Origin of the sequence: Psychromonas sp. MME2 (genome assembly GCF_040566515.1) — a bacterium.
Taxonomy (GTDB): Bacteria; Pseudomonadota; Gammaproteobacteria; order Enterobacterales; family Psychromonadaceae; genus Psychromonas.
The window spans coordinates 634,386-692,056 of record NZ_JBEWXI010000012.1 but is presented as its reverse complement, the minus strand read 5'-3'; the positions used below and the strand labels follow the sequence as shown (position 1 = coordinate 692,056).

Annotated in this window: 49 protein-coding genes, 1 other RNA gene and 5 pseudogenes (2 of these 55 cut by a window edge); 25 read left to right on the top strand and 30 right to left on the bottom strand. The window is 38.6% G+C overall.

What is annotated here, in order from left to right; all coding sequences use genetic code 11:
• A pseudogene (locus tag AB1A03_RS13810) lies at positions 1 to 54 on the top strand (pseudouridine synthase); it begins 518 nt to the left of the window's first position.
• Between the two features lie 108 nt (positions 55 to 162).
• Positions 163 to 489: an Imm51 family immunity protein gene (locus tag AB1A03_RS13805; RefSeq protein WP_354625201.1), complete on the top strand. Its 327-nt coding sequence runs from the start codon at positions 163 to 165 to the stop codon at positions 487 to 489.
• 48 nt (positions 490 to 537) lie between these two features.
• Here AB1A03_RS13805 and AB1A03_RS13800 read toward each other — a convergent pair whose 3' ends face one another.
• The gene (locus AB1A03_RS13800; protein ID WP_354625200.1) at positions 538 to 1,737 is read right to left on the bottom strand and encodes an acetate kinase; all 1,200 of its coding nucleotides are present in this window, start codon (positions 1,735 to 1,737) and stop codon (positions 538 to 540) included.
• A 495-nt stretch (positions 1,738 to 2,232) separates the two neighbouring features.
• Here AB1A03_RS13800 and mnmA point away from each other — a divergent pair, with 495 nt between their 5' ends.
• The 5 genes and pseudogenes from mnmA to AB1A03_RS13770 all read left to right on the top strand — a co-directional run bounded on the left by mnmA (position 2,233) and on the right by AB1A03_RS13770 (position 6,959).
• Complete coding sequence (mnmA, locus tag AB1A03_RS13795; protein ID WP_354625199.1) at positions 2,233 to 3,348, top strand: tRNA 2-thiouridine(34) synthase MnmA; 1,116 nt, start codon at positions 2,233 to 2,235, stop codon at positions 3,346 to 3,348.
• A complete protein-coding gene (hflD, locus tag AB1A03_RS13790; RefSeq protein WP_354625198.1) occupies positions 3,348 to 3,977 on the top strand; it encodes a high frequency lysogenization protein HflD in 630 nt (209 codons plus the stop codon). Before mnmA ends, hflD begins: the two co-directional genes overlap by 1 nt.
• A 67-nt stretch (positions 3,978 to 4,044) precedes the next feature.
• A complete protein-coding gene (gene purB / locus AB1A03_RS13785) occupies positions 4,045 to 5,418 on the top strand; it encodes an adenylosuccinate lyase (RefSeq protein ID WP_354625197.1) in 1,374 nt (457 codons plus the stop codon).
• Between the two features lie 161 nt (positions 5,419 to 5,579).
• A pseudogene (locus tag AB1A03_RS13775) lies at positions 5,580 to 6,708 on the top strand (ribosomal protein uL16 3-hydroxylase).
• A gap of 59 nt (positions 6,709 to 6,767) precedes the next feature.
• On the top strand, positions 6,768 to 6,959 hold the full coding sequence (locus AB1A03_RS13770) for a hypothetical protein (protein WP_354625194.1): 192 nt from the start codon (positions 6,768 to 6,770) through the stop codon (positions 6,957 to 6,959).
• 7 nt (positions 6,960 to 6,966) lie between these two features.
• Here AB1A03_RS13770 and AB1A03_RS13765 read toward each other — a convergent pair whose 3' ends face one another.
• The 5 genes from AB1A03_RS13765 to glgA all read right to left on the bottom strand — a co-directional run bounded on the left by AB1A03_RS13765 (position 6,967) and on the right by glgA (position 13,391).
• Positions 6,967 to 8,019 (bottom strand): alpha/beta fold hydrolase, encoded by a 1,053-nt coding sequence (locus tag AB1A03_RS13765; RefSeq protein WP_354625193.1) that lies wholly within the window; start codon positions 8,017 to 8,019, stop codon positions 6,967 to 6,969.
• A 20-nt stretch (positions 8,020 to 8,039) separates the two neighbouring features.
• Complete coding sequence (locus AB1A03_RS13760) at positions 8,040 to 8,594, bottom strand: GNAT family acetyltransferase (protein ID WP_354625192.1); 555 nt, start codon at positions 8,592 to 8,594, stop codon at positions 8,040 to 8,042.
• A 240-nt stretch (positions 8,595 to 8,834) separates the two neighbouring features.
• Positions 8,835 to 9,755, bottom strand: coding sequence for an agmatinase (gene speB / locus AB1A03_RS13755; protein ID WP_354625191.1), 921 nt, complete (start codon positions 9,753 to 9,755; stop codon positions 8,835 to 8,837).
• 10 nt (positions 9,756 to 9,765) lie between these two features.
• A complete protein-coding gene (gene speA / locus AB1A03_RS13750; RefSeq protein ID WP_354625190.1) occupies positions 9,766 to 11,679 on the bottom strand; it encodes a biosynthetic arginine decarboxylase in 1,914 nt (637 codons plus the stop codon).
• Positions 11,680 to 11,912: 233 nt separating this feature from the next.
• Positions 11,913 to 13,391, bottom strand: a complete 1,479-nt coding sequence (glgA, locus tag AB1A03_RS13745) for a glycogen synthase GlgA (protein WP_354625189.1) — start codon at positions 13,389 to 13,391, stop codon at positions 11,913 to 11,915.
• Between the two features lie 259 nt (positions 13,392 to 13,650).
• Here glgA and AB1A03_RS13740 point away from each other — a divergent pair, with 259 nt between their 5' ends.
• The gene (locus tag AB1A03_RS13740; protein WP_354625188.1) at positions 13,651 to 13,926 is read left to right on the top strand and encodes a hypothetical protein; all 276 of its coding nucleotides are present in this window, start codon (positions 13,651 to 13,653) and stop codon (positions 13,924 to 13,926) included.
• Between the two features lie 148 nt (positions 13,927 to 14,074).
• Here the strand turns inward: AB1A03_RS13740 and rnpB are convergent.
• Together rnpB and rsmI are read right to left on the bottom strand one after the other, a co-directional pair.
• Positions 14,075 to 14,432, bottom strand: an RNA gene (gene rnpB / locus AB1A03_RS13735) — RNase P RNA component class A.
• A gap of 57 nt (positions 14,433 to 14,489) precedes the next feature.
• A complete protein-coding gene (gene rsmI / locus AB1A03_RS13730) occupies positions 14,490 to 15,350 on the bottom strand; it encodes a 16S rRNA (cytidine(1402)-2'-O)-methyltransferase (RefSeq protein WP_354625187.1) in 861 nt (286 codons plus the stop codon).
• Positions 15,351 to 15,496: 146 nt separating this feature from the next.
• Between rsmI and AB1A03_RS13725 the strand changes: the two genes are divergently transcribed.
• From AB1A03_RS13725 to AB1A03_RS13710, 4 genes and pseudogenes are all read left to right on the top strand, one after another.
• Positions 15,497 to 17,425, top strand: a complete 1,929-nt coding sequence (locus AB1A03_RS13725; protein ID WP_354625186.1) for a penicillin-binding protein activator — start codon at positions 15,497 to 15,499, stop codon at positions 17,423 to 17,425.
• Positions 17,394 to 17,761 (top strand): annotated as a pseudogene (locus AB1A03_RS13720) (YraN family protein). The gene AB1A03_RS13725 and the pseudogene AB1A03_RS13720 overlap by 32 nt, the downstream one beginning before the upstream one ends.
• Positions 17,762 to 17,779: 18 nt before the next feature.
• Positions 17,780 to 18,364: a D-sedoheptulose-7-phosphate isomerase gene (locus AB1A03_RS13715; protein WP_354625315.1), complete on the top strand. Its 585-nt coding sequence runs from the start codon at positions 17,780 to 17,782 to the stop codon at positions 18,362 to 18,364.
• Between the two features lie 7 nt (positions 18,365 to 18,371).
• Positions 18,372 to 18,950, top strand: coding sequence for a BON domain-containing protein (locus tag AB1A03_RS13710; protein ID WP_354625185.1), 579 nt, complete (start codon positions 18,372 to 18,374; stop codon positions 18,948 to 18,950).
• Positions 18,951 to 19,021: 71 nt separating this feature from the next.
• On the opposite strand, the gene AB1A03_RS13705 is transcribed toward AB1A03_RS13710, so the two are convergent.
• From AB1A03_RS13705 to hisS, 5 genes are all read right to left on the bottom strand, one after another.
• Positions 19,022 to 19,249 (bottom strand): zinc ribbon domain-containing protein, encoded by a 228-nt coding sequence (locus AB1A03_RS13705; protein WP_354625184.1) that lies wholly within the window; start codon positions 19,247 to 19,249, stop codon positions 19,022 to 19,024.
• Positions 19,249 to 20,715, bottom strand: coding sequence for a ribosome biogenesis GTPase Der (gene der / locus AB1A03_RS13700; RefSeq protein ID WP_354625183.1), 1,467 nt, complete (start codon positions 20,713 to 20,715; stop codon positions 19,249 to 19,251). Before der ends, AB1A03_RS13705 begins: the two co-directional genes overlap by 1 nt.
• A gap of 180 nt (positions 20,716 to 20,895) precedes the next feature.
• Positions 20,896 to 22,092 (bottom strand): outer membrane protein assembly factor BamB, encoded by a 1,197-nt coding sequence (gene bamB / locus AB1A03_RS13695; protein ID WP_354625182.1) that lies wholly within the window; start codon positions 22,090 to 22,092, stop codon positions 20,896 to 20,898.
• Positions 22,093 to 22,114: 22 nt separating this feature from the next.
• On the bottom strand, positions 22,115 to 22,783 hold the full coding sequence (locus tag AB1A03_RS13690) for a YfgM family protein (RefSeq protein WP_354625181.1): 669 nt from the start codon (positions 22,781 to 22,783) through the stop codon (positions 22,115 to 22,117).
• A gap of 10 nt (positions 22,784 to 22,793) precedes the next feature.
• On the bottom strand, positions 22,794 to 24,083 hold the full coding sequence (gene hisS / locus AB1A03_RS13685) for a histidine--tRNA ligase (RefSeq protein WP_354625180.1): 1,290 nt from the start codon (positions 24,081 to 24,083) through the stop codon (positions 22,794 to 22,796).
• Between the two features lie 314 nt (positions 24,084 to 24,397).
• On the opposite strand from hisS, the gene AB1A03_RS13680 reads away from it, so the two are divergent.
• On the top strand, positions 24,398 to 25,207 hold the full coding sequence (locus tag AB1A03_RS13680) for a DUF2914 domain-containing protein (RefSeq protein WP_354625179.1): 810 nt from the start codon (positions 24,398 to 24,400) through the stop codon (positions 25,205 to 25,207).
• Here the strand turns inward: AB1A03_RS13680 and AB1A03_RS13675 are convergent.
• A complete protein-coding gene (locus AB1A03_RS13675) occupies positions 25,197 to 25,835 on the bottom strand; it encodes a DNA-3-methyladenine glycosylase I (RefSeq protein WP_354625178.1) in 639 nt (212 codons plus the stop codon). The two genes, AB1A03_RS13680 and AB1A03_RS13675, sit on opposite strands and share 11 nt — an antisense overlap.
• A 236-nt stretch (positions 25,836 to 26,071) precedes the next feature.
• Here AB1A03_RS13675 and AB1A03_RS13670 point away from each other — a divergent pair, with 236 nt between their 5' ends.
• Positions 26,072 to 27,553 (top strand): carboxypeptidase M32, encoded by a 1,482-nt coding sequence (locus tag AB1A03_RS13670; protein ID WP_354625177.1) that lies wholly within the window; start codon positions 26,072 to 26,074, stop codon positions 27,551 to 27,553.
• A 74-nt stretch (positions 27,554 to 27,627) separates the two neighbouring features.
• On the opposite strand, the gene AB1A03_RS13665 is transcribed toward AB1A03_RS13670, so the two are convergent.
• The gene (locus tag AB1A03_RS13665) at positions 27,628 to 27,984 is read right to left on the bottom strand and encodes a 3-phosphoshikimate 1-carboxyvinyltransferase (RefSeq protein ID WP_354625176.1); all 357 of its coding nucleotides are present in this window, start codon (positions 27,982 to 27,984) and stop codon (positions 27,628 to 27,630) included.
• 601 nt (positions 27,985 to 28,585) lie between these two features.
• The gene (locus AB1A03_RS13660; RefSeq protein WP_354625175.1) at positions 28,586 to 29,572 is read right to left on the bottom strand and encodes a hypothetical protein; all 987 of its coding nucleotides are present in this window, start codon (positions 29,570 to 29,572) and stop codon (positions 28,586 to 28,588) included.
• 349 nt (positions 29,573 to 29,921) lie between these two features.
• On the opposite strand from AB1A03_RS13660, the gene AB1A03_RS13655 reads away from it, so the two are divergent.
• Positions 29,922 to 31,304: an anti-phage deoxyguanosine triphosphatase gene (locus AB1A03_RS13655; RefSeq protein ID WP_354625174.1), complete on the top strand. Its 1,383-nt coding sequence runs from the start codon at positions 29,922 to 29,924 to the stop codon at positions 31,302 to 31,304.
• On the opposite strand, the gene AB1A03_RS13650 is transcribed toward AB1A03_RS13655, so the two are convergent.
• The 8 genes from AB1A03_RS13650 to AB1A03_RS13615 form a co-directional block, all read right to left on the bottom strand.
• Positions 31,301 to 31,996, bottom strand: coding sequence for a hypothetical protein (locus tag AB1A03_RS13650; protein ID WP_354625173.1), 696 nt, complete (start codon positions 31,994 to 31,996; stop codon positions 31,301 to 31,303). The genes AB1A03_RS13655 and AB1A03_RS13650 overlap by 4 nt on opposite strands.
• Positions 31,969 to 32,769: an FAD-dependent oxidoreductase gene (locus AB1A03_RS13645; RefSeq protein WP_354625172.1), complete on the bottom strand. Its 801-nt coding sequence runs from the start codon at positions 32,767 to 32,769 to the stop codon at positions 31,969 to 31,971. Before AB1A03_RS13645 ends, AB1A03_RS13650 begins: the two co-directional genes overlap by 28 nt.
• Before the next feature lie 11 nt (positions 32,770 to 32,780).
• Positions 32,781 to 33,464 (bottom strand): phosphoglycolate phosphatase, encoded by a 684-nt coding sequence (locus tag AB1A03_RS13640; RefSeq protein WP_354625171.1) that lies wholly within the window; start codon positions 33,462 to 33,464, stop codon positions 32,781 to 32,783.
• Positions 33,465 to 33,620: 156 nt separating this feature from the next.
• Positions 33,621 to 34,415, bottom strand: coding sequence for a phosphotransferase (locus AB1A03_RS13635; RefSeq protein WP_354625170.1), 795 nt, complete (start codon positions 34,413 to 34,415; stop codon positions 33,621 to 33,623).
• Positions 34,416 to 34,430: 15 nt separating this feature from the next.
• Complete coding sequence (locus AB1A03_RS13630; protein ID WP_354625169.1) at positions 34,431 to 35,102, bottom strand: DUF2987 domain-containing protein; 672 nt, start codon at positions 35,100 to 35,102, stop codon at positions 34,431 to 34,433.
• Positions 35,103 to 35,126: 24 nt separating this feature from the next.
• A complete protein-coding gene (locus tag AB1A03_RS13625) occupies positions 35,127 to 35,894 on the bottom strand; it encodes a hypothetical protein (protein ID WP_354625168.1) in 768 nt (255 codons plus the stop codon).
• A 133-nt stretch (positions 35,895 to 36,027) separates the two neighbouring features.
• Positions 36,028 to 38,271: a peptidase U32 family protein gene (locus AB1A03_RS13620; protein ID WP_354625167.1), complete on the bottom strand. Its 2,244-nt coding sequence runs from the start codon at positions 38,269 to 38,271 to the stop codon at positions 36,028 to 36,030.
• Positions 38,272 to 38,364: 93 nt separating this feature from the next.
• A complete protein-coding gene (locus AB1A03_RS13615; RefSeq protein WP_354625166.1) occupies positions 38,365 to 38,556 on the bottom strand; it encodes a hypothetical protein in 192 nt (63 codons plus the stop codon).
• 261 nt (positions 38,557 to 38,817) lie between these two features.
• Between AB1A03_RS13615 and AB1A03_RS13610 the strand changes: the two genes are divergently transcribed.
• The 5 genes from AB1A03_RS13610 (at position 38,818) to AB1A03_RS13590 (ending at position 43,630) form a co-directional block, all read left to right on the top strand.
• Positions 38,818 to 39,459, top strand: coding sequence for a glutathione S-transferase (locus AB1A03_RS13610; protein ID WP_354625165.1), 642 nt, complete (start codon positions 38,818 to 38,820; stop codon positions 39,457 to 39,459).
• A gap of 214 nt (positions 39,460 to 39,673) precedes the next feature.
• Entirely contained in the window at positions 39,674 to 40,201 is a 528-nt protein-coding gene (locus tag AB1A03_RS13605) for a cytochrome b (protein ID WP_354625164.1), read from the top strand.
• Between the two features lie 24 nt (positions 40,202 to 40,225).
• Positions 40,226 to 40,795: a YceI family protein gene (locus AB1A03_RS13600; protein ID WP_354625163.1), complete on the top strand. Its 570-nt coding sequence runs from the start codon at positions 40,226 to 40,228 to the stop codon at positions 40,793 to 40,795.
• Positions 40,796 to 41,220: 425 nt separating this feature from the next.
• Positions 41,221 to 42,495 (top strand): GGDEF domain-containing protein, encoded by a 1,275-nt coding sequence (locus tag AB1A03_RS13595; protein WP_354625162.1) that lies wholly within the window; start codon positions 41,221 to 41,223, stop codon positions 42,493 to 42,495.
• Positions 42,496 to 42,787: 292 nt separating this feature from the next.
• On the top strand, positions 42,788 to 43,630 hold the full coding sequence (locus tag AB1A03_RS13590) for a GGDEF domain-containing protein (RefSeq protein WP_354625161.1): 843 nt from the start codon (positions 42,788 to 42,790) through the stop codon (positions 43,628 to 43,630).
• 142 nt (positions 43,631 to 43,772) lie between these two features.
• Here AB1A03_RS13590 and AB1A03_RS13585 read toward each other — a convergent pair.
• The 3 genes and pseudogenes from AB1A03_RS13585 to AB1A03_RS13575 form a co-directional block, all read right to left on the bottom strand.
• Positions 43,773 to 45,375: pseudogene (locus AB1A03_RS13585) on the bottom strand (ABC-F family ATPase).
• A gap of 193 nt (positions 45,376 to 45,568) precedes the next feature.
• Positions 45,569 to 45,898: pseudogene (locus AB1A03_RS13580) on the bottom strand (tellurite resistance TerB family protein); the annotation flags it as partial.
• 275 nt (positions 45,899 to 46,173) lie between these two features.
• The gene (locus tag AB1A03_RS13575; RefSeq protein ID WP_354625160.1) at positions 46,174 to 47,244 is read right to left on the bottom strand and encodes an endonuclease/exonuclease/phosphatase family protein; all 1,071 of its coding nucleotides are present in this window, start codon (positions 47,242 to 47,244) and stop codon (positions 46,174 to 46,176) included.
• Between the two features lie 177 nt (positions 47,245 to 47,421).
• Between AB1A03_RS13575 and AB1A03_RS13570 the strand changes: the two genes are divergently transcribed.
• The 5 genes from AB1A03_RS13570 to AB1A03_RS13550 all read left to right on the top strand — a co-directional run bounded on the left by AB1A03_RS13570 (position 47,422) and on the right by AB1A03_RS13550 (position 54,692).
• A complete protein-coding gene (locus tag AB1A03_RS13570) occupies positions 47,422 to 48,327 on the top strand; it encodes a type 2 periplasmic-binding domain-containing protein (protein WP_354625159.1) in 906 nt (301 codons plus the stop codon).
• A gap of 280 nt (positions 48,328 to 48,607) precedes the next feature.
• Positions 48,608 to 49,582, top strand: coding sequence for a DUF3369 domain-containing protein (locus AB1A03_RS13565; RefSeq protein WP_354625158.1), 975 nt, complete (start codon positions 48,608 to 48,610; stop codon positions 49,580 to 49,582).
• A 48-nt stretch (positions 49,583 to 49,630) separates the two neighbouring features.
• Positions 49,631 to 50,002, top strand: coding sequence for a PDC sensor domain-containing protein (locus tag AB1A03_RS13560; protein WP_354625157.1), 372 nt, complete (start codon positions 49,631 to 49,633; stop codon positions 50,000 to 50,002).
• Positions 50,003 to 50,122: 120 nt separating this feature from the next.
• Positions 50,123 to 52,723: a bifunctional diguanylate cyclase/phosphodiesterase gene (locus AB1A03_RS13555; RefSeq protein ID WP_354625156.1), complete on the top strand. Its 2,601-nt coding sequence runs from the start codon at positions 50,123 to 50,125 to the stop codon at positions 52,721 to 52,723.
• A 232-nt stretch (positions 52,724 to 52,955) separates the two neighbouring features.
• Entirely contained in the window at positions 52,956 to 54,692 is a 1,737-nt protein-coding gene (locus AB1A03_RS13550) for a methyl-accepting chemotaxis protein (protein WP_354625155.1), read from the top strand.
• Between the two features lie 503 nt (positions 54,693 to 55,195).
• Here AB1A03_RS13550 and AB1A03_RS13545 read toward each other — a convergent pair.
• The 3 genes from AB1A03_RS13545 to AB1A03_RS13535 all read right to left on the bottom strand — a co-directional run.
• Positions 55,196 to 55,912 (bottom strand): hypothetical protein, encoded by a 717-nt coding sequence (locus tag AB1A03_RS13545; protein WP_354625154.1) that lies wholly within the window; start codon positions 55,910 to 55,912, stop codon positions 55,196 to 55,198.
• A 275-nt stretch (positions 55,913 to 56,187) separates the two neighbouring features.
• Positions 56,188 to 57,216 carry an acyltransferase family protein gene (locus tag AB1A03_RS13540; protein ID WP_354625153.1) on the bottom strand — a complete coding sequence of 343 codons (1,029 nt, stop codon included), beginning with the start codon at positions 57,214 to 57,216 and terminating at the stop codon, positions 56,188 to 56,190.
• Between the two features lie 208 nt (positions 57,217 to 57,424).
• Positions 57,425 to 57,671, bottom strand: the 3' portion of a protein-coding gene (locus AB1A03_RS13535; protein WP_354625152.1) for a right-handed parallel beta-helix repeat-containing protein. Its footprint extends 1,535 nt past the window's final position; only the last 247 of its 1,782 coding nucleotides appear in the window; its start codon lies beyond the right edge, outside the window; it ends in the stop codon at positions 57,425 to 57,427.

Genomic DNA, 57,671 nt, shown 5'->3' with positions numbered 1-57,671 from the left:
ATCGGTCATTGGACGATTGATGGTATTGCTAATGGACAATATAAAGTCGTGTAAAATATAACGTGTAGCACTGATTTCTATATACAAAGTATGAACTAAGCAGCAATTTAATTGTACGGTTTCTGTAGGATGACTATACGTCAATCACCTTAGAGAAACAGAATGAAACAGCCAAATGCTTATCAACCTTTTTTAATTTCAAGCATGAAAAAAGACCATACCATTACATTAAGTGACTTAAAATGGACAACATTTGAAGAAAATGATTTTTTAGGGGATGGTGAAGATTGGGGCTTAGTATTAACTAATATGCTCACGGAAAAGAGCCCTGAGTTACTCAGTAAAATTACCTTTGGTAAAGAAACCTTGAGCTTTTGTATTCACAGTGAAGATAAAGAAGTATTAAGAAAAATAGCAGAAATGGTCGCGTCATTTTACGAAAATAAAGCCGAGTTAACGGCGAATATTAAACGTTATGCTATCTATTAAATGATTAACAAATAAGGAGGCAAAAGCCTCCTTATCTTATCGAACAAATTAAGCGCTAGCTAATTCTAGCGTATCGCGAGCAATTACCCACTCTTCGTTTGTTGCAATAACCATAGCCACCGTACTACCTTCTTCGGTGATAATACCCTCATTACCGAAACGATTTTTAAGGTTAGCCTCTTGATCCACTTTAAAGCCTAATAGACCTAAGCGAGATAATGTAATATCACGAATTGGCGCTGAATTTTCACCAATGCCGCCCGTAAACACAACCGCATCTAGGCGACCATCTAAAGCAGCTGCGTAGCTACCGATATATTTTGCTAAACGGTAACAGTAAAAATCCATTGCGCGTTTCGCTGCTTCATCTGTTTGGTAGTTATCTTCAACATAACGGCAATCACTCGTCACTTCTGTAATGCCTAATAAACCTGATTTATTGGTTAGCATGGTGTTAATCTCAGCCATACTATAACCTAATTGATCATATAAATGGAAAATAATCGCAGGATCAAGGTCTCCACAACGCGTCCCCATTACTAAACCTTCTAATGGCGTCATACCCATTGAGGTATCAACTGAAATACCATTTTTTATCGCACAAACAGAACCGCCATTACCTAGATGACAGTTAATAATGTTTAACTCTTCAACTGGTTTATTTAATATTTCCGCTGCTTGCAAGCTGATATAGTAATGACTTGTACCGTGCATACCATAACGACGAATACCATTCTCTTTATATAGAGAGTACGGTAAGGCATAAAGGAAAGCCTCTTGCGGCATAGTTTGATGGAAAGCCGTATCGAATACAGCCACATTCGGCAAACTAGGGAAAGCATGTTGCGCTGCACGAATACCAACAAGGTGAGCAGGATTATGTAATGGTGCTAACGTAATACACTCTTCAATACCTTTCATCACTTGATCACAAATGAGAGCTGATTTAGTGAATTTTTCACCACCGTGTACTACGCGATGACCGATTGCAAAAAGATTTTCTTTTAACTCAGGTTTTTGCGTTAAAATGTGCTCTACAATGTAAATTAATGCTTCTTCATGAGCAGCACCCGCACCAAGTTCAGCGGTGCCTTTGTTGCCATCAAGTTTCCACTTAATGCTAGCATTATCTAAATGCAGGCATTCAGCCAGACCCGATAATTTTTCATCGCCACTTGCGGCATCGATAATCGCAAATTTTAACGAAGAACTACCACAATTAAGTACAAAGATCAGCTTACTGTGCATTTTGTGTATCCTATATATAACTAAAACAGAAGGTAAAGTTAAGAAAGTGCGGTCACTTTCCAACAAAATATTAATTTTAAAATTGAGTTAAAAACAAATAGCAACCTTAATCGATTACTATGAACAGAGTTAACAACTACGCTTAAAAAGCGCGCAAGAATACATGGATTAGAAGAAGATAACAAAATATAGTTTTAACTATTTAGTAAATTTATTAACAAATTGACTTTTTTTATATTTACATTCCACCACCAAACACATTTTTTCTTTTAATAACAATGGGATATATCACACCACAGGAGGGGCGCTCAAGGCGTAAATTATTGATAACGAATGAAAATAACTCATCAACCGTTATCAATAGTAGATAGCAATGACACAACCAAGGTGTCTGCTTTACTTAAACCTATAACGAAGAATATTAGCTGCAATATCCCCCTGCATTTTTACTCAATATCTGTTAAAATCCAGCGCAAATCAGTAGGAGAATAATTTATGACAGACAATAGCCAAATAAAAGTGATCGTCGGAATGTCCGGCGGTGTTGATTCATCCGTATCTGCGTATTTATTACAGCAACAGGGATACCAAGTTGAAGGGCTATTTATGAAAAACTGGGAAGAGGATGATACCAACGAGTATTGTGCGGCTGCCCAAGACCTTCAAGATGCACAAGCGGTCTGTGATAAATTAGGCATCACTTTACACACCATCAACTTTGCTGCTGAATATTGGGATAACGTCTTTGAACATTTTCTTGCTGAATATAAAGCGGGGCGTACTCCCAACCCTGATATCATGTGTAATAAAGAGATTAAATTTAAAGCATTTTTAGAATTTGCCGCAGAAGACTTAGGGGCCGATTATATTGCAACTGGGCATTATGTACGTCGCCGTGAGGAAAATGGTCATGTACAGCTACTACGTGGTCTAGACAATAATAAAGATCAAAGCTATTTCCTTTACGCCGTGGGCGAAAAACAGATAGCAAAAACGCTTTTTCCCGTTGGTGAATTAGAGAAACCAGAAGTACGCCGAATTGCTGAAGAGCAAGATTTAATCACCGCCAATAAGAAAGATAGCACCGGTATCTGTTTTATTGGTGAGCGTAAATTTACTGAATTTTTACAAGAATATTTACCCGCACAGCCGGGAGATATCGTCACCCCAAGTGGCGAGGTTATCGGCCAACATCAGGGTTTAATGTATCATACCCTTGGGCAACGAAAAGGCCTTGGTATCGGCGGTTTACAAAATTCCAGCGAAGATCCTTGGTATGTAGTCGGTAAAGATATGCAAAAAAATCAACTATTAGTGGCTCAAGGTGCTCACCATCCTGCGCTATTTTCCTATGGGCTAATTGCTAAACAGTGTGACTGGGTAGATCGCACCGTTAAAAAAGAACCATTTACCTGTACGGTGAAAACCCGTTATCGCCAACAGGATATAGCTTGTACCGTTACGCCTATTGATGACGATACACTCGAAGTTATTTTTGATGAACAACAAGCAGCTGTCACCCCGGGTCAATCGGCCGTATTTTATCAAGGTGATGTGTGCCTAGGTGGCGCAATTATTGAACAACATTTACAAAATAGAGAAGTCAAATAATGCCATTTCATAATTTAGAATCTCGCAGTCTCGCCTTTGCAGCGATGTGCCAAGCGGCTTATTTAGTGGATAAAATTGCCACAAAAGGTGTATGCCCTGACGCCGTTGCATTTAATGCATCATTACACTCCATCATGCGTACCGAGGGGGAATCACCATTAGATATTTTTGGTGGTTATTCATCATTAGAAGTCGGCTTTAAATGCATGCTGGAACAGCTAGATAATGCCAGTAACAGCCGCAATATGCAGGTTACTAAATACCTTGTGGGCATGATTGCACTGGAAAAAAAATTAATAACGAACAGCAATACTCTTAATTTACTCAGTGAACGTATTAACCAAGTTAAGCGTCAACTTAACCACTTTGAAATTGATGACAGTAGCGTATTAAGCAATTTGGACTCTATTTATCGTGACTTAATCAGTAACCTTGGCCCGAAAATTCAAGTTAATGGCAACCCAAGTTGCTTGCAACAACAAGTAACACAGCATAAAATTCGGGCTCTTTTGCTCGCAGGGGTGCGCGCGACGGTATTATGGCGACAAATTGGTGGGAAACGCAGACACCTGATACTCTCTCGTAAAGCCATGATTCATCAAACCAAACAAAATTTACACCGTGTTTAATGCATATTCAATAAGATTAAACACCCATAGTTTTAAAACAACCTACTCTAAAATTTAGGAGCAACAAATGGAACTTTCAGGACTAACTGCCGTATCACCAGTGGATGGCCGTTACGGTAGCAAAACTGCAATTTTACGCGATATTTTCAGTGAATTTGGTTTAATTAAATTCCGCGTACAAGTTGAAGTGCGTTGGTTACAAAAACTAGCACAAACAGATGGTATCGCAGAAGTTCCGGCTTTCTCAGATGCTGCAAACGCACACCTTGATGCAATTGTTGAAAGTTTCTGTGAAGCCGATGCTCAACGCGTTAAAGATATTGAAGCAACAACTAATCACGATGTTAAGGCTGTTGAGTATTTTTTAAAAGAAAAAGTAAGCGGTGTTGCTGAATTAGAAGCCGTTTCTGAATTCATCCATTTTGCATGTACTTCTGAAGACATTAATAACCTATCTCATGCATTAATGCTAGGTACGGCTAAAAAAGAGGTTATTCTTCCTTACTGTCAACGCATCGTTAATGCGATTAAAGAGAAGGCTATTGAATATAAAGCGATGCCAATGATGTCTCGTACACATGGTCAACCCGCTTCACCGACCACTCTAGGTAAAGAGATGGCTAACGTGGTCGCTCGTCTACAACGTCAAGTTAAGCAAATCGAAGCAACGGAAGTGCTCGGTAAAGCCAATGGCGCTGTGGGTAATTATAATGCACATCTTAGCGCTTATCCTGAACTTGACTGGCAAGCTTTCTCTGAGCAATTTGTGACAAGCTTAGGCGTAACATTCAACCCTTACACAACACAAATTGAACCGCATGATTACATTGCTGAGTTGTTTGATGCGATTGCCCGTTTTAATACTATTTTATTAGACTTTGACCGTGATATCTGGGGATACATCTGTCTTGGCCACTTTAAGCAAAAAACCATTGCAGGTGAAATTGGCTCATCAACGATGCCACATAAAGTAAACCCCATTGATTTTGAAAACTCTGAAGGTAACTTAGGTTTAGCGAATGCCATTTTTGATCACCTCGCAGCAAAATTGCCTGTTTCTCGTTGGCAACGTGATTTAACTGACTCAACGGTTTTACGTAATTTAGGGGTTGCTATCGGTTATTCTGTTATCGCTTATGAAGCAAGCCTAAAAGGGATCAGCAAACTTGAAGCCAATGAAGCCAATATGCTTAAAGATTTGGATGCCAATTGGGAAGTACTCGCTGAGCCTATTCAGACGGTAATGCGTCGTTACGGTATTGAAAAACCCTACGAAAAACTAAAAGAGCTAACACGCGGAAAACGTGTTGATGGCCCTGGTATGGCAGCATTCATTGATACACTTGAATTAAGTGATGCGGTGAAAGCGGAGCTTAAGGCGATGACACCAGCTAATTACATTGGTCAAGCGACTGAACTCGTAGAAAAATTAGTCGGTTAAACCGAGCAAACCAGTGCAACTGAAGGCAGCCTATTGGCTGCCTTTTTATTTTCCCTTATCCCTTCTATTATATTTTGATTAATGTCGGTAATCCCTTTTCACGGCTAACGGGTATATAATCAAAACAAGCACCCCCAATTTAATCACTGTAAGAGGCCTTCATGTTTGAACTTAATTTAGATATTAACCATTTTCTCGACACCTACTGGCAAAAAAAACCAACAGTTATTAAACAAGGATTTAGCGATTTTATTGATCCCATCATGCCCGATGAAATTGCCGGCTTAGCGATGGAAGAAGAGATTGAAAGTCGCCTTGTTTTTAAAGAAGGTGAGCAGTGGCAAGCCGAATGTGGCCCCTTTACTACCTTCGAGAAATTAGAACATGAGGGCGCGAGTTTATTAATTCAAGCCGTTGACCACTGGCATGGCGAGTCTCAAGGGTTAGATTCGCTGCTTTCGCTTTCTGCCAAATTGGCGTATTGATGACCTGATGATCAGTTATTCTACACCACAGGGTGGTGTCGGCCCACATATCGACAATTATGATGTATTTATTATTCAAGGGTTAGGTAAACGCCATTGGCGCGTTGGCGAAAAGAGTGAATTGCATGAATTTGCGGCACATGGCGCACTCAAACATTGTGAGAGCTTTGCAGCGATCATAGATGTTGAGCTTGAGCCAGGCGACATCCTCTATATTCCCTGTGGCTACCCCCACGAAGGTTACGCGATTGAACCATCATTAAACTACAGCGTTGGGTTTCGCGCGCCAGATCAAAATGATCTATTAAGTAGCTTTACCGATTACAATATAGATAATAATGCAACACCAGAACGTTACACGGATCGGGTCATGCAGCTACGCGAAAGACCAGGGCAAATTGAAACCCAAGAACTGCGAGAGTTACATCGCGTTATGCTCGCCAACTGCCAAACTCCCGAAGCGCTAATACCTTGGTTTGGCAAAATGATTAGTGAAGCCAAACATGAACTTGACATTGCCCCCGTTGAACCAGCACTGGAAAATGAAGAGATATTACAACTCCTTGAAGATGGCGCACAATTTATCCGTTTAGGCGGATTACGTGCGGTTTATTTTCAACAAGCAGCAACCTCTTTATTTATTAATGGATTGCACTTTGACTGTACGGGCTTTAAAGAGCTAGGCCATCATCTTTGTGATCAAGATGAGATTGGTAGTGAAGTTATCGATCTGTTACATGAAAATCATGGTGCCCTAACGCTATTTACTGAGCTTGTAAATAACGGCTACTGGTACGCAGAGTAATCACAATAGCTATCCCTATTGCATCTTTTTGCAAGCAAAGAGAAAACGGAGAGGTAAAAATGAAAAAATTAAGCTTATTAATATTGATATTGTTTTGCTCTACACCTGTTTTCAGTGAGCAATTCACCTTGCTTCGTATCGATATGGAAACCTATAAAGAACAGGGTAAAGTTATCTGTATTTATGAAGGCCAATATACGACGATACGTGACAAGTCGACGGGCTGTTTAAAATATATACAAAAAATATAGTAGCGGTTTATGGCTCACAATAGCTGATAGGTTTATCGGATTCGATTGTTATAATATCCGATGATCTATTCTGTTTGTCTTGCCGTTGCTCATTCAACAACGGTAAGGCAAACATCCATTGATAGCTATCTGCAAATAGATTCTCAGCTTGTAAATCACGGGATAGCATATGATACCCCTCTAAATAGAGCTTAAAAGCAACTCTTGCTGGCGCTGATTTACTATTATTTAACATGCTGCACATTGCCTTTTTCGGTATCACTTGATCCTGATTACCATAGACAATAAAACTATTAATCGAGATCTTTTTAGCCGCTAACAATGCGTTATCCATTAAATTAGTTAATCCATATAACGCATCTATACGGGTCTTTTTTATCACCCATTGATCACTCGACATCGCCCGTAACGCAGCAATATTATCGGTGGCTTGAATACCTAAACCTTTGCCCGTCGGTTGCCAATCAGGAAAGGTATGCACAGCAAGCCACAATGACCATCTCTGATACCATGGCTGTGTGCTTCTTGCCCAAACAGCTGGCGCCAATAAAACCACCCCTTGCAGATAATGTGATAACATTAATCTGTTATCCGCCATCGCAGTGAGAATAACCGCCCCGCCCATACTTTCACCAACGACATAAATAGGTAAATCAGGGTATTGCTTTGCTAACAACTTGCTAATAACAGCTAAATCTTGCTGTAATCGCCCAGCTTTTGGCCATAAACCCGCCATTACGGTTTGTCCAAAACCACGTTGATCATAGGCAAAGCAAGCTACATTGCGAGCGACATAATATTCACACATCTTAGTAAAGCCATTGCTGTAATCATTAAAACCATGCAAAGCAATGACGATTCCCTGAGCAGGGCCATCAGGCCAATAGGTATGCAACGGTAGATAGTATCCATCATCAGCAATGAAATAGTTCTTTTGTAATTGAGGGGGTAGGAGAATATCAGAGAGAGGCTGAGTTTGTGGTGAACTACAGCCGTACGACAAAACAACAATAAGAAGCAGTAATAATGGTTTGTATCTACGGGAAAAACAAACTTTCAAGTAGCACTCCTTGCTTGTTGCTAAGCTGTTTTACACGCTAATTTATAATAGTGATTATTGTTAAATTGAAACTCTTCAATTACCTGTAATGCGGTTTTACCTGTATGAGCGTGATAAGATCTTGGATTTATTTTATTAATAAAGGTAACCATCACTGGATAGCGACTAGCCATATGTTGCAGACTAAAAGTGAATATTTTTTCAAAAACGCCCAGACCACGAACACGTTTATCAACACAAATGGGTCCATATTGATAGGAGTTATCAACTGTTAAATTCTGCCCTTCGAAAGGTACATCATGTAAATTTTCGACCATATATTGAAACATCGGCCATTGTTGCCAAAATCCCCAAGAAGCGGACATAGCATAGGCAACGATTTGCTCATTCTCAATAGCTATACAAAGCCCCTGCTCTTTTTCAATTAACGCAACTAAATGTGCTTTAGTAAAAGCGGTTGTAATAAAACCATCTGCTTTGTCATGTTCAGAGATTGAATCTATTTGATATTTGTAATGAAGTGCAAGCACCTCGTCAACATGGTCAATAGTGGCCACTTTTAGCGTTATGTTCACGTCTGCATCTCCTTCCTTGTTTATACCAATTCCGATAAATAGCTGATCTATTTTACTGGTTAAAACAACTTACTGCTGCGTTGTAATTTTCGCAAAGGGAATAACCATTTACGTCAAATTACGCCTTGAATTAAGCTGTTTTTCCTGCGCAAAATCTAGATCACATACTTACCGGAATTGGTATTAATATCCTCACCATAGCAAAATGGTTGTCACATCTGCTATGGCAAGGGAATACACTTATTTATTATTAACAGCCCAAAGATGCATCAGTTCAACGGCAATCGTTGCACCAGCTAATGCGGTTATTTCACTGCTATCATAGGCAGGCGAGACTTCAACGACATCCATCCCCACTATATTAATCCCCTGCAAAGCACGTAACACTTTTAATATTTTATCTGTGCTTAATCCTCCACACACGGGAGTCCCAGTACCTGGTGCATAGGCGGGATCTAAACAGTCGATATCAAAAGTTAAATAAACAGGGAGCGATCCAATTTTAGTACGAATAATATCGCAAATTTGCTCAACACTAAGGTCATTAGCCTGCATCGCATCAATCACGGTAAAAGCGTGATTATTCGGATTATATGACGTACGAATACCGATTTGCACGCTATGGTCGGGATCGATCAATCCTTCATTTGGCGCATGGTAGAACATGGTGCCATGGTCATAGCGGCTGCCACTGTCATAGGTATCTGTATGTGCATCGAAATGAATCAGCGCCATTTTTCCGAATTTCTTATGGTGCGCACGTAATAAAGGCAGAGTAACAAAATGGTCCCCTCCGAGCGCTAACAGCGCTTTATCGGAAGAGAGGATCTCATTGGCGGCCTTCTCTACTTTATCTGTAAATTGTGCGGCATCACCACAATCGTATACTAAATCTCCCGCATCAATGGCACTGATTTGCTCAAGCAAATTAAATTTCCAAGGATAACGATAACCTTCCCATGCCAAATTAATCGAGGCATGACGAATCGCTGTTGGCCCCATACGCGCACCAGAACGCCCAGTGGTTGCTAAATCAAAGGGTAAACCTAATACCGCTAGCTGTGCATTCGCAGCGACGGGATCCATCGCCAATGGCAAGCGTAAAAAAGTCATGGCATTGGAGTAAATTGAATTATCCACTTGCTGAAATAATTGACTCATCTATTGTTCCTTAATAATCTTCTAAATAGGTATAACCTTTCAGGCCTAAAATGAGTTCATCAAAGACCTCTTCACGCTCTTCAGGTGGTAATTTACTATTCACTAATTGAGAATAGGTTTCTTTAAATTCTTCAGAATCTAAGCTGACATAATTGAGCATATCTTCGACAATATTGCCGTGGGCGATTTCGGTCACGTCTATTTCACCATCATCATTGACCATCACCACCGCACTGTGAGTATCACCAAATAGGTTATGCATATTGCCAAGAATTTCTTGATACGCGCCCACTAGGAAAAATCCCATTAGATAAGGTTTCTCCTCTGTCCAACGAGGCATTAATAACGTGCTTTCAATACCCTGCCCATCTACATAATGGTCAATAGCCCCATCAGAATCGCAGGTAATATCAAGTAAAACGGCACGGTTTTGTACCGCATCATCTAATCCATTTAAAGGCAATACTGGGAATATTTGCTCAATCCCCCATGCGTCAGGCAATGACTGAAATAAGGAGAAATTAACAAACAGTTTATCAGCCAATTTTTCGTTTAAATCATCAATAATAGGGCGATGGAAACGATTTTTTTCATCCATTAATTTATTAAGTTCATGACAAACTCGCAGATGTACCTGCTCTGCCCATGCACGTTGCCTCAAGTTAAGTAGACCCGTTGCAAATTGACTGTGCACTTCGGCGACGTCATTTTGTGTATCGTGGTAAATTTCTATTAATGCACGGTCATCATTACGTTTATCTAATTGCTCCCATGATCCCCACATATTTTGCAATAACACTGATTCATCGTCGCTCGGAGGAAGCAATGTTTCTGGTTGATAAGACTCAGCACCAATTACATTGGAAATTAATACCGCATGATGCGCTGTTAATGAGCGACCTGATTCAGAGATAATGGCTGGGACGGGTTGCTGATAGGTATAACAGATATCAGCAATCGTACCAACAATGTTATTAGCATATTCAGCTAAACTGTAATTCATGGAATTAGATGATTGGCTGCGAGTACCGTCATAATCAACAGCCAAACCACCACCGACATCCATATAAGCAACTTGCGCACCGAGTTTACGTAATTCACAATAGAATCGTGCGGCTTCACTCACCCCAAAGCGAACATCTCGAATGTTTGCTATCTGAGAACCGAGGTGAAAATGCACTAATTGTAGAGTATCAAGTTTATTTTCTGCGCTTAACGTATCAACAACAGACAATACCTGTGAAGCAGATAAACCAAATTTAGATTTTTCACCGCCACTTGCTTGCCATTTTCCCTTACCTTGAGAAGCTAAACGAACGCGAATACCTAAGCGAGGCTCAACATTAAGCGCCTTAGCTTCACTTAAAATTAATTTAAGCTCCGACATTTTTTCTAAGACAATATGTACCTTATGGCCAAGTTTCTCACCAATTAATGCAAGGCGAATATACTCTCGGTCTTTATAGCCATTACAAACAATCACCGATGAAGCTTTTTCCGCTAACGCCAATACAGCCAATAACTCAGCCTTACTGCCCGCCTCTAAACCGAGCTGCTTCTCTTCTTGGTCGAACTGACTGGCAATAATTTCATTAACAACTTCGCGTTGCTGATTAACCTTGATTGGATAGACCAGTAAATACTTTTCAGCATAATCATATTTTTGAATGGCATTATTAAAAGCTTCACAGATGCCATTAACACGCTGATGAATAATTTGAGGGAAACGCACCAATACAGGTAAAGATAAACCTTTATCCTGAATTTTTTCGACGACGGTACTAAGGTCAACACACATCTCTGGTTGATTATTTCGTGGGGCAACATAAACATTACCAGCATCGTTAATACCAAAGTAACCTTGGCTCCAATGACGCACATTGTAGCAAGCACGAACATCGTCAAGGGAAGTTTTATTATTCATTAATAGTCCTTAAATTGTAATCTTTACCCATATCACCAGCATAGTGACGTCTAGGAATTAGAATCAAATATAGGTATAAAGTCCAGTAAAGAAAATTATATTTGCTAAATAATATTATTGTTCGATAAATATAAAGAGAATGATTTTGTTACGGGGTAGTAAAAAATTGCAAGGAGCATATCCCGTTACCAATCACAGCGAATTAAAGAAGCAATGGATAACGGGGCGATTAATCAGAAACGACTGTTGGCGTGTCGATATAACTCTTCATATTCAACGGCGGTATGATGCCATGAAAAATCGATGGTCATGCCATTTTGGATCATTTTCGCAAATGCAGTTTTCTCATTGTGATAGATTGAAGCCGCCCATCTCATAGTTGTTCTGAGTGAATCCGTGTGAAGGTCATAAAACTTAAAGCCAGTGGACTTATTGATTCTTTTCGGTGAGTAATTGCGCACCGTATCTTCCAATCCCCCTGTTGATCTCACAATTGGTAGCGTACCGTATTTCATGCTGTACATCTGATTAAGTCCACAGGGCTCATATCTTGAAGGCATTACAAAGAAATCAGAGCCAGCTTCAACCATATGAGCTCGTTTGTTGTTATAACCAATGTAACAGCCGAATTTATTCGGGTAAGCTTTTGCATAGTTAAGCAATGCTGCTTCTTGGGCTATATCTCCTGAGCCAATAATGACAAATTGCACATCATCATTTATGAGCATCTCCTCAACACAATCGATAAAGACATCTAACCCTTTTTGTGTAGCCAGTCTTGATACAATCCCATATAAAGGCACATTAGGGCGTATTGGCAAGCCAAATTCCTTTTGCAATTCCGCTTTACAAATTGCTTTACCACGCAGATCTTTATGTGAAAAATTAGCTGGAATTAATTTATCCGTTTCAGGATTCCACTCTAACTCATCAATACCATTAATAATTCCACGCAACTTTCCTTGTACGGCGCGATGTTGTAAAGAGCGTTGTAATCCAAAGCCATAATCAACCGATAAAATTTCTTTAGCATAGGTTGGACTAACGGTTGTTACAATATCGGCTGTTAGTACACCTGCTTTTAATAGGTTAAGCTGGTCGTAAAACTCAAAGCAATTAACATTAAAGTAATCCCAACCCAATCCAGTCCAATAAAGATTCGCTTTATTAAATACCCCTTGATAACCAATATTATGAATAGTCATAACAGACTTTGTTTCACTAAAATTATCATAGGATTCATATAACCCGCTTTTTAGATAAACACTACACAAGGCCGTATGCCAATCATTACAATGTAGAACGTCGACTTTAAGATCTAATGCGAGTACCGCCTGCATAATAGCTCGGCTTAAAAAGATAAAACGTTCTGCATTATCAGAGTATTCATGTCCATCCCAATCATATAATTTAGGGCGGTCAAAATAGCGATCGAATTCAATAAAAAAGAAGGATAAATTGTCACTAAGCTTATGCTGACGGATACTCCCCCACAACTCATTTTCATCACCAAAAGGAACGCCTAAAAGCTCATGCACACACACGGTATCGGCACATTGTTCTGCCATAACTTGTGGGTAATAGGGCATAAAAACGGATACATGATGGCCATCTTCAGCCAATGCATGTGGCAAGGAAAAAGAGACATCGGCTAATCCACCCGTTTTAGCATACGGTGCTGCCTCACTTGTTGCCCAAACTATATTCATCATTTACCCCTCAAATTTAACCAATAAGCCACTCTGCCACAAAAAACAATTATCTAGTAGATGTTCAACTTTCATGGTAAACATTATTGTTGATTATTATATTTTTTGATTGCTGACGAGAATAAACCTCAAGATTACTATAAAAGCAGGAAGAGCCAAAATTTTATCTCGCTTAGTGAGCAAACTCTTTCCTTTTTTGAGGCGCATTATGGTATAAAATAACGGCAATATTTAATAGCAATCCCATCTAAAGCGATTTTTTGTGAATAAAAAACCAGACAGAATAACTGCCATGCAACAGATAATTGATGCAGTGAAACATGAGTTTCCCTTATATCAAGAGGATACTTTTGTCTGTGGGCCTGACAACAGTTGCGTTGGTTGTAGCAAAAAACTGATGGAGTTAGTGGATTCTGAACTCACCTACTGGCAGCATCAAATTAATCGTAATATTCCCCCTACATTTAATGAACTGGCAAAATTCGGCAAAATGTGTAAAAACGTCCGCCGTGCGTTAGTTCGTAATAATAGAATTTAACCTTTACGCGATGCTCTATTTTAAAAACAGGCTGATCGATAGAAGGTGATAAATAATTATCAACTTTAATTTGAATAAACAATGTAGATGATTAGTTAACTGCAGTAAGAATCTCTACACCCCTTTGTAAAACAAAGGGAGTAGAAGATAATAGAATTGACCGATAAGCCGGGTTCTGTCGTGAATCGTCATTCGTCTAGGCCTGCAATCACTCACAGGCTCAAGCAACCTACCCGCTTCCAGTATGGGCCATACCTCAGGAAGCCTATTTGGTCTTGCTTCGGGTGGAGTTTACCTTGCACCAAACTATTACTAGTTGGCCGGTGCGCTCTTACCGCACCCTTTCACCCTTACCTACAAATAAATTTATAGGCGGTCTTCTCTCTGCTGCACTTGTCGTTAGCTCGCGCTACCCAGGCGTTACCTGGCACCCCGCCCTGTTGAAGCCCGGACTTTCCTCCCCCGTTATCGGTAAAGATAACGGCAGCGACGATTTAGTCAATTCCGCGGCGGATTATACGGGAAGCATGATGATTAATACAAGTATTAACGATCATCCTTACCTATAAATTTTCTAAACCCCATTTATATAACTCATTCTTTTTTTCATCGTGAATTTGAGCGGTTATCGCTGCTGCTTTTTTAAGCGGAAGATGCTCTTTTAATAACGCCAAAGTATTTAATGCGACTTGAGAGATACTCTCTTCGTTTTTTTGCGCGCCGGCTACCATCAAAACAAATTCACCACGACAATGATTACTATCTTGATTTAACCAGTCAACCATTTCACCCGCAGGCATTGCATAAAAAGATTCAAAGGTTTTCGTTAATTCACGGGCAATGACCACCTTTCTATCCGCACCAAAGATTGCAACAATCTGTGCTAATGTATCTTGAATTCGACGAGGAGACTCATAGAACACCATGGTACGGCTCTCTTCAATGAGCATCTTTAATTTATCTTGTTTGCCCTTCTCCTTCGCGGGTAAAAAACCTTCAAAAGAGAAACGATCCGTTGCTAAACCAGCGGCACTTAAAGCGGTGATCACCGCAGATGGTCCAGGAATAGGGACTACATCCACCCCCGCATCGCGACATTCATTAACTAGGTGATAACCCGGATCACTAATTAACGGCGTACCCGCATCGGAAATAAGTGCCACTGATTGCCCCGCTTTTATTTTTTCAATCAATACGTTACCACGCTGACGTTCATTGTGGTCATGAAGTGGAAAAAGCGGTTTTTTTATTTGATAATGACTTAATAGCTTGCCACTGTGACGCGTATCTTCCGCGGCAATCACATCAACTTGCTGTAGGGTTTCGATAGCACGTAGCGTAATATCGCTAATATTTCCGATCGGAGTGGCAACAATATAGAGTTTTGCGGGAAGTAGAGAGGAAATCGGGTGATTTTCGGACATATTGTCGCCTAATAAATGAATAGATAAGTGAATAGGATTGTTTAACTGTGCTGGCAATATTACACTATAGGCAAAGTAGTTGGAAATATTTGCAGTTTTTTTGGCTATCGACATTTATTAAAGTTTGTTAATACATAAGGGATAACATGTTGCACGTTTTAACCTCACCGAAACGATTTTTTTATAGTTTAATAATGATATTAACGGTCACAATTTTGTCTGCCTGTACAAGTACTCCACCTGCACCAGAAGATATTCCGCCAGCACTGTTCTCAAAATTGGACTACGATTCAGCTTATTATCTTAAAAAAGATGAACAGTTAGGAAGTGATAAAAATACATCATGGCAATTTATTACACTGCAAGCATTAATATCAGAGGGTAAATTTACCTTAGCAAACTCTATTATTGAATACTTACAAAGCCAACCGCTGAGTGACACACAACAGTCTGAGCTGTCGCTGTTACTGGCCGATAAATTATACCGACAAAATCGTCTTGGTGAGGCTCAAACTGCACTGAACAAGCTAACGAGCGACAAACTATCTGCCCTTGGCTATCTCTATTATCTAAAGCTACAGACAAAAATATACAAAGAAAGTGGTGATGCTTCAGGCGCATCGGATACATTACTACTGTTAATTCCCGTATCAAGCAATGAACAAGAAAAGCAACAATACACTGATATGCTTCTCGAGCAGTTACTATTATTACCGGAATCTGTATTAAATCAATATGATGAAAATCAGCTTCCAGCAGGTAACATATTAAGTTTTCAAGAAATTAAACAAGGTTGGTATGAACTAGCGATACTTTATCAGCGTTATCAATCTCGCGCTAACCAGCTATTACATGCTTTAGAAAATTGGCAACAACGTTATCCAACACACCCTGCATTATCCTTAATGCCACAAAAGCTAACTGACATCCAAGAATTGAGTGCCTATGAACCGAAAAATATTGCTATTTTAATCCCCCTTTCCGGGCGCTTTGAACAGCAAGGAAAAGCCATTCAATATGGGTTATTACATGCGTTTTATAAACAACAGCACAATAAAGAGAGTGAAAACATAACCACTCAATCTCCAACATTGCACTTTTTTGATACGAATATACAATCACCAGAACAGATCATTACGGCGATGACCGAGCAAAATATCGATTTTGTCATTGGCCCGCTACTCAAAAGAGAAGTTGATTCGTTATTACCTTTAATGGCTGAACTTCCCGTTTTATCATTTAACAGTATTGATAATGAACAAATGGAAGAAAACCGGGTGGCTTGGCATTACGCATTCCCCATTTCACCGGAACAGGAAGCCAAACAAGCGGCGCAACTTATTGCTCAACAACAGCATAAAAAACCGTTAATCATCGCTCCAAATTCAGCCTATGGAAAACGGATTGCTGATGCATTTACAACACAGTGGTTAACTCTAAGTGAACAACAGACTGAACAAGCAGAGCAGGCAGAAGTCCACCTTTTTAACAATAAAGCACAATTAGCTGAATTTATAAGTGGTGTATTACAGATAGACCAAAGTAAAACACGTATCACGCAGATTAAAAACCTAACTGGCCTGCCTTTAGAGACAGAGGTGCGTAGTCGCCGCGATATTGATGCCATTTATATTGTCAGTAATCGTGATGAATTAAATTTGATCAAGCCCTTTATTGATGTTTCTATTAGTCCTTTTGCTAAAGCCATTCCACTTTATGCAAACTCACGTAGCCATGTGGTTGACCATGATGGCAAACAAAACAAAGAGTTAGAAAAAATCACTTTTTCAGATATTAACTATCTCATTGATGTTAATAATACGGTGTTTAACGAGGTTGAACAGGTATGGCCAAAACAGCCCTATTCTACCTTACGTTTATTTGCTTTAGGTTTTGATAGCTACCAGCTAATTAACCAATTAATACCGTTACAAAATATTGCCAATTACAACTATCAAGGATTGGTCGGTGAACTAACTCTTGATAACAGCAATATTGTTCAAGCTAAATTGAGTTGGGCTAAATACCAACAAGGTAACAGTATTGAAATTGACACGGCTATTACAGAAGAGTAATTCTCAGGGCGTAAAGTCTGAGAAACAAGCCCTTAACTATTTACTTAGTCAAGGGCTGACCTTAGTGTGTCAAAATTATTATTGCCGTATGGGTGAGGTCGATTTAATTATGCAGGATCAAGATACCTTAGTATTTATTGAAGTTAGGTATCGCAAAAATAGTGATTTTGGGGAGCACTCGCATCGATTACAACAGCTAAACAGAAAAAATTAATAAAAACAGCCAAACACTATCTAGCACAACTCGAATACGAGCCTTACTGCCGTTTTGATGCGATTGCCATCGAACAACATTCGAATACGCTAGAGTGGATCCAAAACGCTTTTATAGAATAAGATGAAATATATATTATGATAAATGAAAGAATTCAAGCTCATTTTGCTGAGAGTATTCAAACCAAAATAGTTGCAGCAGAAGCTTTGCCTGAATCCATTGAAAAAGCAGCAAAGGTACTTGCTGCTACTTTGATTAAGGGAAATAAAATTCTGGTGTGTGGCAATGGTGGTGCTGCAGCATTAGCACAAATTTTTGCTTCTCATCTGATCAATAAATATGAAACGGAACGCCCCTCTTTACCCGCGATTGCAATTACAGCAGATGCTGCGTTAGTTTCCGCCATTGCCAGCGATAGCCACTTCGATCAGATTTTTGCAAAACAAATATCGGCACTTGCTCAAGCCGGTGATATATTGTTAACTATTAGTCATGGTGGTAACAGCCGTAACATGATCAAGGCAGTTGAAACCGCACTGAGTAAATCTATTCAGATAATATCTTTAAATGGTGTTGATGGTGGAGAATTAGCCGGTCTTCTCGGATCCGATGATATTGAAATTCGCGCACCAAGTGACAAAGGTTCACGCATTGAAGAGATTCATCTATTAGTTATCAATTGCTTAAGTGATTTAATCGACCATCAACTTTTCCTTCAAAATTAGAGTATTTATGAAAAAATTATTTTACACATTACCTTTATTATTTATATTTTCTCAATTGCAAGGTTGCGTGGCGGGCTTATTCGTCGCCACGGGAACAGCAATAGCGGTCGAAAGTGATTCGCGCAGCGTTAATCAGCAAATAGATGATAAAGAATTAGCCATGAATGCAGCTGAAAAAGTGCAACAATTAAAAATACACCCCGATCTAATCCGTATTAATTACATTGCAAACGATGGACATCTATTACTGATAGGGCAAGTAAATACGCAAGAAAACAAAGATGCCATTGACAAACAAATCAATACCTTAACTAACATAAAAGGGCTCTATAACCAATTACAAATAGGCTCCCCTCTGGGTTTTTCTCAGCAAAGTAAAGATACTTGGATTACAACCAAAGTAAAAACGATGTTGGCAGCAGATGAAGAGATTGACCCATTAAAAATAAAAGTCATCACTGAAAATGGAGAAGTTTATTTAATCGGTCAAATAAGCGCAGAAATGGCAGATAATGCCACCAATATTACGCGAAAAGTGGAAGGCGTAAAAAAAGTGAATCGTATATTTCAATTTACCGATAAATAATAACGAATAATATTGCACGACTACAGCTGAACAATAGAACGTTCAGCTGTAGTCGTAGTCCAGTAGCTCCGTTAACCTTCCTGTAGTGTATAAACGGCCGAAGATTTGCTCTTTAACTCATTACACTTATCACACCAAAAATTAACCGCCCCACAGGCTTTTAAACGCTCCAGCTGCTCACCACACTCATTACAGGTAACTCGTAATGAATAATCACTATTACAAGCCTCACAATGGCGTTTTAATTCGCCACTACGTACAAGTTCATGGCCACATTTAGAACAGTTTAATTGCATCATTATTTTCCTTTTTTATGAAACTTCATCATACGTTTGCGTTTATGCATTTGATTAGGTGTTAATTTATTACGGCGACCTTCAAATGGATTTGTACCTTCTCTGAATTCAATTCGGATCGGTGTCCCCATAATTGCCAAAGAACGACGGAAGTAGTTCATCAGATAACGCTTATAGGAGTCAGGTAGTTTATTTACTTGATTACCATGAATAACAATCAGTGGAGGATTATAACCACCCGCATGTGCATAGCGTAACTTAACACGACGCCCCTGCACCATTGGTGGATTATGGTCATCCGTTGCCATGGTCATAATTCGCGTTAACATTGAAGTTGAAATTCGTTTAGTTGAAGAATCATAGGCTTCATCAACAGATTCATATAAATGACCAACACCCGTACCGTGTAATGCTGAAATGAAGTGAATTTTAGCAAAATCGATGAAACCAAGACGACGATCTAATTCACTTTTAACCCGCTCTTTATCATATTCACTCATGCCATCCCACTTGTTAACGGCAATAACCAGAGAACGTCCTGAATTTAGAGTGAAGCCTAATAATGATAAATCCTGATCTGAAATGCCATCTCGGGCATCAATGATGAGCAGTACAACATTACAATCTTCAATCGCCTTTAGGGTTTTAATAACCGAAAATTTTTCAACGGTTTCATTTACTTTTTTACGTTTACGCACACCAGCCGTATCTATCAGTACGTATTCTCGGCCTTCTCGGCTCATCGGAATATAAATACTGTCTCGTGTTGTCCCCGGCATATCATAAACAAGCACACGTTCTTCACCCAGAATACGGTTAGTCAGTGTCGATTTTCCTACGTTAGGGCGGCCAATTATAGCCAGTTTGATCGGCAGATTTTTTAGACGTTCTTGCTCTTTTAATAGCGATTCTTCATCTTCTTCAACATATTCTGCTTCATCAAAAAAATCGTCTTCTTCATCTACATCAGAAACGACATCAAAAAATCCGTCTAAAGCAATCTCTATCATCTGTAGCACACCTTTACCATGTGCTGCTGCAATTTGATAAACTTCACCTAACGCCAACGCATAAAATTCACCACAAACAGAGTCAGCATCAACGCCATCGGTTTTATTGGCCACTACAAAGACATTCTTATCTTGTTTACGTAAATATTCAGCGATCGCTTCATCTGCTACCGTTAACCCTGCGCGCGCATCAACAAGAAATAATACGGCATCCGCTTCCTCAACCGCCTGTAACGATTGCTCCGCCATTAAGGCATCGATACCTTCTTCATCGCCAGTAATACCGCCTGTATCAATAACAATAAACTCTTTTTCATCGATTTTTGCCTGGCCGTATTTACGATCACGCGTTAAACCGGGAAAATCCGCAACTAACGCATCACGCGTCCGAGTTAAGCGGTTAAATAACGTTGATTTACCCACGTTTGGGCGACCAACTAAGGCGATCACTGGTAACATATTTTCAATCCTATAAAACAAAAAAAGCCCCTAGGCAAAAGCGAGGGGCTAATAGTATACAATAAATAAATAATTAATTATTCGTAATTAATTGTATCGCTGCAATTTAAACCATTTTAGTTTGTGGAAATTAACTAACTAAATGACTAACCGCTATTTTTATAAATAATAATTTACAAATTATTCATTTAATATCGGCTTTTCAATGGCGATCAGGTCCCCACTACGCGTCTGTATATAAAGGTATTTATCCGTTGCAATTGGTTGCATATACAAGCCATCTGAATCAAGTTTCTGCATCGCAACAAAGGAACCATCATCACGATCAATCCAATAGAGGTACCCCTCACCATCACCAACAACAATATACTCATTGGCAACCGTCACACCGGTCACATCACGATAAGATAATTGTCCATTCATCCACTGCTCTGCTCCAGAATTATAGTCAACAGCAAAAATATGGCCACGAGAATCGGTTAAATAAATCGTCGTACCGGATAACGCAATATCGGTATACCCCGCATATTTACGCGCCCAAATTTGCTCACCTTTGAGCAGATCAATAGCAACTAAGTTACCATTATAGGCAAGCGCATAAACTATCCCATTACGAATAATCGGTTGCATATCAACATCAACGATTCGGTCGAGCTCAGTTGCACCACTTGGTCGTGCGACAGGTAGTTGCCATAAGGGACGTCCATCTTCTAATAACGCAACTGAAACAAAGCCATCGGCACGCCCATAGACTACGCCACCCTGCGCGATCGTCGGCGTTGAGCTGCCACGTAAGCTTAGGGTGGGCTGCTTATTATTCAACGTCCAAAGCTTTTCTCCGGTATCACTATCTAAAGCATACAAATTTCCGCGCGTAGTATGAACGATGACTTTTCCCGCTGCATAAGCGGGTTTAGCAACGACTTCACCACCCACGTCGACCAACCACAGTAATTTGCCATCTTGTTTATTGAAGGCTAATACCTGCGCATTTTCTGTGCCAATATAAATAGCATCGGAACCAACGGTAACACCACCAGAGAAACGGGCAGAACGATTTAACTCATTGTGAGGATCATCGCTAAAATTTGTCGACCAGAGTTGTTTACCGTTTTTTATGGAAAATGCTTTAACATAACCATCTCGAGAAGCAACGTAAATGGCATTTTCACCTATACCAGGTTGCAATTGGGAATAATATTTATCGACACCACTGCCGACACTTCTTTTCCAAGCAACACGCGGTTTATAGGTACTTTTAAATACAGGTACTTCAGCCATTTGCACAACATCTTCTTCACTAGAAAATATTGAACAACCGCTTAAGAAAAAAGTAACACTGGCAATAACAGCTAGATATTTAGAGCATTTTTTCATTAATCATCTCAATCTATTGGGCTTATTCAAGCACAGGAGCGGCAACATCGTCAGTTGTCGTTGCTAAGTCATCGAATTGTAGCTGTAATATAGGATCTACACGCCCTTCACTGGCCATAATCGCTTCTTGGAATGCCCCACGAGCTTGCTGCAAATCTCCTTTATGTAAGTAAATATTGCCTTTTTCTTGCGAGGCTTTAGCTAAAAAGCTATTTGACTTAATTAAAGTTAATGTTTGTAACGCAGCTTCATGCTCACCAAGCTCTACTTGGACACGTGCTAAACGCAAGTTAACAACGTCATTAAGCGGTGCAAATTTATTTTCTTTTTGCACTTGTAACAATTGCTCTTTCGCTAATGCAAAATTTTGTTGTTGAATCGCTTCTTTAGACAATAATAACGCTGCTAATATTCCATAGTTATTAGAAATATTATCATTAACGAAAGCACTAATTTGAGTTAAATCTTTTGCGCCATTCTGCGCCTCAAATTGTAATAACATTGTGCTATAAGCTTGGGATTGTTGTTCCTGAGTTGCAATAACAGAGTCGTTATAATAACGCCATCCCCAAAGTCCAGCTAAACCTACTACAGCGCCAATAATTAAGCTGTTACCATTCTCTTTCCACCATTTTTTAATGGCATCTACTTGTTGCTCTTCTGTTTCGTAACCTTCAATAATGTCAACCACGTTACTTTCCTTATAATTTTAATTCATTGAAAATGGTAGGTAATACCTTAACTAGCTCATTCATTGCAACTGTTTGTTGCTCTACATTGCTTTGTAACTCTTTAATTGTGACACAGCCACTCTCAAGCTCACTCTCACCGATAATTAAAGCAATACGAGCACCACTCTTATCGGCACGCTTCATCTGCTTTTTAAAATTACCCGCACCACAGTGATGCATCATTTTAAGTTGTGGAAATTCATTGCGAATTAACTCCGCCATTTTAAAGCCCGCCATATCCGCGCCTTCACCCACTAACACACTATAGATATTAACATCGCCTTTAACATCTGCATTTAACTGTAGTGTTTCCAACATTAATATGATGCGCTCTAATCCCATTGCAAAGCCAACTGCTGGAGTTGCTTTACCACCGAGTTGCTCGACCAATCCATCATAACGACCACCGGCACAAACTGTGCCCTGTGATCCTAATGTATTAGTTACCCATTCAAACACAGTACGATTATAATAATCAAGTCCACGCACAAGTCGCTCATTAATCACAAAATCAATGCCAACGGCACGCAAATATTCTTGTAATTGAGCAAAATGCGATGCTGATTCTGCATCTAGATATTGTGAAAGTTTTGGTGCACCAACTAACAAAGCTTGCACGTCAGGATTTTTACTATCTAAAACGCGTAGTGGATTACTATGCATTCGACGTTTACTATCTTCATCGAGTTGTTCTTGATGTTGAGATAAAAAGGCAACCAATGCTTCTTTATATTCTGCACGTGCTTCATTAGAGCCTAATGAATTAATTTGTAATTCGACATGCTGGTCAATACCGAGGGCCTTCCACAGACGTGCAGATAATAAAATCACCTCTGCATCAATATCCGCACTCGCTATACCAAAAGTTTCCACTCCAAATTGGTGGAATTGACGATAACGCCCTTTTTGTGGACGTTCATGACGGAACATCGGCCCCGTATACCATAAGCGACGCTCTTGATTATATAACAAGCCATGTTCATTACCGGCACGTACGCAGGAAGCTGTACCTTCCGGTCGAAGTGTTAAACTGTCACCATTGCGATCAGCAAAGGTATACATCTCTTTTTCAACGATATCTGTAACTTCACCAATTGAACGTTTGAAAAGGTTAGTATTTTCAACAATTGGCATACGAATTTCAGAATATCCGTAACTACTAACAACCTGTCTTAATAACGATTCTAATTTTTGCCAAACAGGAGTTTGCTCTGGAAGGGTATCGTTCATGCCTCGAATAGCTTGGATCTTTTTTGTCACAGTGCATTCCAAATAGAGTAAAGTGATGATTAAATTGTCGCTTATTATAGGGACTTTTGAACATAGATGAAACCGCAGGATAGGGATAAATCAGAGAAATTTTCACCTCATAAATGATTGCTAAATGAGTACTTTGCAGGATTTGTACAATATTCACTCAGCAATCAGCGAATAAATAACCGCTATCTATTTCTATTACCCTTAAACATCTGTCAAAATAGCCTCAATTTATAATATTAGCAGCAATTATTAACAGCAATCCGCATATATTGTGGTCATCACTTGTTTAGACAAATGAGATAAAGCAGATATTTATGTGGATTGCTATAACATATGGACATGAGCGTTATCGTATGCAGGAATCAAACAACCTTAAAATCCGAATTAATTTTAATAGCTCAAAAAAGAGCGTCGCAAAACAAACCATCGATTACCACTACAATTGGCGTAGAATTGCAGTGGTCAGCTTTGCTGTCATTGCAACAAGCTCTTTAATTATCAAGGGTATTTACTCCCTCAACTCACAAGAGGCTGTTACTCGAGATAGCTCCTTAATCAATTCAGTTAAGACATCGGAACGCCCAAATCATCACGCCCAAGATAAAAATAGTGCGCAACCTGCCACAACTTTCACCGCCAAGCGGGCCATTTTGCCAGCAATGCAGAGACAACAGCCCGTTACAGTCACAGAAACATCTGCAGCCGTGATAAACCCTATCACCAAGAAGATCACTCCCTCAGGAAATAACAGGACAACTAAGCCTACCGATAAGCTTTTTAGCAAACTTAAAACAGAGATTTTTGCGACGCAGATAAATCGTTTCACGCTCGCTAAGGGAATTAACAACAGAGAACCTATAGGCAGTATTAATGACGTTAAATTTAAAAATGAGCTTGCCACTATCTATGCCTACGCAGATATACACGATTTGCAGGATCAAACAATCTATTATCATTGGAGCTTCAATGGTAAACCCGTAGCAAAGGTAAAAGTGGCCGTTCTCGGTGACCGTTGGCGTAGTTATTCAACAAAATTCATACAAGCCCATATGCACGGATTATGGCAAGTTGCTCTTCGCAACAGCAAGGGTGAAACACTTGCTATTCAACAATTTACTTACTAATAGGACGTTTAAAAGTGGCGCGTAATTGTGCCACTTTTTCAAAACAGACACACTCTTTATGGTGGTCATTAACCAATCCCATCGCCTGCATAAAGGCATAGGCGGTTGTTGGTCCGAAAAATTTCCAACCGCGCTTTTTCAGTGCCTTACTCAGTGCGATAGATGTTGCGGTGATACTTGCAATGGGATGTTGATGTGCCTCTTTACCAAGATGCATCTCAACCTTAGAGGGCTCCCATTGCCATATATAAGCTGCAAGCGAGCCAAACTCTGCGACTATCTGTTGTGCACAACGGGCATTATTGATAGTGGCGGTTATCTTACCGCGGTGGCGAACAATGCCTTGATCAAGCAATAAACGGCTCACATCTTTTTCTGTAAAATTAGCCACTTTATTAAAATCAAATTGGGAAAATGCAATTCGAAAATTTTCACGTTTACGCAGAATAGTGAGCCATGAAAGACCAGACTGAAACCCCTCTAAGGACATTTTTTCAAACAATCTAAAATCATCTGCAACGGGATGTCCCCACTCGTTATCGTGATAGTGACGATAATCAAGTTGTTCACTGCCCCACCAGCAGCGTGTCAAACCATCTTCGGCGGTATAGAGATAGCTATTGCTCAAAATGAATACCTAATAAATAATGTGACTGTTATACAATCGGATTAAGTATGTGATCTAAATTTTGCGCAGAAAAAATGGCTTAATTTGAGGCGTAAGTTGACGCAAATGGTTGTCCCTTTGCGAAACTTACAACAAAAAAGTAAGTTATTTTAACCAGTAAAATAGATCTGCTATTTATTCCGATTGGTATTAATATACAGACTACTCAATTTACAGATTGCAGATGGAATAGGCAAATGCAGCATTATAAAAAACTAACTGAACACTATAAAAAAATAGCTAACTTTAACCATTTATATGCCATTACTAGCTGGGATCAAGCCGTGATGATGCCTAACGGAGGCAATAATGCGCGATCCAGTGCCTTAGCTGAATTATCTTTACATGTTCACCAATTGGCAACTGCAGCCCATCTTGGGGAACTCTTTGATAAAGCAGAGTCAGAACAACTTGATCCGATTGAAACGGCGAGTTTATTAGAAATGAAAATGCAGTGGCAAAAATCAGCACTGCTACCCGATGATCTTGTACAAGCACAATCCCTTGCTGGTTCAAAATGTGAACATGCATGGCGAATACAACGACAGGAAAATGATTGGCAAGGCTTCACAAAAAACTTTGCAGAAGTGGTTAATTTAGCACAACAAGAAGCTCAAATTCGCGCACATGCGAACAATCAAACGCCCTATGACGCACTACTCAACCTCTACGAACCAGGCACATCATCAAGTGAAATAGATTCGATATTTGCCAATTTAAAAACCTGGTTACCAACACTAACGCAGCAAGTACAAGAAAAACAAGCGGGTGAAAAAATTGCAATTCCAACCGAGCACTATTCCACTGCACAGCAAAGGGCACTTGGGCTAGATGTCATGAAACTATTAGATTTTGATTTTAATCATGGTCGATTAGATATTAGCTCTCACCCATTTTGTGGCGGAGTTAGTCAAGATGTGCGTATTACCACACGTTACGATGAAGCTGACTTTGTACAATCTTTAATGGGTATCATTCATGAAACGGGGCATGCACGTTATGAACAAGGATTACCTAAATCGCTAGCAGGCCTACCGGTAGGTGAAGCGCGGTCAATGGGCATACATGAATCACAAAGCCTATTTTTTGAAATGCAACTAGGTCGCTCACAAGCCTTTATCGAACAACTCGCCCCACTGACAGGCAAACATTTTCCTAATAATAATCAAGCAATATTTACTGCCAGTAATTTACAAAATATATATACCCGTGTGAAACCCGATTTAATTCGCGTTGATGCCGATGAATTAACCTATCCTGCCCATGTCATTTTACGCTATGAAATCGAGCGTGACTTAATCAATGGAAAAATAAGTTATCATGATATTCCTGAATACTGGGATACGAAGATGCAACAATATCTCGGCATATCCACGGCGGGAAATTATAAAAATGGCTGTATGCAAGATATTCATTGGACCGATGGTAGTTTTGGCTACTTTCCAAGCTACACATTAGGCGCCATGTATGCAGCACAATTTATGGCGGCGATGAAAAAGACGGTTGATGTCGATGCGGCCATTCGCTCAGGCGATCTATCACCAATATTTACTTGGTTATCAAGCAACATCTGGAGCAAAGGCAGTACGCTCGCAACCAATCAATTAGTGATACAAGCAACTGGAGAATCACTAAATCCAGTGTACTTTAAACAACATTTGCAAGATAGGTATCTATAAAGGAGCATGAAAAATAAGCGACTGACTATTTAGTCATTCGCTTAATCGCTATTCCTCCACATTATTCAGCTCAATCACATTCTATTGACCTTAAACCAGTGCCAAAGCCCAAGGGAAAAATCGGGGAATAAATCGATACCTGCAGCGGACTTTAATAAATACATGGCGACAGCAATAAATAAGAGCCCCAATAAAGTCACCACTGAAATTAATAGCACCCCGAGTAAAATCGATATCTGCTTCTCTTTATCAGTGAGTTCTCGTCGATTTTTACCAAGTAAAAAGACAAAATAGAAATGCCACCCACATAAAGGCAGCGTAAAAACAGCTCGCCAATCGAGACTATGCTCCCCTTCACTGCGATCACCAATCGCCTTACGAATATGTATCAGCTGTTGTTCATCAAAACTTTGTCGCACAGACTTTGGCATGCGCTTTAATAGGCGTTTAACCTCAGGATTTTACGGATATTTTCTACAGGAACGTTGTTTAACTGTTGTATCACGGTTCACTCTATTTAGTGTTATACCAATCGGAATAAATAGCAGAATCTATTTTGCGGGTTAAAATAACTTACTTTTTTGTTGTAAGTTTCGTAAAGGAGCAACCATTTACATCAACTTACACCTCAAATTAAGCCATTTTTCCTGCGCAAAATTTAAATCACATACTTAATCCGATTGGTATTATATTTTCTACTAGATACTAGGTAAATAATGAAACCGAATTCACTGTTATCCCTTCTCTGATTTAATCGGCTAGATTATACTCGTGTTCTTAAATTATGGTAATAAAGTTACGCATTTTACTTAAAATAACAGATGCGAAAACTACTATCCTAGATAGTGTTCGAACAGAGTCATTCTGTTATGAGTTATTCTATGAATAGCTGTTTTTGTACTTGAATAAATAGCCTGATGCGCTATGAATCAGCAAATATTAGCTTACCTGATGTGATAAGCGGTGAAGTGGTAACTAAATACAACCAAGACACCGCACAGAATAATGAATGACACCTGTATGTGATATTTTCTAAGGTCTCGATCCACCGACGTCTGACTGAATTTGACTAGGTTCATTTAATATAATACCGGCCAAATTTATAAAACTACGTTTATGTTTGCCAATTGGCGTAATTTTTACACTAGCCAATTGATCAAATCCAATCTCTATTGACAGATAATATAGTTTAGCTATCTCAGGCAACGTAATGGTTTCTGTTATATCGCCAACGCTCACTGTAAACATAGCACCCTCCATATCCCTTGCTATAGCCGATAATAATAACGTTGCCTCTTGATAATTACCCGAACCCTGCAGTGAAAAACTAAAACTATTGAGTTCATTAAATTTCATTTTTACAAAGCCATTTTCAAGCACCCTACCTTGGTCTTTAAATACAAAACGGTTTGAGTCTCGATAGGCAAGCTTACCGCTTGCAATGGCAAAATTTACATCGATAATTTCATCGGCACTAAAACTACTGTTGAAATAAGCACCACTTTTAATACTATAAAATTCTCGTCCATCAAGCTCAACTACGCCCGGTTTATCAATAAAAGTGTACCAAACATCATTACCCGTTTCAGGCTCTTCATCACTGGGTAAGGGAGGTACAACCTCAGGGAGATCAATACAACTTTCACCAGAGTAGGCACTACCCGCTTCATTAAATGAGGCTACTCGATAACAAGATTGCTTTCCTGCAACCCCCGCATAGTCTATGTATGAGGTTTCATTCGGATTTAAAGTCGCAATAAGCGCATAATCACCGTCGCTTTTACGCTCAACAATAAAGCCACTCTCATTGGTTGAATCATCGCGCCAAGAAATAACCACCTCGGAAGCGGTCCCCGATGCTGTTGGAAAGTCTTGCGTTATCTGGTTAATTTGATATATGCGGTATTCATTAAATATCTGATAACCAATGAAAAGAGTTAATACGAGGAGCACACCTAATAGTGGTATAGCGAGCGGCGGTTTAATTCTTGATGTGGGTATTTCTGGTAATTTAAACATAAGCAATCCCTTAGTAACTATCTTTCAGGTTGCAAGCGCTAATTTTAATGACAAAAAACGCGACTTACTGTTCACTTAAATGTAATTCTTTTTACTAAAATTGTGTTGTATAAAACACCATAAGCATAGTCACTCCTGCTATAAATACAAATGCGAGTAAGCACTAAACTTAATAATTATTCTATTTTTTTAAATAATTAAAATGACGATTTATCATATTTATGGCCCGATTTATAAACTGAATCAGTTAAGCTAATAATAACGATATTTAACTAACAGAATTTTATACTATTTTTTATAGTTGCTTCGCGTTACACTTTTTACTCATGTCTCTATAGATGAGGTTAATATGGCGTTAAAAAAAATAAATCTTACTCCTGCGCTGTGCATTTCAGATCTGTGGTTACAGCGCCTAGCAGATGAACCGGGTAAAAAACGCCGCTTAGATCAACGCTCACCTTTCCAGCGTGATAAAGCAAGAGTGCTCCATTCAGCAGCTTTTCGACGTTTACAATCTAAAACGCAAATTCATAATAATGGGCTAAGTGATTTTTATCGAACTCGCTTAACACATTCACTCGAAGTAGCACAAATCGGCGCAGGCATTATTGCCCACCTAACATTATCACAACCTGAATTTTGCCCTTTATTACCAGGACATGATCTTATCGAAACAATCTGCTTGAGTCACGACATTGGTCACCCGCCATTTGGTCACGGGGGAGAAACAGCACTCAATTATATGATGATCAATCATGGCGGATTTGAAGGAAACGGACAAACCTTTAGAATTTTAACCCAACTCGAACCTTACACCGAATATAACGGTATGAATCTAACACGTCGCAGTTTACTTGGCTTGCTTAAATACCCGGTCTGTTTAAGTGAGATTAGCGCCCCGTACCCTCCCGATAAAAGTCGCAACTTTAGAGAACTAAAAACGGAAGAGTGGATGCCTGGTAAGGGGATCTATGATCACGACAAAAACTTACTAGAGGCCGTATTAAGCCCATTATCAGTAGCCGATAAAACGCTCTTTCGTAGCCTGCGTGAACAGGATGGCGATGATAAATCGCATAAAAAATCACGTTATAAATCCTTTGACTGCTCAATTATGGAGATAGCCGATGACATTGCCTATGGTGTGCATGATTTAGAAGATGCCATTGCCATGGGAATAGTCAATAAGCAGTTATGGCAAGAAAAAGTCGTGATAAAACTACAAAAAATTAAAAATTGCTGCCTAGCCGAACAGTTAGATGAGTTAACTAACAACCTATTTTCAGCACAACATTTCAAACGAAAAGATGCAATTGGGGCATTAGTTAATGCATTAATTACCTCTATTAGTATTGAAAAAGTGAATGATGAATTTAGCGACCCACTCCTCGCTTATAACGCTTATTTAGCGCCTGACATGTTTAATGTATTGAATATTTTAAAACGCTTTGTGCTCAAGTATGTGATTAAAAGTCCTGATTTACAAATATTAGAGTATCGAGGACAACAGATAGTGATGGAGCTATTTGAAGCATTTAATACAGGACCACTACGATTTCTCCCTGAGCCAATCAAACAGCTATGGAGAGCACAAGAAGGCGATACCTCCCGCGAGAAACGGGTGCTTGCCGATTATATTTCCAGCCTAACCGACAACCACGCATTACGTTTGCATGCAAGTTTATTTACCAGCAATCAAACAACACCAATGATTGGTCAACATGCCTTTTAGCCATGTTCACAACGCGGTCTAGCGGGAACATTAATATCCGCTAGCGCCATGGGATAATCTCGTTGCTCAGTTAAACGTTGTGCATAGGCAAGAATATCGACTTCTTTGAGCTGCTGCGTTACCTTAAAGTCTCTTTTTTTGCTGGTCTCTGGTGAGAGTAATCGACTACGAATTAACTGTTCAATAATTTCATCGGCAGCGGTTAATACCGACGAAGCTTTAACAATTTCACAACGTGCATACCGCTCTCCTTCAAATGAGACATCAGATGCACGTAAGGATGGATCGCCTCCAGGTATTTGCTGTGCACCAAACAACGGTTTAGAGGCGATAGTCGCCGAACTAAAACGAGGAATGAAAGCCGCTAAATGGTCAATGGCACTTTGACTACGCAGATTTATCTCATTTTCAGCCCAACTTTTATCGATTTTATTAATAAAATCATTACCTAATTTAGGCTGTGCACTTTGTACTGTGCTTGCCACGAGTCCATCTTTAAAAAGAGTAATATTCTGACTCATGCCATGTAATTGGAAATGCCCCTCAGGGTAAGGAGTTAATTGCGCCATCCCATTGGGGGTACCACGCTCACCGTAAAAAATGACCTCTGGCCAACAGTAATTATTTTCATTCCAATGCGTGACATAAGCGGCTTTAAATTCAACTAAACGTTGTCGTTTAAAGCCCAACATATCATCAATAATCCCGTTCTAAAACCAGCCGCGTTAATTAAGTAATCAACCTTTAACTGTTTCTCTTGATCTACTTGCAAAAAGTCTATTTGCCAACCACCGTTATTTGGCAAGGGATGAATATCACCAACATGACTATTCATGAAAAGCTGGCAGTGACGATTTTCCTGTAGTACAAGTCCAGCTGTCGCTGCCAAACGAAATAGATTTAGGCCATATTCTTGCACCATAATTAACGGAAATTGCAACTTATCTAACTCAATGTTTTTGGCTACAGGGATCATCCACTCCTGCAAAGTTTTAGGCTTTTCAACAACTTCTTGCTCTGCTAACCACTCGACTTCATGACGTTCAAATAATTGATAATACGCCTCACTTTCACCTAATTGTTTATTGGCAATATCTTGATCAATTAAGCGTTGATATTCATTACGTAATTTATTAAGCCTCGGTAATAATTCCTGAGGGGTGCTACTGTGGTTCTTTGGCACGGCAATTACCGTTGGACGATAATCACAGGCGTGCGGATATAAGCGCAAAATATCAATGGATTGCGCTAATAAAGTAAGACATTGCTGATCAGATATCTCTGGGTATAAATTCCCCCCCGCATGAAGATGACAAATAGGAGGTCCATTGACTAAACTTGGTCCCTTTTCCAATAAAGAAACATCGATACCTAATTCTGACAAATAAATTGCAATCGTTGCACCGGCAATACCTCCACCTACAATTGCAACCTTAAGCGAGTTATTTTCAGCCATTTCAATCATATTTTCAGCCCCTATTGCGGCGTTAAACAAGTGACAATATCAGCGAAGTGGGTTAACACAGCTTCGGGTTGATGCAAACCAATATCTTCACCATAATTGTAACCATAGGTTAAACCAATACTATCCATTTTCGCCGCTTTCGCTGCCAAAATGTCATTTTTTGAATCCCCAACCATTAAACATTGATCGACGTTAACTTGTAACTGTTCACAGACATGTAGCAAGGGTAATGGATCGGGTTTACGCTTAGCAAGGGAATCCCCTCCGAGCAATATCTCAAACAAACCGTCGAGCTGCAATCCAGTTAAAATCGGCGCAATAAATTGATAAGGTTTGTTGGTGACGATCACTAGACGATACCCCTGTTCCTTTAACAGTTTTAAACTCGCTAAAACATCATCATAAAGCACAGTGTGGATACATAGATGGGTTTTGTAATGGTTAAGAAAAATCTGCAGCGCATCTGTGAAAAAAGTGTCATCAATATTTGCATCGATTACAGATGATCCAGATAAACCGCGCTTTACCAATACTGCTGCACCATTGCCAACCCATGAACGAATCTCACTTTCACTAAAAGTCGCGCGTTCGAGACGTGTTAACATGTAATTAACCGAGACAGCCAAATCGGGAGCACTATCAATCAGCGTGCCGTCTAAATCAAAGATAATGACTTTTTTATTGTTAAATTTCAATTTTATAGCCTTGCGATAGTAGGGATAATTTTCATCTTACGATAGCAAAGATAAGTAGCGGTTACCATCGTAAATGATTAGTCATTGTTATACCTAAGCGACTTCTGGGGTAAATAGACAGCAGCGCTGAACCAATCTCGTTGAGGTAAGATGAGTTTATAGGAAACGTTTTTTCCATAATTGATTAAGGTAGGTAAACAGTGAGCGATAGGCATGACAATCAGCTTGAAATTGTGCCAAGGGAGCTGACACACGGCACTCATTCAACAAATAATATTCTTCAATCAGCTTGACCTCCTGAACCACACTTAATTGATTGATTGCACTGCAACTACCAACATCGTAAGCAGGAGATGCAAGTACCGCGTATTCCCAATCAATCACTTTAACATCACCTTGAGGGGTTAATAGTATGTTATTTAGCGATAAATCCCCATGACATAAAGTAGTATGATCACCACTGCTATCGAGTTGTTTAGCAAGTTGCAAATAATGATTAAATTGCATCTCATCGGATGTATCGTTCTCTATTTTAAGCCGTTGTAATTGTTCGGCTAAATTTTGTTGTCCAATCGCAATAGCAGGTAATTGATGAATACGACTAAGCTGCAATGCCAGTAAATCAAGGGTTGTAGAAGGGATGGAATGAGTGGGTAAATGGTCGCCATGAATATATTCTTGCAGGCGATAATGGTCACTGCTCATGATCACATTGGGGCTTAACTGATATTCACAGGCAAGCTGCTGTACAAGCAATTCGGTTTCCCTTTGCTGGCGGCTTCGAGCAACGCGATTTAACCGTTTAAAGATATAACGCTGCCGATCTTCATAGCATAACAAAAACACCTTATTGGTTAGCGCATTATCCAAGGCCGTGATCGAAATACAACGCCCAAGGGGACGTTTTGCTAACCAGTTAATTTCATCTTCAAGCAGTTCTGATATTGGCATTAAGTAGTATGTAGGTTAATGGAGCTGATGATTATTCTCTAACCAAGGAGTGATACGTTGTACTTGAAAATTAATGAGCGACTCACCCTTATCAGTTTGTAAAAATTGATTACTGATTAGCAAATCGCCATTATCGGCAACTTTTATATTTTCGGCCAATACTTTGCGCTGCGCCGCTGATACAGGCTGCACGGGTTGCACACGCACACCGATAAAATCAGGCAAAAAATATTTACCAATCATGCCCGCATTTTTATTTAAAACCCCTTGTAATTGTTCACTAATCAAGGCTAGTTTTGAGTGCGTTAAATTCTCTAATTGCGACTCTTTGGCCATTAATGTCACCTGTAAATCACATTGCCTGTTCTCTTGCCCAGATATTAAGCGCACCTCTATAATCGCACCATCTTTACGATGTTCATCGGAAAAAAAAGGTAACAAACGCCCTGCTTGAGTAAACGCGATAGCCTCTCGTTTTTCATCCACAACCATCTCAGCTTGCTCAATTAAACAACCATTGCCACTGTTTTTATCGACTAAAAAAAATGCCGTTGTGACTTGTTCATACTGCAATTTATAGAGGGTTTTCATGTAGCCAAAAAACAACGAGTAATTCAATTTTAATGGCGCACCATTAGCGCTACTTAAAAAACAAAATAGAGAGATAAATAGGGCAAATCGGCGCATTGTCGTACTCATTAGAATCAATAATTAAGCTTCAAATTCATCATTTGGGGTATTTCCATCTTCGCCGACTTCCATGGCAACGACCCCAATGCCACAAATTTGTCGATAAACGATTCCCATTAAATTGAAATAGAAAGGAATAAATAATAGCAATCCTAATCCATAGGGCAATAGTGATAATACAAACAAAACCGCTAATATCATAAACATCAAGGTAAATTGTGATAAATTCTTATGCACTAATTTAAAGGATATTTTCAACGCCATTTGCGCTGATAATTTTTTCTCTGCAATGAGTGGATAGACCAAGCTAAAGGCCATATTCAAATAAAGCAAAAACACTATTGATAACTGAAACCCTAAATCACCTAATGTTTGCGTTAGTGCCATGCTAATAATATTAGAAATCAAACTAATCATCATCGATGCCAATGATAATTTAATGAAAATATTAAAATAGTTAAACAGGTTTAAGGGCTTCGTTTTTAAACCTATCGCATGATGAATCCCCATCATTTGCAAACCGGTCAGTAATGGGGGAGCGATTAGGAGTGTAATCACGTAATTAATAAGCATATTACCGACCTCACCTAAGCTAGCCGATGAATCCAACAGTAGGGTAAAACAGCTTGCTAAAATGGTCAGCGTTAAAATACAAGCGGTGATCAATGCAATATAGTGCTTACGAGTAATGGCATAGGCATCTTTAAAAAGCGCTTGAAAATTGAGTTGATAGCCTTCATTAAGTGATTTATTAATATCACCACCTAATACAAAATGTTTCTTATTCATAACAAGTAAATAACCTTCAGAAAAAATATCTTATTTGCCACACAGTGCCGTTAGAGGCTATACAATAGCAACTTTCAACCATTAAGCGAACCTTAAGTTGGTCATTGTAGGCAGTTCCTTTTTGTTTTCAAGTTTATAAACCTTTTTTATACTGTGCATTGGTTGAATTAGCAATGGCAGCTTTAAGGTGAGCTTCAGCTTCACAATCGCCCTTGAGCAAAGCTTGAAAATGGTCAACTAACCTCTTTTTATCTTGAACAGTCAGAGAGAGTGCCCCTAATTCACTAAAATCGACTAAGAAAGTATTAAATTTATCGCCTAAATCGCTCACTATTTCGCAATTTAGAAAAGCTTGATCGCTGTAAATGCTTGGGTAGCCGCCCTTCTGTTTATCAATAGTAAATGAGACCCCCTGTAAATTAATAATCTGTGCCGATTTATGACATTTTTGTATGCAACGCTGATCAATAGTGAGCTTTTTACAGCCTACGGTTTGTTGGAAAAAACATTGGCGACTACTCATCAATAAAATAGGATGATACATACTATAAAAAAGTGAAAAGTTTTCTGGTGCTTGAATGAGGCTTATCTGTTTTTTATTAATTTCGTTGGAAATAAATGCCCCAGTACAATGAGAGATATTTTGTAAACTTAATAAACTATAGGAGTTGGTAATATTTAAGTAAGGGCCTGCCACCCAGTTAATACCTAGTTGTGCGGCAACGTAAGCAATACCAAGATTATTGGTGACAATCTGTGCTGGCTGTAACTCCTTAAGAAAAGCAACGGCCGCATGGTAATCATCCGCGATTAGTAAAGAAGGAAACCAGGCTATCAACCGTTTATTTTCTTGAAAGAGCTTAATGAAACGGGCATTCTCTTTGGCAAAGCCATCGGGTAATTTATAATGAATATCAATATTCGAGACAGCAGATAATGGCAGGTCATCTATAGAGGATATCAGTACTGATAATGAAGGTGCTACTTGAGTATTAGTTTGGCTTTGTAACGCAGGCAAACTCACTGGCGCAATGCTATCAACAGAACCATTAAGAAAAAAAGCAATACGCTCCTTTATCAGAGATAACTCTTTAAAGGGAATGCTTAACTGCGCATCTAAATTATCTAACTGCAATTGTGCAATAACGACCTGCCCCGTATTTAAACTTTTAAAACGTTTTTCTATGGCACGTCGGTTAATCGATTGCTCATCCGCTTGGCGTAGAAGACTCTGCGAAAGGACGACAAAACGCCCCTGTTTGCTACTTACACGCACCTCTAATGGTCTATTTAATTGCCCAGAGACTTCAATAGTTACTGGCTCGGGGCTAATATCAAGCTCCGCTATTTTTTCAGCAAGCGTCTTAACAAGCTGCTTTTTTTCCTCGTAAAGAGCTTGTTTTGCCTGTTTAATCTTTACGTCTCCCGCCCCCTCATACTGCAGCTCGATATGTTTTAAACTGTGATCGCGCGGGTTATCAATAAACATCAGCTTATTAATATTTCCCTTTAAAAAACCATCCGAGAAATCACGATTAAATACTTTATAGAGCGAGCTATTATCACTGAGTAAGTCATCATTTTGATAGAAACGTTGTAGTTGTTCTCGCCAACTGCTAACCACACTATGGACGTAACTTGCCCCCTTTATCCGCCCCTCTATCTTCAGAGAATAGACACCGGCATCAGCTAAGGCGGGCAAATCAAAGAAAGCAGAATTATCCTTTAAATTAAGTGGATAATCGCTGCCCATAGCGGTTGTTTTATATTGATCTCGACAGGGTTGGCTACATCGACCGCGATTTCCTGAATTACCACTTTGTACTGAACTAATATAACAAATTCCAGAGAAACCAATACAATAGGAACCATGCACAAACACTTCCGTTAAAATATGATGTTTGTATGCAAAAGACGTTAACGATTTTACCTCATCAATATTGAGCTCTCGCGATAAATTAACGCGCGACACGCCAAGCTTGTTGAAGAATGAAATCTGCCCCTCGTTATGCATGGTCACCTGCGTTGAAGCGTGCACATCTAGGCTGGGAAAGTAACTTTTTAAAAGATAAAACAGGCCAAGATCTTGGACAATAACGCCATCAATCTTAATATTGACTAATTGGTTGAGTAGCTTGATTAATGGGCCAATCTCATTCTCAAGAATTATGATATTTAGAGTCAGAAATATTTGGCAGTGGTGTTTATGTGCGAGAGGAATCAGCCCACTTAACTCTTGCAATGAAAGATTGGTCGCACGCTTTCTGGCATTAAAACTATCTAATCCACAGTAAACCGCATCAGCTCCTGCGATAATAGCAGCCTTTATCGAATCAAGGTCACCACCTGGAGCTAATAATTCAAATTGTTGTTTCATAACCGACCAACCTACTTTAAGTGAGGGGGGCGGATATTACCCGAAACCACCACATGATGTCCATTATAGTGGGTTAACTACTAGAAAGAGTCTTCATCTTCTATCTTTTATCGGTACTATAGGTTCACTATAATCACAAACCTTACAATGTCCCTGATAGCCATAGGAGGGAGGTGCATAGGCCATATAGTGGCATTTAGGGCACTCATCTAATAAAAAGTAACCTAAAATTCGTTGAAAAAATGGTCGGGTATCTTGTATATTTACGCTTTTAAGATCATTCATAAAACCTCGAAAATGACAATAGGATCCCCATACTAATAGGACTATTAATCATAGTATCAGTTCATTTTATTATTTAGTTGTTGATATTATTGGAAAATGTTGCCAGTAAAATGGATAAGTCATCATTAATAGTAAAAATAATTCAACAAAGTACAATTATTACTGAAATCATATCCACAAAATGCTAAAACTAGCCACTGGCAATCATCTTTACATGTTTTCCTTAAACGATTCATCTCTATAGCAACCAAGGATTCAACCATGCCTCATACATTCTATTCATTTCGCCGTTGTCCCTATGCAATGCGCGCTCGCCTCGCGCTAAGTATTAGTGGGCAACAGGTCAATTTACGTGAAATTAAACTACAGAATAAACCACCAGCGATGCTCGCCATATCCAAGAAAGGCACGGTACCACTATTACAACTTAATGATGGAACCATACTTGATGAAAGTTTAGATATTATGGTGTGGGCATTACAGCAATCAGATCCGCAGGAATGGTTAAACGGCAATATATCGCAAATGCTAAGTTTGATTGATAAAAATGATAATGATTTTAAATATTGGCTAGACAGATATAAATATGCCGATAGATTTACCGAATATCCCGCTGGCTACTATCGCGAACAAGCGGAAGAATTTTTATTCGATTTAGAGTGCCGCCTGAGCCAACACAACTATCTCTTTGCGGACCATATTAGCCTTGCTGATGCAGCCATTTTTCCCTTTATTCGCCAATTTTCACGTGTCGATCTAAACTGGTTTAACAACTCGCAATATCAACACCTACAGCGCTGGTTAGAAAATTTGATTAACCAGCAGCTATATCGTTCAATTATGAGCCACTACCCGACTTGGCTAGAATCAGAGCAGGAGTTTATATTTCCAGAAAAAAACTAAGCAGTTCCCCCCCAATAGGCCTATTTAATACCACTCAGCAATCAGACAGGAGAGCTAAACTCAACGAATAGCTCTCACCACATTTTAAAACATCAAAAAATTTGAACAAACTATTCTCTTTATCGCTATTGGAATATTCCAAAATTTAACTAAAATGTTACATAAATTAAAGAACATTTAACATTAACAACCAATTTAAGCTAAAGGTATCTCCATGCCACAATCCGTTACCCACTATAATCGTTTATCTAAACTATTCCACTGGACATCTGCCCTGCTCGTGATCCTGCTATTTTCGCTGGGTGTCTGGATGGTTGACCTGAGTTACTATAGCGAGTGGTATAAAACAGCCCCCCATTGGCATAAATCTATCGGCATATGCTTATTTGCGATCACTTTACTGCGCATCATTTACAAAAACGTGACCGCTTCTCCCAAAATAGAAGGCGCACGATGGGAGGTCATTAGCGCAAAAATAGCGCATACGCTTATTTATATTTTATTGTTCACGATATTCATCTCTGGTTACCTTATCTCTACCGCAGATGGCCGCGCTATTGAAATATTTAATTGGTTTTCAATTCCAGGATTCGGATCATTTATTGAAAATCAAGAAGATATAGCTGGTGACATTCATTATTACCTTGCTTACACGTTAATTGCTTTAGCAAGCGTACACGCGCTGGCTGCGCTAAAACATCATTTTATCGATAAAGATAATACACTTAAGAAAATGCTATAAACTCAACTGACTATAAGGATTACCATGAAAAAATCACTGACTACAGCACTGCTAACTGCTGCTTTAATAACTACAGGTTTTGCTAATGCTGCCGATTATACTATTGACACAAAGGGCGCTCATGCTTCGGTAAATTTTAAAGTCAGCCATTTAGGTTACAGTTTTATCCAAGGACGCTTTAACAATTTCAGTGGCGAATTCAGCTACGATGCCAATAATATTGAAAGTGCTAAAGTAAATGTCCTTATTGATACAACCAGCTTAGACTCCAATCATGCTGAACGTGATAAACATATTAAAAGCAGTGATTTCATTAATGCCAGCAAGTATTCAACGGCTAAATTTGTGAGCACTAAGGTGACACAAAAAAGCGATGGCGGTATCGCGATTAGTGGTGACTTAACATTACATGGTGTAACCAAAAATATCACTATTGACGCTAATTTTATTGGCGAAGGTAGCGATCCTTGGGGTGGTTATCGCGCAGGCTTTTCTGGTACAACTCGCTTAGAGCTAGCCGACTTTGGTATTAAAGTGATGGGTGCAAGTAGCTACGTAGATATGCAACTTGAAGTTGAAGGTATCCGTAAATAAGAGGTGGTGAGTTAAAATATATCACACCAAATAACGTGAAGATAACTCAGTGACCCGAACCCACTCTGTGCGCTTTTAATGACAGATAACAGGGGGTATTTTGTGGGGATAATAGTAATGCTACAAATATCCCCATCGAGTAACCCGATTTGCTACTAAAGCGCTATGTAGAATAACGATACTTCAATTTTATGCCTAGCATCTCGGCACTCATTTTATTACTGACTTTGCCTATTCAAGTAACATGAGCTTGACGGGGAAATATAGTTTGCCACTTAACATGTTTCAGAAACAAAGCTCGCCCCAAATAAAAAAAGAGGCTAGTATATTAGCCCACATTAAATAATGCCATTTCAGCTTAATATTTTTGTCACGTTTTAGGACATCATAAAATTGATCAATTGATATCCTTAGGTAGTTATTTTATGAATATACGAACGATGCTAAACCCATTAGAAATTACAGCTTTAATTGCGGTCATAATCTCATTAATTGCTATTGTGCTTTACCCTTATTCATTTAATAAATCCCTTGTAGTCGATGTTTCCGAACCATATCCCCAAGAGTTAGTAACTGATTCGTATAGTGGAGGAAGTTCAATTATAACTCGAATAAACTCTCCAGATAGTTATAAATGGCGCTGCATAATACGTTCAGGACAGGATTTCCCATACTGCTCTTTCAAATTAGATTTGATAAATCCGCAATCCGGTATGGGGCTAGATTTATCTAGTTACGACAAAATAACAATAGATTACCACATTGACGGTAACGCGGAGGATACTATCCGCCTCTTCTTAAGAACTCATGAGGATGAACTAACGGAACGCGAAGATAAACTCTCTTATAAATTTAATAAACTTGAATTTAAACCAAGTCGATATGGGTCCCCCGTCACCTTTCGTATGTCAGATTTTAACGTTGCTCACTGGTGGGTGCTAGAGCGAGATTTACCCATCGAATCTTCTCGTTTAGATTTCTCTGAAGTAATGTTTATCGAAGTTTTAACGGGTACTCACAGCAGCCTTGGAAAAAAGGAGTTTGAAATACGACACATAACTTTCACAGGAAAAGTGATTAGCAAAGAAAATTTTTACCTCATAGTTATAACCATTTTGCTTTTTAGTCTGTTTTTAGTCATTGGCTATAGACTGTTTTTGCTAAAATCAGCATATAAGCATGCTCAATCTGAACGTGATTTATTAAAAGATATCGCTAACCATGATCAATTGTCACGATTATTAAATCGCCATGCGCTGGATAAATTATTTGCCCAAGTAGAGATAGATTGGAATATTCATCATATAAATTATAGTTTAATTGTCGCTGACATCGACCATTTCAAATCTATAAATGATAACTATGGCCATGCAATGGGCGATAAAGTGATTAAGAACATAGCGGATATTTTACGCACTTATTCACGTGAACAGGATTACATTGGCCGTTGGGGAGGGGAAGAATTTGTCATCTTACTACCCAGCACATCGCCAGAAGCAGCTACAGCATGTGCAGAGAAGCTTAGAATTTATATTGAAGCTTATAATTGGCCACAGGATATGAAAATCACCGCCAGCTTTGGTGTAAGCTCGGTAAAAGAAAAACGCACTTTACAAGAAGTTTTCGCGGAAGCCGACAGAGCACTTTATCACTCTAAAGCGAATGGCCGTAATAAGGTCACCCGAGCAGATAAACTTTAAACGGCATCGAGCAACGTCCCTAAACAGGATTTAAGAATTGTAGCTGAAAAATAGCAACCTATATTTCAGCAACTCGCGATTATTTCATCACATGGACTCTCACTATAGCTTCTACTTTGTTACTGCGATCTTTTAAACTTTGACGGTACTTCTTTGCGCATCATTATATAAGTTTAAAAAGTAATAATAGGATAAAAATTTTTATTTATAATTTGCAAACTGATAGTTAATAGGGAATTATAGCACGCTCACAAAAACTTAAATTTTTTGGCAATGCAAGGCAAGGTTAGCTATGCAATTTTTAAATTATCAGGGATTAGAAATAGAGATTGATAGCGGTTTTAGATACGGCAACGAATTTTTTAACCTGTTAAATTTTTTAAGTATACCTAATAACAAAGATGCAAATAGAAACTCGCTAGAACAACAGTGTTACTATTTTTATCGCGATATAATGAACTATGATTTTGTCGACTCCCATAATCAACATCTTCAAGATGGACGATTTGATTTAGCCGCCAAAAATTTAAATGCAATAAATAAGTTATCCTTAGATAAATTAACAGGTTTAAGACGCAAAGAATTTTCAGAACGAAAAATAATCAGTTTAGAAAATGAAGTCTATGAGGGAACTATTTCTGATTTTTCATTAATTATCTGTGACTTAGATAAATTCAAAGAAGTAAATGACAAATTCGGTCATTCCGTTGGTGATGAGACACTCTCCTTATTCGGAAAATTAGTATTGGAATCTTTGCGACCTTCTGACTTTGCTTACCGCTATGGTGGAGAGGAGTTTTTATTTTTGCTGCCAGAAACCAGTTTGCAAGAGGCAACGACCATAGCTGAACGCATCCGTCTCACGATTAAAGATAGACTCCATTTAGGCCATTATGGGTTAAATAAAATTACTGCTCATGATATCTGCAAATCGATGCTGGAAGTAGATATGGCCAGTGGTTCCGATATTACGACTGGAATGAATGATAGTTTCTTTTTATACAGAAGCATTACCTGTAGCTTTGGCGTATCAAATTATTCCCACTGTAGCCAATCAGTGGATAGTTTATTCGCAAATGCAGATGAAAAGTTATATATGGCGAAATCATTAGGACGTGATAAAGTTGTCAGTTAAAAACCGATTTAAAATTAATAAACCTGGTCCTCCCCTACATTCATCATTTTCAGCAACAGTTAACACACAAAACAGATAATTGATTGATTTTATTGCACATTTAAAACGTTCATCAATCAACTAAAAATCAGTAAAATTATCTTTAAGCAACTTTTTTTGACTCACATTGACTGGCAATGTATTCATCGTATGTGCCATGGAAATTGATCAAGGCTTTATCTTTAATATCGATAATTCGCGTCGCCAATGATGAGACAAATTTACGGTCATGACTGACAAAAATTAATGTGCCTTGATACACTTTTAGTGCTTCATTTAACGCTTGGATCGCTTCAATATCCATGTGGTTAGTCGGTTCATCCATCACTAACACATTAATATCTTGCATCATCAATTTGCCAAAAAGAAGACGATTTTTTTCACCACCCGAACAGTTTCGTGCTTTTTTATTGGCATCATCGGCAGTAAATAATAAACGCCCTAACATCCCACGCACGGCAAGATCATCATGCTTAGCGGTTCGCCATTGCGAAATCCAATCAAACAGCGTTAAATCATTATCAAAATCAGCGCTGCTATCCTGTGGGCAATAACCAATACTGGCATTTTCAGACCATTTAATAACACCCTGTTGATTTTCCAACTCATTGACTAAGCATCGTAATAAAGTGGTTTTACCAACACCATTTTCACCAATAATCGCTAATTTAGCCCCCGCTTCTAAAATTAAATCACCACCCGAAAATAGCTGCTCACCATCGAAACCATGGCCTATCTTTTCTAACACTAAGGCTTGGCGATCATTTTTACCTTCGGCAAAACGTATTGATGGACTCATACGACTTGATGATTTTACTTCATCAAGCTTAATTTTATCCATTTTTTTAGCGCGTGAACTCGCTTGCTTAGCTTTAGATGCATTAGCACCAAAACGGTTAACAAAATCTTGAAGTTCATTAATTTCAGCACTTTTCTTCGCATTTTCTGAGAGCAATTGTTCACGAATCAAACTCGAAGCTGCGAGAAAATATTCATAGTTACCGGGATAAATGCGCAGTTCCCCATAATCAATGTCCGCCATATGAGTACACACTGAGTTTAAAAAATGCCTGTCGTGAGAAATAATAATCATGGTGCATTTTCGTTGATTAAGTTCTTCAGATAGCCAATTGATGGTATTTATATCTTAAGTTATTGGTTGGCTCATCAAGTAATAAAATATCAGGATTAGCAAACAAAGCTTGTGCCAATAACACACGTAATTTCCAGCCGGGTGCCACCTGTTGCATTAGGCCGAAATGAAATGCTTCATCGATGCCCGCTGCGAGCAATATTTCCCCGGCGCGGCTTTCAGCACTATAACCGTCCATTTCAGCAAAATCATGCTCTAATTCAGCAACGGCCATGCCATCCGCTTCAGACATTTCAGCTTTGGCGTAAATTCGGTCGCGTTCCTGTTTCACTTTCCAGAGCGCCTCGTCTCCCATGATCACGACATCGATAACATTATATTGTTCAAAGGCAAACTGATCTTGGCTTAATGTCCCTAACTTTAAGCCCGTAGCAATTGAGACATTGCCAGAACTTGGTTCCTGTTCACCACTGAGAATTTTCATAAATGTTGACTTTCCACACCCATTGGCGCCAATCAGACCGTAGCGGTTACCGTTACCAAATTTAGCTGAAATGTTTTCAAAAAGAGGCTCTGCGCCAAACTGCATGGTGATATTTGCTGTAGAAATCAAAAAATGTGTTCCTAGGTGGTTACTGACTAATTTTTTAACGAGGAATGTCAAAAAGCGATGCAATAAGAGAAAATAGGCGGCAGAGTATACAGAAGGTCAGCGACAAATGTCGAGCATTACCACAAACAGTATGAAAATAATCTCAAGAATGAAGCAACTCCATTGCTTTCAAATACTGTTCAATACGAATATTTTATGCAGATAATACGGTGAGTTTTGTGCGAATAAAATCATTGTGGCTGACATATATAAGTTGTGATACTTTGCGAATAATCATCTCTTCAATCGGATCTAACTCTCCATCCGCATAGGCTACTTCCCACATTGCCGTCACTAAATTTATACGCATTTCAGCGGATAATCCACGCAATTTATCCGTGAACTCAAACAGTGAATTAGCTTCTTGGCTGATATTTTTAGCGCTTACCATTAATTCATTAATTTGCGTTTTATCCATTAAAAATAGCTTACCGAGTGTCTGCCTAATGGTCGCTTCCTCCTCCTCCGTAATACAATTATCGGCGTTGCAAACTTGCTAAAGTAAAGCGGTAATAGAAAGCATATAGTCATTCTCTGAATGACCAGCATCGTTTTCGACAAGTGTCGTTAAAAAATGTTTAATTTTTGCAATCATTCAAATTCTCCGTTACAAAATGGGTAATTATACAAAATTAGCAAGGGCATAGTGCCCTTTTGTTAGCACTATGCCATTTTTTAAGTTTATCAAAAAAATCCTTCAAGCTCCCGAAATGAAATATCATAAGTGATCAATTCCACTATGGAACAATCTAACGGTGACTAACTTCGCAGCGTCAATGTCACCATAACGACGCCATGATCCGTGCTTTCGCCATCATATTCAAAACTGGGATTAATTAAATGACGATTGTAAGTGTGATAATCAGTCACTGCAAAAATACTGTGTTGGTATGACGCGTTAAATTCACAGGAAAGTAAAATATAATCAAGCACGGAACTTATCTCACCATAATAGTGTGTCGGCGGACGGACAATATGACGATTGTTTTCAGCGCTTGCCTGAAACAGATCCCAAGCATCCCACAAACAATATTGACCAATATACCTCGCGCTGTCGGTTTGTGAGCCAACGCGAAGAGAATGGCTAAGCAGGTGATTTAGAACGCCATCTTTTAAACTATTATTAAAATCTCCGATAAGCAGCATCGCATTCCCTGTTGTCTCTTTACGCGCTATCATTTCAATAAATAGTAGTGCAGCCTCACTACCTCGTTGCATGGTTGATCCCCACTCTCCTGCTATTTGCATTTTGAATTGTTCAACCCTATTTTTTTCAAGCGATAGCGTATTATCCTCAGTAAACTCTAACATGGGACGCTTTGACTTAAAATGGACCACATAGCAGTCACAATCACCAATATGAGGTAAATCCAGCGTCGCTCGCAGGACTTTACGACTAAATGAAAATTCGCGATGTAAGCCCATTTCTTCACTTATTTTTGGATCCGCTACAACGGCTTCAACTTGTTTAATTGGGTAACGCGAGGCAATCGCAACGACCGGATCACGGCAAATATAATCATCCACAACACGCATTTCATCGACAACAGCAAAATATGGGAAGCCACATTGTGCCACTAATGCCTTTAACGATTGCACACTAAACACCTCCTGGAAGCCAATCACATCTGGTTTGTGTTGCTGTAGATAGTGCGTGATCCAACGCTGCTTCTTTTGCCACTGCTCGATGCTGTATATCCGCTCAAAATCATAAAAAGCAAAGGGAGGCTCAAGGTAATTGAATAAATTGAAAGTCGCTATTTTAAGGCTAACATCAGCCACCTCTTCAATAAGAGGCGCGATTTGATTTAACTGTTCGTTATCAATCATTGGCGGTATTACTTTTGAATATCAATTTAGAAGTAAAGTATATCTAAATTCTCCCCCCATTGTTATCAAGTCAATTGTTAATAAGGCACTTAATGTCACAGATAAACTCTACTCGCCTAGGATTGTAAATGAAATGATCCTATATTTAACAGCAAGAAAAAAGCATCGGAAGCAAACTTGATAAATTTTCCTAACAAAAAAATAGATATCCCTTGTTGCCTGATCAATATCGCTATCTATCTAGCCCTATCAGCTCCGACCTTAAGCTTCGCAGAGGTTGTATTAGTTAATCAGCCTCTTTCCGCTCAAGATCAACGCTATGATTATCCACATCGATTACTTAGCGCTATTTTAAAAATAACTGAACCTCAATATGGAATAACCTCGATCGAACAATCCCGATTAAAAATGAGCAGAGCCCGCACACTCAAAGAGATGCAAAAAGGCGTTAATATTCATGTTTTTGCTGAAGCAACCACGCCTTTATGGGAGGACAAGCTGATTCCAATACGCATTCCGATTCGTAAGGGAATACAGGGCTACAGAGTATTTTTAATTCTCGCGAAAAATCAAGCAATGTTATCAAACATAAAAACAGTTGAGCAGTTAAAAAGCATTCCAACAGGCTCAGGTACACAGTGGATATCAACCAAGATACTCGAAAAAAATGACTTTAATATTGTCTTGGGTAATAACTATAATGGACTTTTCTCAATGCTATTCAAAGAACGATTCATTACCTTTATGCGTGGCATTAATGAAAGTGAAGATGAATATAACATCTATAAAGTTAAATGCCCTGAATTACGAATTGAAAAGGATCTATTACTTTATACTGTCCTGCCTACCTATTTTTTCGTGACACCAGCTAAACCCGAACTAGCTAAACGCATTGAGGCTGGATTGCAAATGATGATCAGTGATGGCTCATTCGATAAAATGTTCAATGATGAATTTGCACAACATATAAAAAGCGCAAACCTCGCAGGGAGACGACTTTTTGTCATTAACAATCCAGACCTAACGCCACAAACGCCACTTAATATCAAAACGTATTGGTATCACCCCTCAAGCCAACCTTGATTTAACGCATGAAAAAGACAAACTTTATGAAATTAATAATCACCTATTTGTGAATAGACAGGCTATAAAATAGTGCTATATGACGCAAAACCGATATAAGGTTACCAAGTTTCAACTTACATATGTTGTAAATTCAATTTGTTGGAATATGCTTATAGATGTTACCCGTGCGGTGGCTGACAGTCACGTTACACAATGGATATTATCAGCAATATAAATGATAAATTCTGGTGTCTAAATGGATGATAACAATCGTAAATTGAATTTTTAAGGATGAATAATGGATTGGCTTGCAGAGGATATAGTAGGTAAAGATGACAATAATCTACCGCCATGGAAAATAGCAATTGTTGACGACAATGTTGAAGTACATAAAGTTACCGAGCTAATCTTAAATAATTTTCAATTTGAAGATAGAAAGTTATCTTTCATTAATTTGTATAGTGGTGCAGAAGCTAAACAATGTTTAGCAGCCCATGACGATATCGCCATGGTATTCTTAGACGTAGTAATGGAATCTGATGAAGCTGGATTGGAAGTTGTTAAGTATATTCGTAACGATTTACATAACCATTATAGCCGGATCATATTAAGAACAGGACAACCTGGCATGGCGCCTGAACATAAAGTGGTGCGTGATTATGATATTGATGGCTATAAAGAAAAAACAGAATTAACAACACATGCATTACAACATACCGTGTATACCGCGCTCCGTTCATATCGTGATTTAGTACGTATTCAAAACTATAAAAAAGGACTTGAGGCATTAATCGATTCTATCAACAATATGACACAAATTGATGATGTGCTTGGCCTATCTAGCACCGTACTTAATCAAATTAAAAATGTCTTAAATGCACAAAATACGCACTTTTTGATTAAAAGCACGGAAGCATTAACCATAACTCAGTCTAATCAATATTCATTCAATATTAGTATCGAAGAAACAATGGCATCGTTTATAGATGAAAACAGGCTGACAGAATCTAAATCCCCCTTAAGTACAATTGCACAAAGCGCATTTAAGAATAAAAATACGGTGATCGAGCATCCCTATTACTGCCACTATTTTCAATCCCAACGAGGTTCCGAAACGGTATTTATTATTAAATGCTTAGACTATTTAAGTGAAAGCTCTTTACGGCTAATTAAATTGTTTTCTATCAACAGTATTTTAACCATAGAGAACTTGCTTTTGAGACAGAATAATAAGGATACGGGCAGCCCCAGTAATTTATTACACATGATTTAATAGTAGTAATGAGTCACTATTTTAATATATAAGTGTTGGTGAGGTTAAATGCTAAAACCATTAAAATATAAACTTTACACCTTTATTATTATCCTTTCTTTACCGGGAGTGTTGCTGATAGCCATCAATAGTGTCGAGCAATACCAAAACCGTATTAAAAACTACAAACAGCAAGCGATATTAACCTCACAAAAACTAAGCTTCAGACAAATAAAGCTCATAGAAGAGACCCATTCCTATCTAAAATATCTTGCAACCGTGCCTGAATTACAAAATCCAACATCCCCTATTTGTGGCGATTTTTTAAAAAAAATACTTAAAATTAATAGCACCTATACGAACCTCGGCGTTTCCAATAAAGATGGTGATTTACTCTGTAATGCTCTGCCATTGACAGATAAAATTAATGTAAGTGATTGAAAATACTTCCAACGTAGCCTTAAACAGAAACAATTTTCGATAGGTACATTTCAATTAGATCGTGCAACACATAACACTAGCGTTAATTTTGCCTACCCCGTAATAACTAATCACAACGATGTGATTGCCGTTGTTGTTGCTGTACTTTCCTTAGATTGGTGGAGTCAGCAGCTTTCAGAAGAACAACTCCCTAAAGAATCTGTGGCTTTTATTACCGATAAAGAAGGACATATCGTTGCAAATTTTCCCATTGATATTCAGCGGCACGGTCAACAGGCCGACAGCTATGGGCTAAAACCACTCCCCACTATGGGCAATGAATTACAGAGTAATGTCGTCACAGGAAAAGATGGCATCTCACGCATTTATATCCAAGAAAATTTTTATACTACCGATGAAGGGGAAAATATCACCCTTAATATTGCGATTCCCTTAGATAAAGTAGGCAATGAAGCTGCATTATCATTATTAACTAACTTATTGATATTTTTTACTTTATTAGCATTAGTTTCTTTTGTTGCATTTCGAGATTTAACAAACAATGTACGAAAACCATTACAACTACTTTACGAAGCAACGGTAAAATTAAAAAGGGGGCAATATTCACCAATTCATCAGGATATTGCATTACAAGAACTGGCGATGCTAGCCAAAAATTTTGACAAAATGGCTAAGGAAAGGCTCAATGCTGAAAAAAATGCCAATCAAAAAAACCAAGAACTAGATTCTATATTTAACGCATTACCAGACCTTTATTTCAAAATTAGTGATGATGATACAATTATCGATTATCGAGCATCAACCTTAGATGACTTGTACCTTCCCCCTGAAAAATTTCTTGGCCAAAAAATGACCGAAGTCATTCCCGACTATGCAGCATTACTTTATCGACAAAACATAACCGAATTACGCCAAAAACAGCAAATAATAACATGGGAATACTCCCTAGAAATTAATGGCTCATTAGTTTTTTTTGAGGCTCGCGCCAATACAATAAATAATTCTACGGATGTTATTCTTGTGATTCGTAATATTACCAGAAGAGTACACAACGAAAAAACATTACAACTCGCCGCTTCTGTATTCGAAAACAGCAGTGAATGCATGGTTGTCACGGATGCTAATGGTAAGATCCTTAATGTTAATCCCTCTTTTACAGCGGTTACTGGTTATTCCCGAGATGAAGTATTAGGGCATACACCTAATATCTTTGCGTCAGGACTTCATGATGTTACTTTCTATGAGAAAATATGGGCCTCTCTACAGCTAAAAGGACACTGGGAGGGAGAGATTTATAATAAAACGAAACATAATGAGATACTAACTGAATGGGTAAGTATTAATGCCATTTACGATAGTAACAATGAAATTATTAAATACGTTGCTTTATATCGCGACATTTCAGAGCAAAAACATGCTAATCAACTCATTTGGCATCAAGCCAATTTTGACCACCTTACCGACTTACCTAATAGAAATTCCTTAGTCGAACATTTAAATCTTGAAATAATAAAGGCGCGAAGAAATCAAACATATATTGCGACATTATTTGTAGATTTAGATGAGTTTAAACAAGTTAATGATACATTAGGGCATGATAAAGGGGACATACTACTTAAATTAGTCTCCAAACGGCTATTATCAAAAGTAAGGGCTGATGACTTCGTTGCCCGACAAAGTGGAGATGAATTCATTGTTATTTTAGGAAATCTAAAACAGACAAATGCTGCCCTACAGGTGGTCGAGCAACTATTAAGGGGTTTCAATGAACCATATAACATCGCAGGAGAAGCGATATATATATCCGCAAGTATTGGAATATCCTATTTCCCTCAAGACGGTCAATCTTCTGCCGACCTTCTTAAAACCTCTGATCAAGCCATGTATGCGGCAAAGGCCTTAGGTAAAAATTGTTCCCACTGTTTTACACAAGCAATGCAAGATGCAGCAGTCAATAGAACAAGGCTAATTAAAGAGCTTCATGTGGCACTTGAACTTAAACAGTTCCAACTCTATTTTCAGCCAATTATCTCCTTAACAACAGGAAAAATAGTCAAAGCGGAAGCCTTAATTCGCTGGAACCACCCAAGCAAGGGAGTCATCGCACCCATTGAATTTATCGCGATCGCTGAAGAAACTAAATTTATAAATCAAATTGGTGAATGGATTTTTACTGACGCTTGCGCTGCATTATCGAAATTTAAATCTATCTTTGGCGATGAGTTTCAATTAAGTATTAATGTCTCTCCAGTACAACTTTCAGCTGCATCGAAATCGTTACAACAATGGGCAGATAAATTACACGAAGTTGGTATCTCCCCTTCTTCTCTGGTTATTGAAATTACCGAAGGCGTATTAATGTCGACCACCGAAGAGAGTTTAGCATTGCTTTTAAGCTTTCGCGATGTGGGTATTGAATTGGCACTAGATGACTTTGGAACGGGTTACTCTTCATTAACTTATATCCGAGAGTATGATGTAGATTACCTAAAAATTGACCGTGAATTTGTTAGAAATCTAGCTGATTCGCTAGACTCAAAAATCATCTGTGAATCAATTATTGTAATGGCACATAAATTAGGCATCAAAGTGATTGCAGAAGGAATTAAGACGGAAAAACAAAAAGAGTTACTAATAAAAATGGGTTGTGACTTAGGACAAGGCTATCTATTTTCAAGGCCAGTTTGTTACGATGATTTTATCGCACTAGAAGCAAAATAAGAGTAATAAATCAGCTCAAAAAAACGCCCTAAAATCACCATAAAAAGCACTTTTTTATCACATTTATAACAATACAATAGCCATTGGCCTTCCACTTAGTGGTAAGTCGCTCTAACATATACAATATAATTAACTCGGTCATCAAATCAGGATTCGCTTCGATATGAGTTTGCGAAATCCTTTACCACTCTTTTTTGGGGCAAAGATTTATTAATGATTAAAAGGGAAATTTATGTCAACAATAAATAATACGGCATCATCACCACAGCCTTTAATGAACAGCTCATCGGAGGCGTTAAATCCGCCTTTTCTATTTTTTAAGAAATTGCAATCCGTTAGTGCCCGTTTAAAATTAAGCGTTTTATTAACACTTAGCGCACTACTTTTTTTAGCATTTCAAGGCTATTCAGGGATGCAACAGGCAACCAAATCCATTGAAGATTTATTCTTTCAAGGTATGCAACATAGCATCCGAGCAGGAAAAATATTAAATGAACTCGGTGAAGCAAGAAGCGCGCTTTTACTCTCCCTACAACATGATCCCAACTCTCCATTTGCAAAATTACATGATCACCCTATCGATGCGCACATTACAACGATCAACGAATCATTAACCATACTACACCACATCGTTGATAACGAAATTATGAGCTCAGAGTTAGCCGAGGCCGAACAATCACAAGCAAATGAATTAGTTAAAAATCTCGATATCATTACAAATGAAGGTTTTTCCCCAGCGTTAAGTGCATTAAAAGCAGGCGATTACAACCAAACTAATCTCATTTTATTGAAAAAAATTAATCCCGAATTTAAATTAGTCAGTGAAAAAGCACAAGGCTTCCTTAATTTACAAGTCAAAGAAGCAAGAGAAAGTTATGAGCAGGCAGAAGCAGATATTAACGATTTCGAGTATGTCGTCATTATCACCGTCGTGGTCAGCATACTGATTATTTCATTGTTATCATTGATGATTCTTAAACGTGTTAATTTAGCATCGCAACAACTAGAGGCCAGCAGTGATCTAATTTGTGCAGGCAATCTGACACAACGTATCCATTTAAATGGCAATGATGAATTTACACATATCGCCAATTACGTCAATCAAATCGTCGGCAGTTTTCAAAATCTCGTAAAATCGACACATCAATCAACCTCACAGTTAGCGCGTTCTGCAGAAGAAAATTCAGCAGTCGCTCTGCAAACACGGCAAAATGTGGTAGAGCAACAGCTGCAAACACAACTCATTGCTACAGCTATCCACCAATTCACGGCGACTGTTCATGAAGTTGCTCAGAGTGCAAGTGCCGCATCTCAAGTATCTATAAATGCAGACAACGCTTCCGCTGAAGGACAAAAAGTCGTCAAGGAAAGCATCGATATGATTGAAAATTTATCACGTGAAATGCAAGAATCAGTTACAGCAATGCAATCCCTTGCACAACACAGCGAAGATATTGGCAGTGTTATTGGTGTTATTCAAAGCATCTCTGAGCAAACTAACTTGCTCGCTTTAAATGCAGCCATTGAAGCGGCTCGCGCGGGGGAACAAGGGAGAGGATTTGCGGTAGTTGCTGATGAAGTAAGGAGTTTAGCAAGTCGCACACAACAATCAACACAGGAAATACAGCAAACCATTCAAAATTTACAACAGGGTAGTCGCGGTGTTACTCAACGGTTAGTTGAAGGTGCTGAAAATGCTAAAAATACAGCAATGGAAGCACAAAAAGCGGGCGATGCATTAGTAGAAATAACCGAAAACGTTAAGCAAATGAATTCATTGAATGCACAAATTGCCACAGCAGCCGAGGAACAAACATCGGTAACTGAAGAGATAAATCGCAATATTACAAATATTAGTGATATTTCTAACCAAACCGCAAGCGGTGCAGAGCAAAGTAGTGCTGCAAGTGATGAATTAGCTCAATTAGCAGAAACCATGCAAGCTGAAATTGAAATATTTAAAGTTTAATATATAACATGAAAAAAGGGTTGCCCTTAGGTTTCGATTAGCAAATCAAACGAAATCTGGGACACCCAAATGTTTTTTTTACCTAACATTTGATTGATTTGCATCAATCAAATGTTAGGGTGTCCTCAATTGGCGCGACCGCTGTAATTATCTTCGCCACACAAAAATGCACGGCGAACACATCGAGAAATTAACGAAGCACGTGATTGTGTCATGCTAAACCCAATAACTGTAAACAAAAACACTGTTTATATAGTAAGTATAATATTCAATTTAGTCAAAAAGGTTTGGGTGTCCTACACTACTCTACACTACTGTTACTATATGCGAACAGGCAGTGGTGAGACCACAATAAGAGAGCCTCTATATGTGTTTGCTGTAGACGATTGCTCTGACAGCCCATACGACAGATGAAGTAAAATTTTTTGCTGATCATGTTATTCGACCAAAAAGAGGCCGAACAATTTACTACACCCTATTGACAGCGTTGGGGCTCATATGTGTTATGTGCGATTTAGAGAGAACTCAAAATCAAACGCACTTATACCTATAATATCTTCTCTCATAGAACTTATAAATTTTGGCTTTAATTCAAACGCTTTATAATGTTTGTATTCCCCTGCATCTTTATATGTAATTTCCAACTTCAACGAAGGTAATGACTCATCTAAAGGGTGGTCATCAATACTAACCCGATGAGATACAAGTAATGACATTAATGCTTCATATGCTTTTGGTATTTGAATCGTATTTACTGTTTCCATTTGCGAAATAGGAATAAGATAGTCGAACTCTTTGTCTAATCCATAACTAATTGGAAGCTTAAATTTACCATCCTGAAAAATTAAAAATAACTCTGCACCATCCTGAATAATTTGATTGTGAATATCTCTACTTTTCGGGCTGCTAGATATGACCATATCCAATAATTTTTCGTGCTCATAACACCATTTTATTTTTATAGCTTTAGCTACCCCAAGTCCTATATTTACAATTGATAGAGAATGTTCTTCTCCATCTTGTTTTGTATCCCAACTCGTGGGAAATTGGTTTTCGACATCTTGATAAGAAATACGAAAATTGCTATTCAAAACGATAAGATCTGGTTTGAAAGATGATTTTCTCTGCTTAATTATTTCAAATAAGGTTATGAGTGCTATTGTTGCAGCTACCAAAGCCCCTAGACTTGATCCTAAAGATATCCAATCAGAAATTTGCAATACTACTTACCTCCGTGAAGCACCTAACAGCTTTATAAATAGCATGATGTAATGCACCGCGCCACCTATCTTATTTTAAATAATCATCACATTATCTATTAAGCATCATGTAATCAATCAGTTCGCTAACTATTTGTAAAAACTTTGATTTGATATAGGTATAGCAAATTAGAATGTTAACAAATATAACCTGCACGGTGACGTAAAACCCAATGCTAAATTATGAATAAAACAGTGCGTCATGAATTTGATAAGAAGTCTAATAACTATCTTTTTTATCTAAATAATATTTTATTCAGCGGCGTTTTTTCAATCACCTTAACAAAGAGTAAGGTGGTTATAACGGTACCGAATAACATGATGGCATCTCTGGGTAAGCCTGTTATGGCAAAAGCACCAACAATGTTATAAAAAATAATAGCAATGGAAAGATGACTGGCATAAATGGATAATGTGCTGCGACTTAAATAATAGGTTATCGGATGATTGCCCATATTGGGTTTAGTTAATAACAAGAGAAATAACCCCGTCGCCCATAATGGTGTGAAGAGTAAAAAATCATGGCTAGAAAATACCACTCCTTTGGTAAACAACCAGTAGGCTTCAACAAAGTGCCCCACCACCCCTAGTGTTAACAGTAATAAAGCAGACGATGTAGATAAGCGCCACTCTCTACGGCGAATTTCAAAACCAATAACGACCATGAACAAACTGAAAAAGGGGCCATTACGGGTTAAAAATGGTGCGCTGAGTTCCGTTAACGAGGCGTAGCTTCCTGCAAATACCCCATAAAGATAAACGATGAAGCTAACGGGTAGTAATAGGTAAAGCATTCTAAAACGTATAAAAAATGCCATTATAGCGACCGCTATCATTAATGCGGGCAAAAACCATAAATGTACCAAGCCCCCTTCTAGGAAGGAGTTAAGTGGATTTTCGAGTAAAAAATCCCAGTAGGCGATACGTTCTGCTAAATATCCTTTACTCATCAGTGCATCTAAACGTGTCGGTAGTAGTAAGCAAATGAGACTCCACACTACCCATATTTTTAATAACGGTTTGCAATACTGGTGGATGGTCGATATCGGTCTGTTTATCAACTTAGGTTGGATAAAAAACCCCGATAATATAAAGAAAAAAGGGACGGCGAAACGACTAAGCTGATTAAAAATATCAGCGAGCCAAGCGTTGCCATCACTAAATGGAAAATCAACAAATAAACGGATATGAATAATAATGACAGCGAGCATTGCGATAACACGCATCATTTCCAGACTGGCTATTTTTTGTGGATATGGTTTCATTCTATTACTCTTAAGTTCGCTAAAAAAAGGGGCAATAAACAGATAACAGAGAGTATTATCTTTAATTTTTGTAAAGTAACAGAAAATAAAAGTGGATGTTTACTTACCATAAAAAAAATTGCCACACCCCGTGAAATAAGAATTTGCAACAAAAATAGCGTTGCAAATAAAAGCGAAAGCTGTACAGCGTGACTTTAAATAAACGCCATCAATGAGCCTTGTATTGAATAGCACCAAGATCTGGCGAACTGCCGTTATACTGCAAAGCAATGCCATCGCCTTGATTCCAACTCATTGCTTTATTTAAAATAATGGCTTGTTTTTCATAGTCTATTTTGACAATTATTGCGGTTTCACTCTGACCTTGAATTTGTATACTGTCGCCAACTTCCCCGGGGATGGAAAAACCATCATAGAAATATTTAACATCCGCTAGCTGTAGCTGGTTGCCGCTG

Coding starts and splice junctions, on each gene's coding strand:
- bamB (WP_354625182.1), bottom strand. CDS start 22,092: ATGAAAAAATGCTCTAAATATCTAGCTGTTATTGCCAGTGTTACTTTT.
- AB1A03_RS13600 (WP_354625163.1), top strand. CDS start 40,226: ATGAAAAAATCACTGACTACAGCACTGCTAACTGCTGCTTTAATAACT.
- AB1A03_RS13665 (WP_354625176.1), bottom strand. CDS start 27,984: ATGCCAAAGTCTGTGCGACAAAGTTTTGATGAACAACAGCTGATACAT.
- AB1A03_RS13725 (WP_354625186.1), top strand. CDS start 15,497: ATGTTGCACGTTTTAACCTCACCGAAACGATTTTTTTATAGTTTAATA.
- rsmI (WP_354625187.1), bottom strand. CDS start 15,350: ATGTCCGAAAATCACCCGATTTCCTCTCTACTTCCCGCAAAACTCTAT.
- AB1A03_RS13625 (WP_354625168.1), bottom strand. CDS start 35,894: ATGAATAAGAAACATTTTGTATTAGGTGGTGATATTAATAAATCACTT.
- AB1A03_RS13595 (WP_354625162.1), top strand. CDS start 41,221: ATGAATATACGAACGATGCTAAACCCATTAGAAATTACAGCTTTAATT.
- AB1A03_RS13655 (WP_354625174.1), top strand. CDS start 29,922: ATGGCGTTAAAAAAAATAAATCTTACTCCTGCGCTGTGCATTTCAGAT.
- AB1A03_RS13550 (WP_354625155.1), top strand. CDS start 52,956: ATGTCAACAATAAATAATACGGCATCATCACCACAGCCTTTAATGAAC.
- hflD (WP_354625198.1), top strand. CDS start 3,348: ATGCCATTTCATAATTTAGAATCTCGCAGTCTCGCCTTTGCAGCGATG.
- AB1A03_RS13610 (WP_354625165.1), top strand. CDS start 38,818: ATGCCTCATACATTCTATTCATTTCGCCGTTGTCCCTATGCAATGCGC.
- AB1A03_RS13705 (WP_354625184.1), bottom strand. CDS start 19,249: ATGATGCAATTAAACTGTTCTAAATGTGGCCATGAACTTGTACGTAGT.
- AB1A03_RS13645 (WP_354625172.1), bottom strand. CDS start 32,769: ATGATTGAAATGGCTGAAAATAACTCGCTTAAGGTTGCAATTGTAGGT.
- AB1A03_RS13635 (WP_354625170.1), bottom strand. CDS start 34,415: ATGCCAATATCAGAACTGCTTGAAGATGAAATTAACTGGTTAGCAAAA.
- AB1A03_RS13560 (WP_354625157.1), top strand. CDS start 49,631: ATGCTAAAACCATTAAAATATAAACTTTACACCTTTATTATTATCCTT.
- AB1A03_RS13650 (WP_354625173.1), bottom strand. CDS start 31,996: ATGTTGGGCTTTAAACGACAACGTTTAGTTGAATTTAAAGCCGCTTAT.
- glgA (WP_354625189.1), bottom strand. CDS start 13,391: ATGATGAATATAGTTTGGGCAACAAGTGAGGCAGCACCGTATGCTAAA.
- AB1A03_RS13800 (WP_354625200.1), bottom strand. CDS start 1,737: ATGCACAGTAAGCTGATCTTTGTACTTAATTGTGGTAGTTCTTCGTTA.
- AB1A03_RS13540 (WP_354625153.1), bottom strand. CDS start 57,216: ATGAAACCATATCCACAAAAAATAGCCAGTCTGGAAATGATGCGTGTT.
- AB1A03_RS13615 (WP_354625166.1), bottom strand. CDS start 38,556: ATGAATGATCTTAAAAGCGTAAATATACAAGATACCCGACCATTTTTT.
- mnmA (WP_354625199.1), top strand. CDS start 2,233: ATGACAGACAATAGCCAAATAAAAGTGATCGTCGGAATGTCCGGCGGT.
- purB (WP_354625197.1), top strand. CDS start 4,045: ATGGAACTTTCAGGACTAACTGCCGTATCACCAGTGGATGGCCGTTAC.
- AB1A03_RS13770 (WP_354625194.1), top strand. CDS start 6,768: ATGAAAAAATTAAGCTTATTAATATTGATATTGTTTTGCTCTACACCT.
- AB1A03_RS13590 (WP_354625161.1), top strand. CDS start 42,788: ATGCAATTTTTAAATTATCAGGGATTAGAAATAGAGATTGATAGCGGT.
- AB1A03_RS13630 (WP_354625169.1), bottom strand. CDS start 35,102: ATGCGCCGATTTGCCCTATTTATCTCTCTATTTTGTTTTTTAAGTAGC.
- AB1A03_RS13710 (WP_354625185.1), top strand. CDS start 18,372: ATGAAAAAATTATTTTACACATTACCTTTATTATTTATATTTTCTCAA.
- AB1A03_RS13565 (WP_354625158.1), top strand. CDS start 48,608: ATGGATTGGCTTGCAGAGGATATAGTAGGTAAAGATGACAATAATCTA.
- AB1A03_RS13575 (WP_354625160.1), bottom strand. CDS start 47,244: ATGATTGATAACGAACAGTTAAATCAAATCGCGCCTCTTATTGAAGAG.
- speA (WP_354625190.1), bottom strand. CDS start 11,679: ATGAATAATAAAACTTCCCTTGACGATGTTCGTGCTTGCTACAATGTG.
- AB1A03_RS13670 (WP_354625177.1), top strand. CDS start 26,072: ATGCAGCATTATAAAAAACTAACTGAACACTATAAAAAAATAGCTAAC.
- AB1A03_RS13605 (WP_354625164.1), top strand. CDS start 39,674: ATGCCACAATCCGTTACCCACTATAATCGTTTATCTAAACTATTCCAC.
- speB (WP_354625191.1), bottom strand. CDS start 9,755: ATGAGTCAATTATTTCAGCAAGTGGATAATTCAATTTACTCCAATGCC.
- AB1A03_RS13680 (WP_354625179.1), top strand. CDS start 24,398: ATGTGGATTGCTATAACATATGGACATGAGCGTTATCGTATGCAGGAA.
- AB1A03_RS13660 (WP_354625175.1), bottom strand. CDS start 29,572: ATGTTTAAATTACCAGAAATACCCACATCAAGAATTAAACCGCCGCTC.
- AB1A03_RS13805 (WP_354625201.1), top strand. CDS start 163: ATGAAACAGCCAAATGCTTATCAACCTTTTTTAATTTCAAGCATGAAA.
- AB1A03_RS13620 (WP_354625167.1), bottom strand. CDS start 38,271: ATGAAACAACAATTTGAATTATTAGCTCCAGGTGGTGACCTTGATTCG.
- der (WP_354625183.1), bottom strand. CDS start 20,715: ATGTTACCAGTGATCGCCTTAGTTGGTCGCCCAAACGTGGGTAAATCA.